The organism is Bacillus sp. PK3-037, assembly GCF_054161355.1.
On the sequence record NZ_CP096408.1, the window covers coordinates 173,014 to 230,684 of the forward strand.

Consider the following 57,671-nt stretch of genomic DNA (forward strand, 5'->3'; position numbering starts at 1 on the left):
TCTTCCGGCCTGAATACTATAAGCTGAGTGCTGAGGAAGCCATTCAAACAGCGAAAAAAACAACGGTTGATGTCGTATCAAAATACTTCAACATGTAATGGATAAAGGAGGGGTGGACATGGCTTTTGTATCGATGAAAGAGCTTCTTGAAGATGCAAAGCGGGAGCAATACGCAGTCGGCCAGTTTAATATCAACGGCCTGCAGTGGACGAAGGCGATTTTGCAGGCTGCGCAAAAGGAGCAATCACCGGTCATCGCCGCTGCTTCCGATCGCCTTGTCGACTATTTAGGCGGATTTAAAACGATTGCCGCCATGGTCGGCGCGTTAATGGAGGACATGGCGATTACCGTTCCCGTGGTGCTTCATCTTGATCACGGAAGCAGTGCGGAACGCTGCAGACAGGCCATTGACGCCGGATTCAGCTCAGTGATGATTGACGGCTCCCATCAGCCGATTGACGAGAATATCGCGATGACAAAAGAAGTCACCGATTATGCCGCAAAGCACGGCGTGTCAGTAGAAGCCGAAGTCGGCACGGTCGGCGGAATGGAAGACGGACTGGTCGGCGGGGTACGCTATGCCGATATCACGGAATGTGAGCGGATCGTCAAAGAAACCAATATCGACGCGCTGGCCGCCGCCCTCGGCTCTGTACACGGCAAATATCAGGGTGAGCCGAATCTTGGATTTAAGGAAATGGAGGCTATCTCTCGCATGACTGATATTCCCCTCGTTCTTCACGGGGCATCCGGAATTCCGCAGGATCAGATCAAAAAAGCCATCACGCTCGGCCACGCGAAGATCAATATCAATACGGAATGTATGGTAGCCTGGACAGATGAAACACGCCGCATGTTTCAGGAAAACAGCGATCTGTACGAACCGCGCGGCTATATGACACCCGGCATTGAAGCTGTGGAAGAGACAGTGCGAAGCAAAATGAGAGAGTTCGGATCAGCCGGTAAAGCAGCTAAGCAGCAGGTCGGCTGAAAAGACCTGAAACCGCCGAGATGGCGGTTTTTTTGTGCGGTGTTGCGTCCGTACCCCCGAAACGATTATGATGATGGCAGCAGTGTAAGAAACGGGAGTGGTTCAGTTTGAATAAAATCATGATTGTGGAAGACAGTGAAGACATTCGCGGACTATTGCAGAATTATCTAGAAAAATACGGATACCAAACCGTGGTCGCCGCAGATTTCACGGCTGTTCTTGATGTCTTTTTGCGAGAAAAGCCTGATGTGGTGCTGCTTGATATCAACCTGCCGTCCTATGACGGCTATTATTGGTGCCGCCAAATCCGCCAGCACTCCACAAGCCCGATCATTTTCATTTCAGCCAGAAGCGGGGAAATGGATCAGGTGATGGCGATTGAAAACGGCGGAGACGATTATATCGAAAAACCGTTTTCTTATGATATTGTGCTGGCGAAAATCAAAAGCCAGATCCGGAGGGCGTACGGGGAGTACGCCGCGAAGCAGGGGGAGAAAGTGGTTGAATATGCCGGCGTCCAGCTCTTTGTGGAACGTTTTGAACTGCGTTTTCAGGATGAAAAAAGCGAGCTTTCTAAAAAAGAAAGCAAGCTTTTAGAAGTGCTGCTGGAGCGGGGAGAAAAGGTGACGAGTCGGGACCGTCTCATGGAAAAGACGTGGGACACCGACATATTCATCGATGATAATACACTTAACGTGTATATCACGCGGCTCAGAAAAAAACTGCGGGAGCTGAATGCGCCTGTTTCGATTGAAGCGGTGCGGGGCGAAGGCTACCAGCTGAGGATGCAGTCATGAAGCTGTTTCTCCGGTCTCATGCCGTGCTGATTCTGCTTTTTCTCCTTCAAGGGCTGTTTGTCTTCTTTTATTACTGGTTTGCGGGTCTTCATTCTTTTTCCCACTTGTTTTACATATTGGGCGTGCAGCTTCTTATTTTGGCGGGGTATCTTGCCTATCGCTGGTACAAAGACCGCGGCGTGTATCATTGGCTCAGTTCAGGACAGGAAGGGACGGACATCCCGTATCTCGGTTCTTCAGTGTTTTGTTCAGAGCTGTATGAAAAGCAGATGGAGCTGATCCGGCTGCAGCACCAGAAGCTCCATGAGACCGAAGCCAAGCTTGACGCGCGGGTGACGTATATGAATCAATGGGTGCATCAAGTAAAGACGCCGCTGTCGGTCATTAATTTAATCATTCAGGAAGAGGATGAGTCTGTTTTTGAACAAATCAAAAAAGAAGTCCGGCAGATTGAATTCGGGCTGGAGACGCTTCTTTATTCATCAAGGCTCGACCTGTTTGAACGGGATTTTAAAATCGAAGCGGTTTCCCTGTCCGAGCTTCTCCAATCAGTCATTCAAAGCTATAAACGATTTTTTATTCAATACCGCATCTATCCGAAAATGAACATTTGCGATGATCATCAGATTTACACTGATGCCAAATGGCTCAAATTTGCGATCGGCCAAGTGGTCACAAATGCGGTCAAGTATTCAGCGGGCAAGAGTGACAGACTTGAGCTGAATGTCTCCCGCGATGAAGACAGGACGGTGCTTGAAGTCAAAGATTACGGTGTCGGGATTCCCTCGCAAGACATCAAGCGGGTGTTTGACCCTTATTACACCGGTGAAAACGGGCGGCGTTACCAAGAATCTACGGGAATCGGCCTCCATCTCGTCAAAGAAATTACAGATAAGCTCAATCATACGGTGGACATCAGCTCGTCTCCCGGTGAAGGGACATCAGTTCGATTTTCATTTCTTACAAAAATGTAAGGCTGCGTTAAGAAAACAACATAGCCCGCTTTGTTTCCCCTTGATAACATGGATTTATGTCAAGGGGATTTTTATGTTGAACGCCCCGGCACTACATGAAAGCAGCCCAGACCAGCAAGAATAAAACCATAAGGAGGATTCTCATGGCGAATATGCTTGAAGTCAAACATATTAATAAAACCTATAAAGGACAAGTGTCCTATCAAGCTTTAAAACAAATTTCGTTTTCAATAGAAGAAGGCGGGTTCACGGCGGTGATGGGACCGTCCGGGTCAGGAAAAACAACACTTTTGAATATCATTTCAACGATCGACAGGCCGGATTCAGGCGATATCCTGATTCACGGAGAAAACCCGCACCGGCTGAAGCGGACAAAGCTCGCTCATTTCCGCCGCAAGCAGCTCGGATTTGTGTTTCAGGATTTCAACCTTCTGGACACGCTGACGATCGGTGAAAATATCATGCTGCCGTTAACGCTTGAAAAAGAAGCGCCGTCTGTCATGGAAGAAAAACTGCAAGGCATCGCGACAAAGCTCGGAATTGAAGACCTGCTCAACAAACGGACGTTTGAAGTGTCCGGAGGCCAGCGCCAGCGGGCCGCCATCGCTAGAGCGGTCATTCATAAGCCGTCACTCATCCTGGCCGATGAACCGACGGGAAACCTTGATTCCAAAGCGTCAAAAGACGTCATGGAAACGATGCAGAGCCTGAATCAGGATGATCATGTCACGGCTTTGATGGTGACCCACGATCCTGTTGCGGCAAGCTACTGCCGCCGCGTCATCTTTATAAAAGACGGCGAACTGTTTAATGAGATTTACCGCGGGGAAAACCGCCAAGTATTTTATGAACAAATTCTTGATGTGCTGTCTATGCTGGGGGGAAACGCAAATGACCTTTCTTCAGTTCGCTTATAAAAACGTCACGAGAAACAAAAGGGCTTATCTTGCATTCTTTTTAAGCAGCGCCTTTTCCGTGTTGATTTTCTTTACCTTTGCGATGTTCCTGTTTCATCCGGCATTAAAGGAAGGCTATCTGAATAACATCGCCAAAAAAGGATTAACCGCCGCGGAATGGATGATCTTTGTTTTTTCTTTCTTATTTGTTCTGTATTCGGTTAACGCATTTTTGAAATCGAGAAATAAAGAATTCGGCATCCTGCTCATGCAGGGCATCACGCCGGGGCAGCTGAGAAAGCTCATTACGGCGGAAAATATGATCATCGGCGTCATGTCAATTGCAGCCGGCATTATCGGAGGATTCATTTTTTCAAAGACGTTCTTTACGGTCGGCGCTTATATTTTAGAAATGGACGCGCTGCCTTTGTATATGCCTTGGAAAGCGCTCGGTATTACGGCTGGCGGATTTCTGCTCTTATTTTTCCTTTTATCCCAGTTTACGATCCTTTTTGTCAGATCAAATTCGGTTATCAAATTAATAAAGGGCACTGACAAGATTAAGCCGGAGCCAAAGCCGTCCGTGCTACTGTCCTTATTCGGCATCGCCTGTCTGTGCGGCGGGTACGGCATGGTCCTTAAAGGCAATGTCCACGGGGCCGAGCCGTTTATCATTTTACTGCTCACCGTCATCGGAACGTATTTCTTTTTCAGCCAAAGCAGCATCTGGATTCTGCGAGCGCTGAAGAAGTGGAAAACCTTTTATTTGCGCGGGAAAAATGTCATTTGGGTTTCTGATCTTGTCTATCGTTTAAAAGACAACGCCCGCCTGTTCTTTATTGTCAGCATTATTTCCGCGGTTGCGTTTACTGCGACAGGCGTGCTCGCCATGTACAAATCGACCGTCGGAGCGGAAGAGTCCGCTTATGAAATGGAGTATTTATCCTACAGCAACAATCCAAAAGAACAGACTCATTTGAAAGATATTGACCATGAACTGAAAACACACGGCTTTACGTATAAGAAAGACGAAATAGATGTTTCTTATGTTCGCTATCAAGAAGGAGAAACTGTCCCGCCTGTTTACATGATCAGCGAATCGGATGTATCAAAATACTTCCATGTCAATCTGAACGGCCTGAAACATGATGAGGCTGTCTTTTTTCCGAGTACGTATGACCGCAATTTCAAAAACCAAGCGCCGGATCAGCTGAAGCTGCTGAACCAAAAAGGCAAGCCGTCCGGACAAAAATTGTCAGTGAAAGAAGTCAAAAAACCGCTGATCTCATTGAATGCCATCATCGCGGTGAACGATCAAACCTTTGATCAGCTTAAATCACTCGGTGATCAAGCGTCATTATACGGCTACAGCTACGATCATTGGAAAGACAGTCTTGGGATCAGCCAATCCTTGAAAAATGAGATTTACGGCAACTATATTGATGTGCATTCTGATTTTATGGCAAAAGCCGGCACCTACTATGATACGGTGCAGCTGCCGAGCCTGAGTTTATTTATCGGCCTGTTTATCGCAATTGTATTCTTTGTCGCGGCAGCAAGTTTCTTATATTTCAGGCTGTTCACTGATTTAGATGAAGACCGGGAGCGCTACCGTTCGCTGGCCAAAATCGGCCTGAGTGAGCGTGAAATGGCACAAAGCGTGACGATACAATTGGCGATTCTTTTCTTCTTTCCATTTGTCATTGCTGTTATGCATACGCTGTTTGCCTTGAGAACATTGGCCGTGGATGGCTATTCCGATGTAGCGGGACCGCTCAGTCTCACCATCGGAGGGTTTTTCCTTTTTCAGCTTCTTTTCTTCCTCGCGGTGCGGTCAAGCTATTTGAAAAAAATGAACAAGTAAGGGGCGTGCAAAGATGAAAAAAGCAATGGCAATCCTGGCCGTCTTGGCGGCTGCTGCCGTCATATGCGGGCTTCTCTTTTTTCATAACGATGTTACAGACAGATTTAATCCGTTTATTCACCAGCAAGATGTCTATGTGCAGATTGATCGAGATGGCAAACATCTTAGCCCAGGCGGTACTGAGTATACATTAGACGGATACAATGCATCCGGAAAAAAAGAAGAAGTGACCTTTTTCGCCGGTAAAGACCTTCGGAAGAACGCGTATTTGAAGGTGAAGGCAAAAGGAAAGTATGTCGAGACCTGGGAGGAAGTCAGGTTTGAAGATATGCCGGACTCCGTACAGTCAGCATTAAAATGAATCATAAAAAAGGCACAGTCCCCCTCATGACTGTGCCTTTTTCTTTACTTCTTATTTTCTTCGACCCGTTTAATCAGCATGTCGGCGATGATATCCACCTGTTTGCTGACAGAAATCGGATCGTACGGATAAAATGTGTCAAAGTCATTGATAAACACGCGATTATGTTTGACAGCGTCTAAATTCTTCCAAATGGAGGAATTCTCCAGCTTGTCGAGTGTTTTGCTTTCGCCTTTCGGGTTGTAGTCCGTAATGAACATATAATCTGCGGCATACTCAGGAATAACCTCTTGAGAGAGCTGTTTCATTTCTCCTTTTTTGATGACATCTTGTTCAATTTTTTCAGGCGCTTTTAACCCGAGCGCATTGTATACAGCTTGGCCACCGCGACCGCCATTGTCATTGAACACCCAGAATTCGCCCTTGTCCGTATTTTCATAAATACCGAAAGTCGTATCCTTGTCGATGACGCCGGCAATTTTCTTTTTGGCTGCTTCCGCTTTTTTGTTAAAGTCACCCATAAATGATTTTGCTTTGTCTTTCGCTCCGGCGATATCCCCGAACATGCTGACTGTGTCTTCTACGTTTTTCGCGGTGTTATAAGGAACGACAACGGTTGGAGCGATTTTCTTTAATTTATCAACATTCTCTTCATTCATGACAACAATTAAGTCAGGCTGAAGCTCCATCACTTTTTCAACGCTGATCGGATCACCGACATCCTTTACCTCTTTCAGCTTTGATTTTAAAAACGGATTATCAAATGACCATGAGCCCGAGCCGACCACATTCGCCCCGACAGACAGCAATTCCCCAGCATAAAAATCAGTAACGATGCGTTTAGGGTGTGCGGGTATTTTGACATTCCCATTTGTTGATTTGTATGTTCTCATTTCTGTCTTTTCGGAAGCTGAATCACCTGAGCTTCCTTTCGAAGCCGTGCCGCTGCAAGCGCTGGCAAACATGAGAAGCAGCACAAGCATGCCAACGAGCAATGTGTTCTTTTTCATCAAGAACCCTCCAATATGTATGTTGATTCATTAGTAATGATTATCATTATCAATTATAATATAGCAAGAAACCTGTGCCCCGTCTATCACTATTTTAATAGGAGAAAGTTTTTGTTAGACAAGTGACGCGGTATTCTTAATCGATTATTATAGGTAAATAGGAGGATGAAAATATGGAAATCACAAAAAGAGGTGCCGCATGGGAATGGCTGCATAGCTGGTGGATGCTGTTTATTTTCATGCCTTTTGCCATTACCAGTTTTTTTGCCTTTTTATTTATTGGCATCAAGGTTAGAAATAAAAAGTGGATCATGTACGCAATCATTTATTTTTTCGTATTTGCGTTTGCTTTCGTGCTGCCTGATCCGCCCGGATTGCTTATTGTGCTCCCGTTGTGGGCTGTGACGATTATTCACGGTTTTAAAGTGCGTCCGCTGTATCTGATTCAGCTGGATGTCTACAAAGACAATGTGGAGGCACGGGCCTTTGCTGAGGCAAGAAGTGAAGCCGAGAGCAGATTTCATGCGCCGAAACAGTCTATTCAAGATATACATATTCGCAAAGAACGGTAAGAAAAAAGCTCAACACTAAACATTGTGTTGAGCTTTTTATATGCTACTGCTGATAGGTATGCTGCTGGAATGGCGTTTGTTGGCCGAATGGAAGTGTAGACACATTCGTATTCATCACGCTGGATTGTCCAGTAAGTTCCTGCTGCATTTGGTTGCACATGTTGACAACCTGCTGGCACTTTTGAATGGCTGTGTCATGTCCATGCAACGCTTGCTGAATGGTATGTGCAGCTTGTTGTTCGTGGTTTAGAATCTGTTGCAGCATTTGGATGTTTTGCTGCTCCTGATGAAGCATTTGGCGATATTGGTTGCTGCTTTGCTGTGTTTGCTGAATAAGCTGCTGAGCTGTCTGGCGGCACTGGTTCAGCTGCTGCAGGCTGTGTTGCGTATTGTGCATGTATAAACCCTCCATGTGTTCAATTGACATTTGTCGGTATTATCATGCGACCCGAACCAAAAGAAATTCTGCAAAAGGGGAACTGCAATTATTTTCCTTACCCCCTCTATCTTTGAATGAATTCGGCAAAGGTTGTATACTTGTAAAAACCCTTTTTATGTAAATGTCCCGCTCTGCACATAAGAATAGCGGAAAACGAAACTCCGACATCTGGAGAATCGTATTCCGCTTTTTTCTTTTCTTGCTTCAGAAACCGCCTTCGCCCGCAGTAAATGGGATATTTAATCTGTTTTCTACGGCGCGGAGGCGCTGATTGAGCCGGTTTAAGCGGCGTGTATGGCGTTCAACAGTCTGGCTTAGCTGATTGACCTGATCGGCCAATCTTGCAATTTCCCGGTTTTGACGGCGATCCTCATTCGACAGACGGGTTAATTCTCTTGTCTGCTGTTCGTTTTGCCGTTCAAGAGCAGCGATTCTTCTTTCCAATGCCGGCTGTCTGTCCGTCTGGTATGGCTGGTATACATCCTGCTCCGGATATGGATTGTATTCATATTGGCTATAGTAGGGTTCCTGCTGAGGGAGCTGCGGGCTGTAATATTGATAAGGGTTCATGTAATCAATCTCCTTAAAAAGAAATGTGGGTGAATTCCTTATAATCTATGTAGTCATTGGCACAGTGACACGGCATTCGCCTAAAAAAGTAAGAAAGGACGGTGATGACGCTGAGCAGAAAAGGACCTGTTATTGTGTTCCTGTCTGCTGTATGTCTCATCATTTCGGGCTGTCAGCAGCCAAAAGACGAGACGCCGTTTTATTACGGAACTTGGGATGAGGGCATTATCCCCGGTCCAGTGGATGGCGTGAAATCAGCAACGGTCACATTTACCAAAGACAAGGTGCTGGAGACGGAGGTGATTGAAGGGAGAGGAGAGGTGCAGCTGCCCTTTATGGAATACAAGGTGATATCTCAAAGCGCTGACGGGTCCATCGAGATCCAGTACCTTGGCTCCTATTATCCGCTCAAAAGCAAACTGAAAAGAGAGAAAGACGGGACGTTGATATGGGAGCAAAATGGCCAGGAAAAAACGATGACAAGAATCGAGTCAAAGGCCCGCAAGGAGGAGAAACATGAGAAATAAAAAAGCGGAAAGACTGGTGTTAACAGGCCTTATTTTACATATCATTCAGTGGTTGTTGGTATTATGGGCTTTTCTTAAAATCAAACATTTATTTAGTGACTATACGATCTACAATCCGAATGTCATAAACGGAACGATGCAGTCGTTATCGTTTATGCAAATGCTGCGTTCTATGATGTACTCGGGCGCCTTGGTGAATTATGTTCTGTTTTTTGTGATTGCATTGCTTATCTATTGTTTAGTGCTTCATGCGGTCATGATTGTTCTGGAAATGGCTGCTTATGTGATGATCAGACGGAATCCTTCATCTTCATGGGCATATTTTTTGACGGCGGCGGGTGTGAAGCTTGCAATCTTAAATATCACGGGTATTCCATTTTTAGCTGCCGGCTTCCTGCTGATGAAACAGAAACAAGCAGAAAGCGGCGAAAAGGGTGAAGAACCAAAGCGAAAGCCGCGCTCGCGGATCCGGAGACAAGGCAGACGACTAAACAGAAACAGGAGAAAATCATCGCTTTCAGTTGAATATCAAAAAGAAAAAACGATATGATGGGACTATAGCCTGAAAACGACACGAAGGAGATGCAGGATGTACAAATTAATAGCAATTGATATGGACGGAACACTTTTAAATGATCATCATGAAGTGACGGCGGAGGTCCGCGACGCGCTGCATGCCGCAAAAGCGGAAGGGGTAAAAATTGTCCTGTGCACCGGCCGGCCTATCGGAGGTGTTCGGAGATACTTAGATGAACTCAATTTAATTGAGGAAGGCGACTACGTCATTGCCTATAATGGGGCGCTTGTTCAAAATACGCATACAAAAGAAGTGGTGACGGAATTGTCTCTGGGATATGATGATTTGGCATCATTATATGATCTGAGCTTAGAGCTGAAGACACCGATGCACTTTTTCGACTCAGCCAACCTGTATACACCTAACCGCGATATCAGTGAATTTACCGTATATGAGTCGTACGTGACACAGGTGCCGCTTCATTACCGCAAGATTGAGGAGATGCCTAAAGACATTCTCATTCCGAAAGTGATGTTTATTGATAAACCAGAGCACTTAAGCGAAGTCATTACATCGATACCGAAAGACGTGAGAGAAAAGTATACGATGGTCAGAAGCGCTCCTTTCTTTTACGAAATTCTGCATCCGGAAGCAAGCAAAGGAAATGCTGTGCGTCAGCTGGCGAATCTGCTCGGAATTGAGCAGGCGGAGGTCATGAGCATAGGCGACAACGGCAACGATCTGACAATGATCGAATGGGCCGGCTGCGGCGTTGCTATGGCAAACGCCATTCCGGAAGTGCTTGAGGCCGCAAACTTTCAAACGCGCTCCAATAATGAACATGGCGTTGCGCATGCGATTCACGAGCTTGTTTTGGCTAAATAATAAATCCAGCCTTTTAAAGGCTGGATTTTTTCGTTTTATTGATATAATGTCAATTCTTTGACGAATCGATTTGACTTTCGTTATGCTGATAAAACCAATTCGTTCACAATATGTATGATATTAATCTGAATTGAAAAGGGGACTGATCAGATGTGCACAAGTCTTACATTGGAAACCGCTGACCGTAAACATGTATTAGCGAGAACAATGGATTTTGCATTTCAGCTGGGGACAGAGGTTATTCTCTATCCGCGCCGTTACAGCTGGAGTAGTGAAGCTGACGGAAAGGCCCATCAGACACAGTACGCATTTATCGGTATGGGGAGAAAACTTGGAAATATTTTATTTGCAGACGGCGTTAATGAAAACGGTTTATCGTGTGCTGCACTTTATTTTCCGGGCTATGCGGAGTACGAAAAAACGATACGGGAAAACACCGTACACATTGCCCCGCATGAGTTTGTGACATGGGCGCTGTCAGTCTGTAAGTCTTTGGATGACGTGAAAGAAAAGATTCGATCTTTAACGATTGCAGAGAAAAAATTAGATCTATTGGATACGGTTTTACCGCTTCACTGGATATTGTCAGACCGGACGGGACGCAGCCTGACGATAGAACCGAGAGCAGATGGCCTCAACGTCTATGACAATCAGCCTGGTGTCATGACGAACAGCCCCGACTTTACATGGCATGTAACCAATCTGCAGCAATATACAGGAATCAGACCGAAGCAATTAGAGAGCAAAGAGATGGGCGGATTAGCCCTTTCCGCTTTTGGCCAAGGCTTAGGAACTGTAGGTCTGCCGGGGGATTATACACCGCCTTCCCGGTTTGTCAGAGCTGTTTATTTGAAAGAACACCTAGAGCCGGCGGCCGATGAAACGAAAGGTGTAGCAGCCGCTTTTCAAATTTTGGCAAATATGACGATACCCAAGGGCGCAGTGATAACGGAAAAAGACGAAATTCATTATACGCAATATACTTCCGTGATGTGCAACGACACGGGAAACTACTATTTCCACCACTATGACAATCGGCAAATCCAAAAAGTAAATTTATTTCATGAAGACCTTGACTGTTTGGAGCCTAAAGTGTTTTCCGCTAAAGCAGAAGAAAGTATTCATGAGCTTAATTAATTCACATCACTCAGCTGATCCCGGTTTGAATCCGGAGTCAGCTGTTTTTTTTATACGATCGTTACGGCGTTTGTATGGGTAGGCAGTTTGCTAAAAGCGAAAGAAAAGGCAATGGAAATGGCGAAATCGTATATCAATTTTTTGAATAAAAACTGAGTCTTTGCTACATCAGACTCAGTTTTCTTGCCGATATAGAGGTTATTGCACTAGTTGAATGACCAATACCGTTCCATTATGGTATGACAATCGCATTCAGCCAGCCTCTCAAGCGGTTCCGAAAGGCCGTTTCACCATTGTTCGGGCGTTTTTATCAGATGGACGCATATGTGAAGCGCGGGTGGACTGCCCGAAGGGAGCTCCCGGAAACGGTCTGTCTGAAGAAGACGTAAAAGAAAAATTAAAATCAGCGCTGCCAAGTGATGTGCAAAAAGCATCGCATATCATAGAGGCCATTGAGCGCGCTGACATGAAAGAATTTTTATCGCGTTTAGATTAGAACCCGCCTCTCATCCCCTCCTTCAGATGATATGATAAAGCTAAATCATACGTTTGAAAAAGGAGAAAGGCCATGACGGTGAATGATGAGGTTGTATGTATTCTGGCAGTCTTTTTATTAGTGGGAGCAGCCGATTATTGCTTGGGAAACAGATGGGGCTTGGCGAGCGGTTTGCGGAAGGTTTTAAGGCCATGGGGCCGCTGGCGCTGTCAATGGTCGGGATTGTGTCGCTGGCGCCAGTGCTTGCGGCCATACTGATTCAGCGGGAATGGTTATCAATGTCGCGTTTGCGGTCAGCGAAGCCTTTGTTCTCAGCAGCCACCTCTGCTTTGTGGCGGGAATAAAGAAAGAAATGGCAGCGGCCATGATTATCGGGAAATTAGCCGGCGGCATTACGGCTATCGCGGCAGCTGCCTGGATGATCCCCGCCTATACGGCAAAAAAGCAAAGACACGATTCTCTTGAAGGATAGTCTGTTTCAATTCTCCTCATTCGGGAAATGATACAGTAACGTTTCCGGAAAGAGGGTTGGGCACATGGATGCGAAGGACCAGTGCATCTCTAAAATAAAACAGGAAACCAAGCCTTGGATACAGCGATTCGGAAGGCTTGGTTATTTTACATTCGGCGGCGTTTTTATCTTGCTCGGCATTCTGGCATTGATGACGGCTGCCGGAGCTGGCAGCGGGGCAAAGGATTCAAGCGGAGCGCTCCAAACCTTATCACGCATGCCATACGGATCGATTCTGCTTTTCTTCATCGGGATAGGACTCATCGGGTATGTCATATGGATGGTGCTGAGTGCGGTTAAGGATACAGAGGGCCATGGCACGGGAAGAAGGGGCCTGTCGCGAAGAACGGGAAATTTGTTCAGCGCCGCCGTATACGCATCGATTGCGTGGAATGCCCTTCGGTTTGTCTTTGATCATGGGAGCGGCAGCACTTCAGAACAGACGTGGTCCGCTTATATATTGGCGCAGCCGTTTGGGCAGTGGCTGACGGGCCTCACAGGAGCGGGCTTTATCCTATTTGCAGTAGTTCAATTCATGAAAGGTATCCGGGCTTCTTTTATGAGAGAATTCAATACGTCAAAAATGAGCAAAGAAATGATATGTATTGCAAAAAACACAGGACGCGCAGGCAACATCGCCCGTGCCATTATTTTCTCAGCCATCGGCTTCTTTCTCATAAAAACCGCTCTCACCTCTGATCCGGACGACACAAGAGGCTTTGACGGGGCGCTCGCCGAGCTCGCGCAGCAGCCGCATGGCAGAGTGATTCTGATCTTTTTGGCGTGCGGGCTTGTGTTATATGGAATATACGCCATTATGAAAGGCATTTATCAATATATGAAGTGGGAAAAATAAGCTCTGGGCAGCTCTGTGCCAGAGCGTTTTTCAGTTTCTTGCAAATCAGGTGGATGAAAGCAGTTGCCAGCCTGTATAATAAAAGCAAATCGAAAGCAGGTTCACCATGAACTGATCCAAAGGGAGGTGCGGAATGGATCGGGAAAAACAACAATTAAGCATAGAAGCGGCAAGGCTTTATTATCAGTCTGACTACAGTCAGCAGCAAATCGCAGAGCAGCTCAGCATTTCGAGGCCGACCGTTTCCCGATTGCTGCAATACGCAAAAGAAAAAGGATTTGTCCAAATTCGCGTGATGGACCCTTTTGAGGATTTAGATGCGCTCGGTTCCATGCTGGAAGAGAAATACGGGCTTCTCGAAGCGCACGTTGTGTTTTCTCCGACACCGGACTATGCAGCAATCACACATGACTTGAGCCGGTACGGTGCAGAATATATGCATGAAACGGTAAAAGACGGCGACATCGTCGGCGTCAGCTGGGGAACCACCATATATCAGATCGCGCAAAACATGCAGCCAAAGCAAGTGAAAGGCGTAGAGGTCGTCCAGCTGAAAGGCGGCATCAGCCATTCCCGGGTAAACACCTATTCAGCTGAAACGATTCAGCTGTTTGCAGAGGCTTTTCAAACGATGCCGCGCTATCTTCCGCTTCCTGTCGTGTTTGATAATGCGGATGTGAAGAAAATGGTGGAGAAAGACCGTCATATCGAGCGGATCATTGAGATGGGCAAGCAGGCGAATATCGCTCTTTTTACGGTGGGAACAGTCCGTGACGAAGCGCTGTTATTCCGGCTCGGCTATTTTAACGAAGAAGAGAAAACGTTGCTGAAAAATCAGGCTGTCGGAGATATCTGTTCGCGTTTCTTTGACGAGGAAGGGAAGATTTGCAGCACCGCCATCAATGACCGGACCATCGGCGTCGAGCTTGAGGATCTGAGGCTGAAGGAACGCTCTATATTAGTGGCCGGCGGAAGCCGAAAAGTGTCCTCCATCCATGGTGCGTTAACAGGAAAATATGCCAATGTGTTAATCATTGACCAGCATACCGCAAGGGCACTTGTTAATGATTTGTGACACCCTCAGACCGTTCGCTGAACAAAATTTCAATTACCAATTTACATATGTTCAAAAGTCGGTTATGCTAAAAAATATCTTAACAAAAAAGGAAGTGTGCGAAGGATGACATTAGCCAATAAAATTGATCATACAGCTTTGAAACCGCATACACAAAAAGCGGATATTTTGAAATTAATAGAAGAAGCGAAAACATACAAATTCGCTTCTGTATGTGTAAACCCGACATGGGTGCAGCTGGCTGCAAAAGAGCTTGAGGGCACAGGAGTTGACGTATGTACAGTCATCGGCTTCCCGCTCGGCGCCAACACAACAGAAACAAAAGCGTTCGAAACGAAGGATGCGATTTCAAAAGGCGCCACTGAAGTGGACATGGTCATTAACATCGCTGCTTTGAAAGACAAAGAAGACGACGTGGTGGAAGCGGATATCCGCGGTGTGGTGGAAGCTGCGGCCGGAAAAGCGCTTGTCAAAGTCATTATCGAAACATGTCTTCTGACTGATGAAGAAAAAGAACGTGCATGCCGTTTAGCGGTTTCTGCGGGAGCGGATTTCGTGAAAACTTCAACAGGCTTCTCAACAGGCGGCGCAACGAAGGAAGATATCGCTTTAATGCGCAAAACAGTAGGTCCTGATATCGGCGTAAAAGCATCCGGGGGTATCAGAACGAAAGAAGATGTAGACACGATGATCGAAGCAGGTGCGAGCCGCATTGGCGCAAGCGCAGGCGTTTCCATTGTAAAAGGAGAGAACGGAGCCGGCGGAGACGATTATTAAGAAGCAGACGGAAGGCACATCGCTTTCCGGTCCTGCTTTTCTTTCCGGGGAAATAATAATGTAAGCGAATACAAATAAAGGAGAAACACATATGAAGTATTTGATTGGGATTATCGGTTTAATCGTGTTTTTAGGCCTAGCGTGGATCGCGAGCAGCGGCAAAAAAAGAATTAAGATCCGCCCAATTATTGTCATGCTCATTTTGCAGTTTATTCTCGGTTACATTCTCCTCAATACGGGGATCGGGAATTTTCTCGTAGGAGGATTTGCACAAGGATTCAGCTACCTGCTTGGCTATGCGGCGGAAGGAATCAACTTTGTGTTTGGCGGTTTGGTGAATGCGGATCAATCGACATTCTTTATGAACGTTCTCTTGCCGATTGTATTTATTTCTGCACTCATCGGGATTCTGCAAAAATGGAAGATCCTCCCGTTTATTATTAAATACATCGGCCTTGCCCTCAGCAAGATTAACGGGATGGGAAGACTGGAGTCGTACAATGCTGTCGCATCTGCGATTTTAGGGCAATCAGAAGTATTTATCTCCTTAAAGAAAGAACTCGGTTTACTGTCACAGCAGCGGTTGTACACGCTTTGCGCTTCTGCGATGTCAACCGTATCCATGTCAATCGTCGGCGCTTACATGACGATGCTGAAGCCTGAATACGTCGTAACGGCTCTTGTATTGAACTTATTTGGCGGTTTTATCATTGCCTCTATTATTAATCCTTACGAGGTCGCAAAAGATGAGGATATGCTTCGTGTAGAAAATGAAGAAAAACAATCCTTCTTCGAAGTGCTCGGAGAATACATCTTAGATGGTTTCAAAGTAGCGGTTGTTGTCGCAGCGATGCTGATCGGATTTGTCGCGATTATTGCTTTGATCAATGGTATTTTTAACGCTGTACTCGGTATTTCCTTCCAAGACCTGCTTGGATATGTGTTTGCTCCATTCGCTTTTCTTGTTGGTATTCCATGGAATGAAGCTGTTAACGCCGGAAGCATTATGGCAACAAAAATGGTATCGAACGAATTTGTCGCCATGACGTCTCTTTCGCAAAACGGTTTTCATTTCAGCGGCCGTACAACAGCGATTGTCTCAGTATTCCTCGTTTCGTTCGCGAACTTCTCTTCCATCGGTATCATTGCCGGTGCTGTAAAGGGTCTGAATGAAAAGCAAGGAAACGTCGTTGCTCGCTTCGGTGTGAAATTATTATACGGTGCCACGCTTGTCAGCTTTTTAACAGCGGCAGTTGTAGGTCTGATTTACTGAACATAATCGAAAAGGATCGGTGACTATAATGAGAATGGTAGATATTATTATCAAAAAACAAAACGGAAAAGAACTCACCACAGAAGAAATCCAGTTTTTCGTGAACGGCTATACGGACGGAAGCATTCCTGATTATCAGGCAAGCGCGCTTGCCATGGCGATTTTCTTCCAGGATATGAGTGATCGTGAACGGGCGGACTTAACAATGGCTATGGTGAACTCCGGTGAAACGATTGATCTTTCTGCCATCGAAGGAATTAAAGTGGATAAACATTCAACCGGCGGTGTCGGCGACACGACAACACTCGTGCTTGCCCCGCTTGTCGCGGCTCTTGACGTGCCTGTTGCCAAAATGTCCGGCCGCGGCCTCGGCCATACAGGCGGAACAATTGATAAATTAGAGGCAATTGACGGGTTTCACGTGGAACTGTCAAAGGAAGAATTTATTAAGCTAGTGAACCGCGACAAGGTTGCCGTCATTGGCCAAAGCGGCAACTTAACGCCGGCGGATAAAAAACTGTACGCCCTGCGAGATGTAACGGGCACGGTGAATTCCATCCCGCTTATCGCTAGCTCCATTATGAGCAAAAAAATCGCTGCCGGAGCAGACGCGATTGTGCTTGACGTGAAAACAGGAGCGGGCGCCTTCATGAAAACACAGGAAGATGCGGCTGAACTCGCGAAAGCAATGGTACGAATCGGCAACAAGGTCGGCCGCCAAACGATGGCTGTCATCTCCGACATGTCCCAGCCGCTCGGCTTTGCGATTGGAAATGCGCTTGAAGTGAAAGAAGCGATTGACACACTCAAAGGCGAAGGCCCTGAAGACCTGCACGAGCTTGTCTTAACACTTGGCAGTCAGATGGTCGTGCTTGCGAAAAAAGCAGGTACATTAGACGAAGCAAGAGCAAAGCTTGAAGAGGTCATGAAAAACGGCAAAGCGCTTGAGAAATTCAAAGATTTCTTGAAAAACCAAGGCGGTGACAGCTCGATTGTTGATGATCCGTCTAAGCTTCCGCAAGCGGCTTATCACATTGATGTGCCAGCCAAAGAAGCGGGTGTCGTCTCCGAAATCGTCGCGGACGAAATCGGCGTCGCAGCGATGCTGTTAGGGGCCGGACGCGCCACAAAAGAAGACGAAATCGATTTAGCCGTCGGCATCATGCTCCGCAAAAAGGTCGGCGACAAGGTTGAAAAAGGCGAACCACTCGTGACGCTCTATGCCAACCGGGAAAATGTCGATGAAGTCATCGCGAAAGTATATGACAATATCCGTATCGCGGCGGAGGCGAAGGCGCCGAAGCTGATTCATACGTTAATTACAGAATAAAAATAAAGCACATCCCATCCTGAGTGGGGTGTGCTGTTTTAATTAATGGATATGATCGATCGGATATTCCTCTTGGCTGATTTTTTTTGTTTTCTCAAACTTTCTTTTGAAATAGAAGATGAGATAGCAAAGGATGATACAAGGAATTCCGCAGAAGAGAGCGATTCTTTGATTGGGATCAAAAGCGAGACCGATACAAGAAGCTGAACATAATAAGAGAGCGGCTATCGGCATAAGAGGATAAAACGGCGTGCGAAATGTCAGATCTTTTACATTCCCCCCTTTTTTAAGAAATCTCTTTCGGAACAAGAGTTGAGACAGCGCAATGCTCATCCAGACCACGACCCCTGCAAATCCAGCAATCGCTACCATTACCACATAAACAGTTCCAGGCGCCACAATACTGGAAACGAGCGATAAACAAGATACAGCCATACTGATGATTAAGGCATTTAGCGGAATGCCTTTAGATGTGACTTTTTTAAAACGAGCGCTGATCATGTTTTCATTTGCTAACGACCACAGCATACGGGTTGAGGCATATAGGCCTGAATTGGCAACGGACAGCAGGGCTGTTAATATAACAAAATTCATAATATCTGCGGCGTACGGGATTCCGATTTCTGCAAATACTGCTACAAAGGGGCTTTCGATTACTCCTGCTTCTTTCCATGAAATCAGTCCGGATAATACGAAGACGGCACCGATGAAAAAAATGACTGTCCGCCATGCGACATTGCGGATGGAACGCGGAATATCCTTTTGAGGATTTGCGGATTCACCTGCTGTGACTCCGATTAATTCTGTTCCGGAAAAGGCAAAACTCACAGATATCATGGCGATAAATACGGCGAGGAAGCCGTTCGGAAACAATCCTCCATGACCTGTGAAATTTGAAAACATAGGGGCATCAGCCGTCCCGTTTAAAGAGATCAAGCCAAACATGGCGGCGCCTCCTAAAATGATAAATAAAATGATGGTGACAATCTTCACGCTCGAAAACCAAAATTCAGTTTCCGCAAATAATTTGACTGAAAATGCGTTGCATACGAAAAGGAGAACTGCAAAAATCGCACTCCACATCCATACGCTGCTGTCTGGAAACCAGCGCTGCATGAGAATACCGGATGCGGTAAACTCTGAACCTACCGTCACCACCCAATTCAACCAGTACATGATGCCGACCATAAAACCGGTAGATGGCCCGATGAATGTTGTGGCGTATTTTTGAAAGGAACCGGTCACCGGCATGGCGACCGACAATTCACCGAGACATTGCATGACGAGGTACATCATCAATCCGCCGATTACATAAGCGAGTATCGTACCGCCGGGTCCGGCTTGGCTGAGCGTATAGCCTGTACTGAGGAAAAGTCCTGTTCCGATGACGCCTCCCAATGAAATCATAAATAAGTGCCTGCTTTTCATTGTCCGTTTTAGCTGATGGCCGCTTTTTTCTTGAAGACCCACCGTTTCGTCCTCCTTTTAGCTGCCGTTTATCAGGCAGATGAGTTTTCTTGTAACCAAAATACAACCTGCCGGAAGATCACTTGAATCGGGAGCGTTTCATTCCTTTTAATGCGTGTAACAGAACGTGAGCTGCGGCTCTGCTTGTCATATCTCGAAAATCGAGGGTGGGATCAACTTCAACGATTTCGATCCCTGCGACATTGGGCTCTTGTGCGATGTGTTTGATGGCTTCGAGTAATTCGTCTGTATAGAGGCCGCCCGGGCCAATCGCTGGACAGCCGGGTGCATGGGACTGGTCTAAGACATCCATATCAACAGATATAAAAATGAAATCTGTTCTTGTTTGAACGGCAGGCAGGATCTCTTTAATGGTCGGGATCAGTCCTTTTTCACGAATCATTCCCATCGTATGGATGTCCACGTGATGATTTTTCGCGTATGTTTCATAAGCCAAGCTGTTGCTGAATTCTCTGATCCCCAGTTGAATCAAATGTTGACCCTCAATAATCTCTTCATCCAAGAGGCGGCGGAAGGGAGTGCCGTTTGTCGGCCCTCCGTCCTCCGTGTTCCGCACATCATGATGGGCATCAAATTGAATAACGGCTGTCGTTCCTTTCGTTTGCGCAATCGCTTTTATGGTGGAGTAGCTGATGGAGTTATCTCCCCCAAGTATGAGCGGTACCCAATCTGGGTGATCTGAAAGCAGAGCATGCATGGTTTGGAAGATTTGATCATGTGATTTCACGATATCAGTCACATGAATATCGACATCCCCCAGATCATAAAGAAAATCTGATACGACATGTTCCCCAAGCTCCGCAGAATAAGCAGATGAATGCTTTAGAGCCTGGCGGATTGTTCCGGGAGCAAAGGAAGCGCCGGAATGACTGATAGAGGATTTTGACAGGGGGACACCTATCAGCGCCGGCCCTTTAATGCCTTGGCCGTCCCATTTTTCTATCAGATCGCTCATTTTCGTTACATCACGGTCTTTAAACGATGAACCGGCCTCTCTGAGAAAAGGGTATTTATCCAAGAATGGCTCCCTCCCTGTTGACAACAAATGTCCCATTTTTCATGACTTGATGTACATGATTGACGCCGTAGTGATACGGAATATACATATAATTCGAGGCTTGCCAAATGACAAGATCAGCTGATCGGCCGGCTTTAAGCTGACCGGCTTCTTCTCCTTTTCCTATGGCATGTGCGGCATTGACTGTGACCGCATGCCATATTTCTTCCGCTGTCATTTTCAGATGAAGCGCGGCAATCGACATGATCAGCTGAATATTTTCAGTTGGGGAGCTGCCCGGGTTAAAGTCCGTTGCCAGGCTCACACATACACCCGCATCAATCATGTCTCTTGCCCTGGCATATGTGTGTTTGCCGAGATAAAATGTCGTGCCCGGCAAGAGGACGGCGATGGTTCCTGATTCAGCCATTTGCTGTATGCCTTCATCTGAGGCGCCCACCAAATGATCGGCTGAGACAGCTCTTAGCTCAGCCGCTAATTCAGCTCCTCCAAGAGGATCAATTTCATCTGCGTGGATTTTTAATCCGAAGCCCGTCTCAGCTGCTTTTTGTAAATAACGGCGGGATTGACTGACTGTAAAAACACCTGTTTCTGTAAAAATATCCGCAAAGCTGGCGAGCTCTTGCTCTTTGATTTCCGGCAAAAGGGTAAGCATTTGATCCAGAAAATCATCTGGATTGTGTTGATATTCGGGTGGAATCGCATGAGCTCCCATAAACGTGGAAACAAGGTCAACAGGCTGGCTCTCATGTAGTTTTTTCACGACACGCAATTGTTTCAGCTCTGTATCTTTATCTAAGCCGTAGCCGCTTTTCACCTCAGCCGTGGTCGTGCCGTATGACAGCATTCTTTGCAGGTGAAAACGGCCTTTTTGCAGTAGCTCTTCTTCTGAGGCGGCCCGAGTGTCTTTGACAGTGGACAAAATACCGCCGCCCTGCGCCAGAATATCTAAATAGGAGATGCCCTGAAGCTTTAGATTCATCTCCTTTTCCCGAGATCCGCCAAATACAAGATGGGTATGCGGATCGACGAGGCCCGGCGTTACGAGCCGTCCTGAACAATCAATGATTTCGTCTGCCTCGTAATCGGCTTCAGCCCCTTTTTTTCCGGCAAACACAATCTTCTGTTCATGGATGCCGACAACAGCGTCTTCGATCACATGAAGATCCTGCATGCTGTTGCCCGCGCGCGGGCCGCTGCTTTCCATCGTCAAAAGCTGACCGATGTTGATGAGAATCGTATCAATTTGTTTCGGCATGTCATCACTCCCTTTCTTTTTGCATCGGAACGATAATGTCTTGTTTTTTCGCTACTTCAACGGCACGTTCATAACCCGCATCCGCATGGCGGATAATGCCCATCCCCGGATCGCTCGTTAAGACCCTGGCGAGCCGCTCGTCAGCCAGCTCACTTCCATCGGCAACCGCGACCATACCGGCATGCAGGGAATAGCCCATTCCGACGCCGCCGCCATGGTGGAAGGAAACCCAGCTCGCACCCGCCGCCGTGTTGACAAGCGCATTGAGCACAGCCCAATCGCCGACAGCGTCACTTCCATCCTTCATCGCTTCTGTTTCCCGGTTTGGAGAGGCGACAGACCCGCAGTCTAAATGATCTCTTCCGATAACGACAGGCGCTTTTAGCTCTCCGTTTCTGACCAACTCGTTAATGGCAAGGCCCATTTTTTTTCGTTCTCCATATCCAAGCCAGCAAATGCGGGACGGCAAGCCTTGGAACGTGACTTTTTCCTGTGCCATATCGATCCAGCGGTGAAGGGCTTTATTGGCTGGAAACAGTTCTTTTAATAACGCATCCGTACGGTAAATATCTGCCGGATCACCGGAAAGCGCCGCCCAGCGGAACGGCCCTTTTCCTTCACAGAATAAGGGGCGGATGTAGGCAGGGACAAACCCCGGAAAATCGAAGGCATTCTCCAGGCCTTCATCTTTTGCGACTTGCCGGATATTGTTGCCGTAGTCAAATACAACAGAGCCCTTTTGTTGAAATGCCAGCATGGCTTCCACATGTTTTTTCATGCTTTGCTTCGCAAGGCGAACGTAAAGCTCTGGATTGTCTTGACGCAAACGGTCAGCTTCATCAAGTGAATAGCCCTCGGGAACATAACCGATTAATGGGTCGTGGGCAGACGTCTGATCGGTGACGATATCAACGGTGACGCCGCGGTTCAGAAGGGTATGGTGAACCTCTGCAGCGTTTCCGAGAAGAGCGATGGAGAGAGGTTTTCCTGCCAGCTTTGCCTCTTCAGCCCACGCTAAGGCTTCCTCAATCGACGCTGTTTTACGGTCACAATATTTCGTTTCAATTCGTTTGTCGATTCGTTTTTCATCAACCTCGACGGCAATCACAACTCCATCATTCATCGTGACAGACAGCGGCTGGGCGCCTCCCATTCCGCCGAGCCCGGCTGTCAGCGTCAATGTTCCTTTTAAGCTTCCTCCGAAGTGCTGTCTCGCGAGCTCAGCGAAGGTTTCATAGGTTCCTTGCAATATGCCCTGTGAGCCAATGTAAATCCAGCTGCCTGCCGTCATCTGTCCGTACATCATTAACCCTTTTTTCTCAAGCTTGTGGAAATGCTCCCAGTTCGCCCACTTCGGAACAAGAACAGAGTTTGCTAAAAGCACGCGCGGTGCCTGCGGGTGCGTACGGAACATGCCAACGGGTTTTCCGGATTGCACGAGCAATGTCTCATCATGTTTTAGTGTTTTCAGAGAATACTCAATGGCGCGAAATGCATCCCAATCCCGAGCGGCTTTGCCAATCCCGCCGTATACGATGAGGTCTTCCGGCTTCTCGGCGACTTCCGGATCAAGGTTGTTTCGAAGCATCCGAAGTACCGCCTCTTGTTCCCATCCTAAGCATTCAAGCTCTGTTCCTCTATTGGCACGGATTGATTTTTTTACATGAGTCATATGTTCATCCCCCTCAGTTCTTGGTTCTGTTGATATGGTAATAAAGATTCCTTCTTCAGCCAGGCAGTCAAGCGTTCGATGTCATAGGAAAAAACGCGGTCCTGCTGAATAGACGGCACGACTTTTCTCATTTCTTGAAAAAGCTGTTTCGTATAGGACGCTGCATGTTCTATGCCTCTGTATTCAACCGCCTGCAATGCGCAAATCGCTTCAATCGCAATGACTCTCCTTGTATTTGCAATCACCTGATAAGCATGCCGCGCGGCGATGGTTCCCATGCTGACATGGTCTTCTTGGTTGGCGGATGACGGGATAGAATCCACACTTGCGGGATGGGCCAGTGTTTTATTTTCAGAAACAAGCGAGGCAGCGGCATACTGCATGATCATTGCACCGGATTGCAGACCGGGATGAGGGCTTAGGAACGGCGGCAGGTCATTCAGCTGCGGATTCACAAGTCGTTCGACCCTGCGCTCTGCGATATTCGCAAGCTCTGATACTGCGATTTTTAGAAAATCCATGGCAAAGGCGATCGGCTGCCCGTGAAAGTTTCCGCCAGAAATGACTTTGTCACCTTCATTGAAAATGAGAGGGTTGTCCGTAGCTGCATTCATTTCAATTTCTAATTTTTCTTTGACATATCCTAATGTCTGCCAAGTCGCACCGTGCACTTGCGGAATACAGCGCAATGAATAGGCATCCTGGACCCGCAGTTCTCCTTGAGAGGTCGTCAGGCTGCTGTCAGATAGATAAAAACGGATTCGTTCTGCGACATCGATCTGCTCCTGATAGCCGCGGGCGGAGTGAATGTCCTCGTCAAACGCATCTATAATTCCTCTCAGCCCTTCAATCGTTAAGCTGGCAATGCGCTCTGTTTGGTAGGCTAGTTTTTCCGCTTCAATGTATGCGACCACACCCATAGCAGTCATAGCCTGAGTTCCGTTAATCAAGGCAAGCCCTTCCTTGGATGTCAGCGTTACCGGCTGAATACCGGCTTTTTTCAAGCCTGTCATTGTCGGCATTCTTTCCCCCTCAAAAAAGACTTCTCCTTGTCCGATCAGCGCAAGCGCCAGGTGGGAAAGCGGCGCCAAATCGCCGCTTGCGCCAAGTGATCCCTGCTGGGGAATGACAGGATGGATGCGTTTATTTAAAAAAGCAAGCAATTGTTCAATCAGCTCCGCACGTACACCTGAAAAACCTTTTAACAGCGCATTGGCGCGCAAAAGCAGCATGGCCCTGGACACACACTCGGGAAAAGGATCGCCGACACCGCAGGCATGTGAAAGGATTAAATTCAGCTGCAGCGCCGCCGAGTCTTCCTTCTGAATCAGGACATCGCTGAATTTGCCAAATCCGGTGGTGATGCCGTATATTGTCTTTTCTTCATGAACAATCCGCTCCACTGCCGCTCTGCTTTTCTTCACGCGCTCCATACTTTCCTCGGAAGCCGCTGCCTCTTCAAAATCAAACAGCACACGAGCGACGTCGGCTGTTGTCAATGAAGAACCGTCTAATGTCACCATAAGCCCAACTCCTTTGTCTTTACTTTGGTAAAGCGCCCATACAAAAAGGGGCTATGCTGTGAAAATTTGATTTCACGCATAGCCCCCTATCGTCTAAGATCTATGGGCTGTTTCATATGTGATTGATTCCAACGCCGAATGTTTCATGCTCAAGTCCTTTAATCGGCGCCCCGATTGTTCCGTAAAGCGAGACAGCAATCCAATCGCCTTCCGCTTCACTTTCATAAGGATTTCCTCTCAAAACGGCGAACCTCAGGCCAACCGTCCGAAGCAGTGATCCAAGCAGCATTTCACCTCTGGTTACGCCATGCAAGGCCTCCATCGTCGCATGGTAAAGCGCATGTGACTCACGATAACCCTCAGATTGAATGACTCCGCTCTTTTTGGAAGCGGTTTCAATTGCGGCTACTACTTTATGCGCGTCCATTGATCCTACCTTGCCGAGACAGACCTTCCATCCATCTCGCTCCAGCTCCCCGACCTGTGTGCTTTCTTCCGCTTCATTCAGCAGCAGTAGAACAGACAGCCGGCCGATCCGGCGCTCTTTGTGCAGTGTCATATGAATCACTCAATTCCTAAAAATTCTGATAACTATTAACTGAGTATTATATTAATTGTTTCAGCAATAGAAGTCAAAAGGTTTTTTACAGTCTTTAACAAGTTAGATTGGTATTGTGATATCGTGACGCAGAAAGCAGGACGGGTTTTTTCAGCGATTGCACACGATATCCAGACAGGAGGCAAGCGCCGCTGTCTTACTCTCAATATGCGTTTACTAAGTCGTATTTTTCGCAAGGCATTTTCTCAAGAGCCAGCCGAATGACATCCTCAGCACCGCCAAGCCAAATGACTCCGGTATTGACGGGCAGTCAGGCATCATCTTAAAAAATGCCGACAACGAAATGGCTGTATCACAGTCGACGACTTTACAAAAATTACATGTAAGCAAATGAAAAACAGAGTGATGAAAGAAGGAGAAACAGCAAAAGAGTTGAACTATGAAGGAGAGGATATGCAAGCAGCAGTTCTGCGCAAACAGCCAGACAATGTAAGAGAACAGTGAGAAATCACCTATCTGTTTGAATATGAAAACATTCGGCTGTTTTAATAGGCTGGGGTTTCTTCATAGAAGAATGTAAGCGTTTAAAATTTAATAAAAAAGAGAGGCGAATTGTTTAGATGTTCAACCGATTGTTCCGTGTATGTTTTCTTACAGCTCTTATCATGGCCTTCACCCTCCCAAACTCCGTCTATGCACAAAAACCCGTCTTTAAAGAAGTCAGCGTCCATGATCCTTCCATCATTGAAACAAATGGCACCTTTTATGTTTTTGGATCTCATCTCGCTTCAGCAAAAACAAATGACCTCATGCAATGGCAGCAGCTGACTAACAGTGTCAGCAACGACAACTCACTTATTCCAAATGTCTATGAAGAATTAAAAGATACCTTCGAATGGGCACAATCCGATACCCTGTGGGCGGCTGATGTCGCACAGCTGGCGGACGGCAAATACTATATGTACTACAACGCCTGCCGCGGTGACTCACCAAGATCCGCCATGGGAGTGGCCGTCGCTGACAACATCGAAGGACCCTATAAAAACAAAGGCCTCTTTTTGAAATCAGGCATGGAAGGCACAAGCAATGATGGAACACCGTATGACGCAACCAAACACCCGAACGTCGTAGACCCGCACACATTTTTTGATAAAAACGGAAAGCTGTGGATGGTGTACGGTTCATACTCAGGCGGCATTTTCATACTTGAAATGAATCCGAAAACTGGCTTCCCGCTCCCTGGACAGGGATACGGCAAAAAACTGCTCGGCGGCAACCACAGCAGAATCGAAGGCCCGTATGTTCTCTACAATCCAGACACCAACTACTACTACTTATACCTATCATATGGCGGTCTAGACGCAACAGGCGGCTACAACATCCGTGTCGCCCGCTCCAAGAAACCAGATGGCCCGTATTACGACGCAGAGGACAATCCAATGATTAATGTCCAAGGCAAAGAAGGCACATTCTTCGATGACCGCTCCATTGAGCCGTACGGCGTCAAACTCATGGGCAGCTATACATTTGAAACAGAAACTGAAAAAGGAGCCGGATACGTCTCACCGGGCCACAACTCAGCCTATTATGACGAAAAAACCGGCCGTTCTTATTTAATCTTCCACACCCGCTTCCCGGGCAGAGGTGAAGAACACGAAGTCAGAGTCCACCAAATGTTCATGAACAAAGACGGCTGGCCGGTAGTGGCGCCATATCGATACGCAGGTGAAACACTGAAAAAAGTAAAACAAAAAGATATCACAGGAACATACAAACTCATCCAGCACGGAAAAGACATCTCAGCCGACATCAAAAAAACCATCAACATTCAGCTCAACAAAGACCACACCATTTCCGGGGAAATGACCGGAACGTGGAAGAAAACTGGAGATGATACAGCCGACATCACGTTAGACGGCAAGACGTATAATGGGGTATTTTTACGCCAGTGGGATTCGGTGAGAGAGAAGAACGTCATGACATTTAGTGTATTGAATGGCAGCGGTGAGGCTGTTTGGGGAGTAAAATTATAAGATAAATTATGTTTGAGAACCTTTTCTTGATTTAAGAAAAGGTTCTTTTCTTACTTACTACTCTAATAGGTATTTTGATAATCTCTTATTAATTTTGTATACTATAACAAAAAATAACAATTTTATATAGATAAATAAGATATTTTTGGAGGGAATAATTTGTCGGGTGTAAGCATTGAGGTAGGTAATACAACATATTCTGATCAAATTAAAGAATGGCGATTATCTAAACGTGATAATGCTAAAATAATTGTTCATATTACATTGAAAAGTGGAATGAAGAAAAGTGAAGAGTTAGATAGGTGTATAATTAGACCTGTTCGAGAAATGGTCATTAACAAACAAGAACGACTCGTTTTAAAGGGAAATGTAAAAGCGAATATTGAAAACGTTATAATATATGGAGATAAATATGCTGTTTTGAATTTTAGTGGAAATGATCAGAAATATATTTATAAAGAAAAAGATATTGAAAAGATTACTTTGGGTAATGCAAAGTTTAAACATTTATTAGATTATTTTGGATATATAGCAGCTGTTAAAGATAAAACACAAAATGATATCCCACCTATTTTGGAAGGTGAAATTCAGCGTATGCCATTGAGAATAGAAAGTGCTCTCTATGCTTATTTTTCGAAGGGAAGTCGAGTATATAAGGATTCAGAGACACTCCTTTTTCCTTTTGGTTTAAACCTAAGTCAGATCCAGGCAGTTCAATCAGCTTTTTCTTCTCAAATAAGTGTAATTGAAGGCCCTCCTGGTACGGGAAAAACACAAACTATTTTAAATCTAATCACTAATTTAGTGATGAAAGGAAAGAATGCTGCGATTGTCTCAAGTAATAACTCTGCAGTTGACAATGTTAGAGAAAAAATGAAGAAAGCAGGCTACGATTTTCTTCTTGCATCATTAGGTAGCCAAGATAATCAAAAAAAATTCTTTGAGAAACTTCCGGAATTTCCTCAAAATATAGCCGAATGGAAGATTGAGAATGAGAGAGAATCAGAGTTACTGAAAACCCTCTTAAATGATGTAGAATCTATTAAAGAACTATTAAAGTTACAAAACAGACAAGCAATAATAAAACAGCAAATAAAAGACCTAGAAACAGAGAAAAAATATTATAAACAACATTTTGATTCATTAGAAACAATAAAGCCAAAGCTTTTACCCTTTTATAAGTTTAATAATTCTAAGATTCTAAATTTTATGGTTGATGAAGTACTCAACAAACAAAACCGTATGAACTTCTTTAAGAAAACAAAATATCTTTTCTACTATGGATTATATGACTTCAAACAAATAGGGGACAGTTTAAATAAAGAGAAAATGCTTTCTCAACTCCAATATCAATTCTATAAGCAAAAACTAACTGAATTAAATACCGAGTTAAGTGAAATAAATCAAATGCTACATGCCAAAAATTTTGAAGCACTAAGTAATCGAATTCAAAATTACTCTACATTAATTTTCAAAAATTATATACATAATAAACAAAAAACGATTAAGAAAGAGAATTTTGAGTACAAGAAATATAAAGATGCAAAGCAGTTTGATCGATTTATAAATCGATATCCTATTATTCTGAGTACTGCATTCTCTTTAATGAAATCAATTCCAGATGGTTTCTTATTTGATTACTTAATTGTAGATGAAGCCTCACAGTTAGAATTGATGCCAGGTATCCTTGCTCTAGGTTGTGCTAAAAATGTAATTATTGTTGGAGATACAAAACAACTACCTCACATACCAGATAAGAACATATCAAAGGGAGAAATGGGAGTAGAACCTTGCTTTGATTATGTAGAAAATAGCCTGCTACATTCAATTTTAAAAGTATATGAGAAAAAAATTCCCGTTACTTTGTTAAAGGAGCACTATCGTTGCCACCCTATGATCATCAAATTTTGTAATGAACAATATTATGAAGGCAATCTCATTCCGTTGACTAAATATGATGAAGTAGAGGATTCTTCAATTATTTTAATAAAAACCGTTAAAGGAAATCATATGAGGTTCCAAGGCGGACGACACAATGTTCGTGAATTGGATTCTCTTGAAGAGGCAACGATTAGAGAGAAGGTTTTCCCACATGATTTTGATGATATTGGATTTATTGCTCCTTATAGAGCCCAGATACAAGCAGCTAATCGTTATATGAGAGAAGAAATTATTAAAGATACTGTACATAAGTTTCAAGGAAGAGAATGTGATGGGATTATTTTCTCCACAGTACTTGATGATAAGGGTGGTAAAAAGGATATTGAATTTGTTGATAGTGCCACTTTAATAAATGTAGCCATATCGAGAGCAAAAAAACGTTTTGTTTTAGTATCTGCCGTCGATATTTTCAAGAGAAGTAATAAAGAAATCTCCGAGTTAATACGTTATATGGAATATTATACAGAAGCTAGTTTATATCATGAAAGTCAGGTTATTTCCGTGTTCGATTTACTATATAAAGAATTCTCAGAAGTTTTAGTACAACGAGAAAATAAACTACGAGAGAGTGACTCAAAGTATAAATCTGAAAGGATTATTGCGAGTTTGCTCAGAGATATTCTTAAAGAAGAAGCCTACAAGAAAATTGAATTTAAAAGGGAGTATCGTTTAAAGGATTTATTTAACAATACCTCCCATTTAAACGAAAAGGAACAAAAATTCGTTAAAACAGTAGCTCGATTTGATTTTTTGCTTTATTACAAGATGGGGAATGAACCTGCTGGTGTAATAGAGGTAGACGGTACTGCTTATCATTATTCAAATGACCAGAAAAGACGGGATCAATTAAAAGATTCTATTCTGAAGAAATCGGGGATACCTTTTATTAGATTAAGGACAAATGAGAGTGGCGAGGCTGAAAAAATAAAAGTACTGCTAAATTCTATTTTAAAAACGAATAAGTTAAAGAATGATTAAAATACTAGCAAGGGATAAGTGAATATTGCTTAAATAGTTATTCGTCTAACTATTTAGCTCTTTTGGTGAGTGAAAATTACTCTATATAGTCAAAAGATTATGTTGTTGTCCCACAACCTATTCAGTATGATAAAGTTTAACTAAAAATGAAGATCAGATCACTAAATGTAATATTAAATATAGGTTTGTGACTTAATAAGAAATGAAAGGAAAAAATAAAATGAAAAAAACAATCAAAGTAGCTGCAGCAGTAATTCAAAACGATAAAGATATGATATTATGTGCACTTCGTTCGCCAACCATGTCTTTGGCCAATCTATGGGAATTCCCAGGAGGGAAACTTGAAGAGGGAGAGAATGCACGAGAAGCTCTTGTCAGAGAAATTCATGAGGAGCTTGGTTGTAAAATTGAAGCAGGTGAAATTATCGCTGACATTCATCACGAATATGAGAAAGTCATTGTTAATTTGATTTCTATTCAAGCAAAAATTGTTGAGGGTGAACCTGTTGCTAAAGAACATGCAGAACTCAGATGGGTGCCCGTGAGTGAACTTGAGTCACTTGAATGGGCACCTGCTGATCTTCCAACTGTAAATGCACTAGTTAATTAAATCAACATACAAGTTTTCTGGGACAGGCTGATGGAGCTTCCATATTATATTCATAGGTTTGTCCCCATTGCTTGATACGTAATCTACTTTACCTAGATAAATAAAAGGTAAGGTGATGTCATGCATTTCGTTAAATTTACGTACGAATAGATGTATTTTATATTCTCTTTGTCTATGGTTAATAAAATTCTGACCTACAGTAGAATCATGTGATGTTTGATTTTGACTTTGCCAATGAAAATGATAGGGATCCATAAAGTAATCTTTATATAACAAATGGTCCTCAACTTTTTCAGATTTATTTAATGTAATAAAAATTAAGTAGTTATTGTTAACTCTCCTTACACCTTCTCGCCACGTTCCCTCTTGATCAGTTGATTGAAATAAATGTATGAGTTCATTTCTAGTATATGTTTGATACAAAGTGAGTTGTAGTTCACTTGATAAAAGTGCTTCTAAATTATTCATACGTCTAAATTCAGTTAAACCATATTGGATACGCTCCTTAATATAAGGACCAAACTGAGGATGGCATAAACGTTCGATAATATCTGATTGTAGTATGAACGTATTTTCCTTCACTATACCAAAACTCCATTGTTGTTTCTTATGTGATGTGGCTAAACGCTCCATAGATCGTTTAATCAAGTTGTCGTGTATACTAGTGTTTTTGATTTGTAAATGAAATGTATCTTCTAAAGACTTTTTCACATCATTTACAGTGATTTTTTGTATATTAAATCCACATTGTAACACTAATAAATCATAAGGCCACTTAATCGGAAACTGTTGCTCTAACCAGGATACCATTCTTAAAACTAACGAATCATTTAATACTTCTTTATCAAAAGAATGAAGGTCATCCATTTTTCTTTTCGTTTCGACCCAAGACTTATATTTTTTTATAAAAAAGGTAAGCCCTGGAGCTTGATCTGAATAAAGAAAATCAAGTAGCTCTGGGGAACGCCCAATATCTCGTTTAAATTGATCATATAATGTTTTTAGCATGGCAGCTGAATTTAGTTTAATACTATCTATTTTATGTAAAATCTCTTTCTTCGTTACAGATGAAAGATCTACATAAGACCCACCAGGTAAGTCTGCAAACTCATGGGTAACTGCAACTCGCAACGAATCTTTATCAAACGATTTTTGACTTGTTTGTCCAGAGAGGGCTAGCGGTATGACAAATGATTTTTGATAGTTTCCTATAAAATCAAGTACCGTTACAAACTCTTTATCATCAGTCTTTCTTAATCCTCTTCCTAACTGTTGAATAAATATGGTTGGTGATTCAGTCGGTCTCAAAAAAAGCAGTAAGTTTAATTTTGGTATATCAATGCCTTCATTAAAAATATCTACTGTGAAAATCAGTTCTAAACTATGATGCGGATCTTCAAGTTCTCTAATCACTTTCTGACGTTGTCCCGAGGAATCCTGCCCTGTTAAATATGTTGTATGGAATCCTAATTGATTAAATTCTTGACTCATATATTGGGCATGTTCAACGTTAGTACAGAAGCCCAACCCACACATTTTGTTTCCGTAAAAACCGTACATATTTATCATCTTTATTACATAATCGACTCGCTCATGGTTTTTCAAGTGGTTGACCAGGGAGCGTTCATCATAGACCCCGTTTGTTATTTTTACTTTATCGTAATCAACAGTATGATCCGGAATACCAAAGTAATGAAATGGGGCGAGCAATTCAGCTTCTAACGCATCTCGAAGGCGGATTTCATAGACAACATTATGATTGCAGATCTCAAGCACATCTTTACCGTCTAAACGTTCTGGAGTTGCAGTTAAACCTAATAAGAATTCAGGTTTAAAGTAATTCAACACTGATTGATAGGTAGAGGCTTCTGCATGATGAAATTCATCAATGACAATGTAATCAAATTCATTTGGTGCAAACCGTTTAATGTTTCTTCTTTATGCAAGGTTTGAACTGTGCTAAATAAAAACCTTTTATTCCATTCTTTTTTCGATCCAGTTAACAATCCAAAGTTATCAGGGTCATTTGTGACTTTTTCAAATGTTTCAATAGCTTTAGTTAGTAACTCCTCACGATGAGCGATAAAAAGATATTTTTTTGGTTGATATTCGGAAAAATCAAATGCTGCAAGATATGTTTTTCCTGTACCAGTTGCAGCGATAATAACAGCCTTTTCCTCACCTTGCTCTCTCGTTTTCTTGAGGTTTTTAAGAGCTATTTCTTGCATGGCATTAGGTTTTATTTTTGTTTGATAAAGAGAGTTTTGAGAGACGAGAGACGCGCTCATTTTGTGGTTAGCTGCTTGAAATTCTTCATAAGCTTTTAAAAACTGGTCATCGACCGGTTGTGTTTTTTCGAGCCATACTTTATTAAAGACATCTTTTGTTTGTTGAAAAATAGGAAGATATTTTGTATCAGGTATTCTCGCATTTAGCTCATACCCAGTGGTCAGAGCGGATTGCGAAAGATTTGATGATCCAATAATGACACTATGTTGCCCTGAAAGACGTTCAAATAAGTAAGCTTTTGTATGAAAAGATTGACGGTAATCATTTACAATTCTCAAATCGACATTTTGAAATTGCATGAGTTGTTTAAGTGCTTTAGGTTCAGTAATTCCCATATATGTTGATGTGATAATACGTACTGGCACATTACGTTTATTGAGCTCTTGTAATGGTGGAATAAGAAGTTGGACACCAGACCACCTTGTAAAACTGACCATAAAATCCACACGATCAGCAGTTAACATTTCATTCTTTAATGTTTTAAAAAAATTATCATCCGCTCTATGGTTTCCGAGCAGATTCAACCGTGATAGTGAAAAATGCTCCGATACAGGAAGATCCATGTCATCTAAATGATAAAGAACTGTAGAAAGTGGAATTGCAAAGGCAGTATCATTACCAAGATCAGAAGATATTTTTTGGGTTAATTCAACCGCCTGATGATATTGTCCATGTTGAAAAAGCGTTTGGATTTTCTCGCCAAATTGTTTAGCGATATGTAATGTTAAAATTTCTGTATATTCTTTCGGTAAAACAGGTTGAAATTGATGTTCTGCGGGATAAAGCTTGTTTTTTTCTTGCAATTCTTCATGAAAACCACTGTTTTTTGTCATTTTTTGCTCCCCATATTTAGATAGATATCCTAATTTTATCATTATTATTGACTATAGGTAACAGGGATTTGCAAATGGCATTGCGAATCAAATGAGGATAATTGTGCCTGCACTTATAGCCATGTGCAAGTAGAATTTCACTCGCCAGAAAGTGAAATGAAAAGGAAGATAGATAAATATACTTATTTTTATTCTCTGTAAGACAAACCTTTTTACCTATTTATCCAATATGATCCATCATGTAATATGAAAATAGTCTGTATTGTAAAGAATTGACACAGTTTGATAGAAACATGAGGTGTTGCGGCATGCATAGTGAAATGTTGTTACATTCGGTAAAAGCCGACTTACATGAAAAGCAGGAACAGATCCATCAGTTAAAACGAGCGCTGCACGAAATCAGGCAAATCAAACACGAATTCTCCGAGGCCCAGCATCTCATTCACCGGCCTCATCTTAACCGTGAGGCATGCAGAGGAACACATGCGGAGCGGTTTGAAGATATTCGTGAAGGAATGAACAAAGCATATCAGCAAATCAAAAGCGATCAAGTCAGCGGAATCATCGAAAGCATAGAAGGAAAAATCCATTCATTAGAGGGCGATGTGTATTCTATGAGACGCCAAATCACGAGGATAGAGCATGAAATAGAGAAGGAAAAACATAAAAAGTGAGGTGAGCACAAATGGCACAGGAAATTAAAATGGTCTATGGCACAGTGAAGCAAGGGCTTTCTCAGCTTAAGAATTCAGCTGAACTCAAATCCTCCTTGCCCGGTCATCTCTCAGGCAGAAACCATTTGAATGTTGTGAAGTCCATCGAGCAATTAAATGAGGACATCAAAGAGCTCACTGAAGCATATGCGTCCATTCTTGCCAAGCATATTGCACAAACGGAAAGCGCGGTAAACGCCATGAAGGAAACGGACGAAAACATATCATCTTCCATGAAATAAAGCGCGGGAGGACAAGGGATTGAAAACATTAGATGTCCACGCTCTTCACGAGGGCATTCAGCATACGATTGAGAAACTGGACAAGCAAAAACAACAGCTGGAGAAGCTGGAAAAAAGCGTTGAGCATCTGGCAGGCATGAAGGATGCGCTAAAAGGAAAAGGCGGAGACGCCATCCGGACTTTTTACGAGGAGTGTCACAAGCCTTTTCTCCTTTTCTTTGGCATGTTTATCGACGAATACAAAAAAGTGCTGAAACAAACCCAGCATGCGATTGCCTCTGTAGAATCTGACCCCCACGGCATGATTGCAGAGGCTTTTCTCTCACACGATGCGAGACACGGGGTCAAGCACGCACGAGAAGTGACAGAGCAGCTCACAGACGCAGTCAATCGCCAGACATCAGCCATCGGCCACATCGTCAGCCTGCCTACAGTCAATGACTCCTTTTTCCGGATGGAAACAGAACAGGCTGAGCGACTGATTTCAGACACCCTGAATAAGCTCTTTCAATTTGACGGCCAGCAAACCCAAGCACTAGAAACGGCAAAATCAGATTTTCAAACGATGAAAAAATATATAGACCAGCTCGAAACCATGTACACCGGTCCGAAAATTGAAATCACAGGATACAAAACCGGCTCCATCTTGAAATCTCAGGAAGAAGAAAACATCAACCAAACCTTCGGCGCCATCAATCCGCAAATGAAACAGCCGGATGAATCACCGATGGAGATGATGTTGAAGAAGCTGGAGAAACATAAGCAGTCCAACGTTGATACCGTGATGAAGGATGGCAAACAACAGAAGATCGAGCGCGAGATTTATGGTGATGACAGTAACTTGACGGTACTGCAGAAAGAAGCAGCTAAGATATCTCCAAAAGTAGCTGGAGATATTCGAGTGATAAATGGTAAACTTTATAACGTTAAAGGCTGGAAAGTGGTCCAAAGAGTAGATGTTGCTGATGAAACTGTGAGGAATCAAGCAGATATAAACTATATCGGCGGAGTATACAGTATGTACGAAAATGGCCAAATCGTTCGACGATATCTTAAAAATGGTAAACCCAGTATAGAAATTGTTGAAAAGATTCCAGAAGGCAGAAGTGCTGGCGGAGTTAAAAATATTGATGAAGAAGTGCCTGGTTTAGGGAAAGTAACGGATACAATAGGTGAGTTTTTTGTTGTTAATGATGGAATTCGGGCAACAACTGGCGAAGATCCTAAAACTAATAAAAAAGTTTCGGTTGATGAACGAATATTGAGTACTCTTTTTATTATACCTATTGCTAAAATTGGAAAGTATGCTTTTGTGTGGAGTAAGGGAGAGAAAGCAGTAAAGAGGGTTCCGAATGTTGGAAAAGATATTAAAAGTAAGGGGAAAAATCCTTCTAATTTTGCAGATAGGGAAAAGCTAGAATCTCATTTTTATAAACATGGAAATGAATTTGGTGAATTATACAAAAATGCTGATGAATATCTTGAAGGTGCAAAAGAAGTGATCAAAAACGGTATAAAAGTTAAATATAATTATAAGGGTGAAATTCGAACAGGTTATGTTAAGTTTATGGGTAATAGCAGAAATGGTAAAGCGAAATTTGAATTTGTAGGTACTAATAATAAAGGGGAAATTACAACCTATCATACTGAGAGTGGAAAAAAGATTTGGAAGACAATTAACGGAAAAAATATTCCAGTAATTAATCCAGCAGATTAGACGGGAGGTTCTTAAGATGATATATAAGGCACTTGTTAAAAAACTTGATCCACATATAGAAGAGGAAGTGATTCTCGAAATAGAAGGGATAGAATTTACAGGTTTTTCTTCTGTCTGTCCTTATGAAATTGAAGTGGGGAAAAAATATCCTGTGTTAGTTGGTTTTACGATTTTGGATGAGTTAGTTATTCGTGAAAGTATAGAAAAAACAAAAGAATTAGAACGAATTGGTTTAGGATATCAATATTATATTAGGGGAGTTTTACAAGAGGATTCAATTGATGCAGGAATCGTTCTTACTGATGAAGATGAGTATTTTTCTGAATATCCTTATTTGATTGGGGAACATGTTGAAATAAAGGTTGACAGGATAAGCGTAGAATTTTTAAGAGATTCTGTTTAAATATAAAAAGTGAAGAAGATAGATGAGAAATTTTTATTGAGAAAAATAAATGAATCATTATTAATCATCCAGATTGTTTTCCCCCTAGCAGGAATAGCTCTAACTATCATGACAATCAGGTTAGCAAATGCCAATCAAGTTAACGATATAGATATATGTAATTACTGGTTTTTCATATGGTGTATTTTTCTTTTTGTCCCTTTAAGTATTTATTTAGGAAAAGGATCTTATAAAAAAATTAAATGATATAGACGGATATCAATAGAGTTTCTAATGCGTGAACGTACAGTCTTAGAGCCATTGGTTGAAAAAAATCCATTCAAGAAAGTGCATCCGGGAATAGGGTTTGAAACTATTATTAAAAGGTCATTCGAAATCATGTTAAAAACAGTAGAATGTAGAGATAAAAAGCCTATGAAAGTAGAATTTTATGTCTATACACCAATTAATATAGAATTTGGAAATTGGGATATATCAGAAGATAAAACGGTATACTGGAGAACCGGAGATTTTAAAAAATCATTAATCGAAATAGGATTTGCACAAAAAACAGGAGAAATTCGTTCTATTACATTAACGCTGTGTGAAAGTGTTTATAAATCTAAAGAATGGAATATTGTAAACATTGAACCAATAAAAGGGGTTCCTGTTCTTAGCGTAGACCGACAACAGAATGAAACGTATATCGATGAAAAAGGAATATTAAACGTATATATAACAGATAAGACAGTTTATATTCAATTTTCAGCTCATGAGATAGAATCTCTTATAGAAAATAATCACGTATTATTTTGTTTGGATTGTGATGACAATATTTGTGGTGTCATTATAAACGATATAGGAGATAATGAAATCAACATATTAGTACAGGCATTAAAATAATAATAAAGAAAAACCTTGAAGGGTGAACCTTTCAAGGTTTTTGACAATTATCATCTTTTTCTAGCAACAACAAATAAAAAGTTAAGGGGCAGTTTAAAAATGTTCACTACTTACAATGAATATGATTTATTAGAACTGTTTGAAAGTGAGCCAATAAGCGTGTCGAGTGATCCCCTTGCAGAAGTATTCATGTATTCTATCCAAGATATGAAAGGCTATAAACTGATTCTGACAATGGATGTATACGCTTTGGAGTGCAATCTAAGTCTCGCCTTCAATGAGTTGCTTGTTTTTGAATCTAAGTTTAAAAATGTTACTCAATTAAAAAGGTGTAATTCTGATCTATTTATATATATTCATAACGAACCAAAGGTAAAGGTTATATTTAAAAAGCAGCTTGGAATTATTTTCATTAATGACAGATATGAAATGCAAGGATATTAGAAATTGAAAATCACGTTAAATACTTTCAAAGTACATCATGTAAATTACGAATGGAAATATAATTGTCAAGATAGAGTGTGTTGATGAATCTCTAGATCCTGATGACAATAAAAGTGATATAGAGAGATACTTAGAAATGGGTTTGGAGTTATTTAGTGCAGACGATTGGGAACGAGCAGCATTAGGATTTGACCCTCATACACATGAAAAACTCTCACTTCTAGATCGATTCAAAGCTGGTGTTAATATAACGCCGCCTGCTAAAGTTATCAAATGGATTCGACGGGGAAATAAACTAGCTAAAGTTTCTAAGAAAGCAGAGAAAGCCACTGATGAAGTTTCGAAAGTTGAGAAAAAGGAGAGAACGGTAGAGAACGTTGCTAAAGGAGAGAAGAAAAATTCTAAATCAGCAAGTAAAGTTAAATTTTCAGAAATGACAGCTGATAAACAAATAAAAATAGCCAAAGAATATTCCAAGAGGGCTCCGATTAGAATCCCTGATGCTGCAAAAATCAAAGCTCAATCGAAAACTGATTATGAACAAATAACTTATAAATGGAACGATGGAACATACAAATATGAGGTTAGATGGCACACAAGTACGCCTGGGGCGCCTAAAAACCAAGGGAATACGTGGGTTGTACAAAAAACTGTTCCGGGAAATGGTGGACAACAACCACAAAGGTTCTTTAAAATCGGAGAAAACGAGTGGGTTGAAGGACATAAGTGGTTTGAAGCTATTAGGGAAAGAAAAGCCGGGACAGCTACCAAAGATCAATTAAGAATTTTAGAAAAAGGCCATTGGAAGGATTGATTGAGTTGTTAAATACAAAATTTTATGATGGATTTGAGGGTGAACCTGAACTTGCCTTATTTGATGGAGAAAACAAGTTCATCATGTGGAATGGATACTTTGAAACTTTATTAAAAGCTTTATTAGATAACAATCTAGAAAAAGAGGGAATTATTAAAGAATACTTTTATCAAGAAGGCTGGTATGATGACTCACCTTGGGTCATAAAAGACGTACAATTAACAATAGATCAAATGAAAAGTTTTGATGTAAACAAACTAGATACTTCAGATGGTTTTAAAAAAGAATTAGTAGAATTAGTTCAAGAGATTATACAATTTCTTGAAAATGCAAAAAATAAAACTGTTGTAATTGAATACGATTAAATCTGGACCTTTCAGGTTTTCGACAAATAGGAGCTGGAGAAAGGCGGCCACCTTTCATCCAGCAGTCCCCCATAAAAAGGAGGTATACACATGGATTATGATAAATTATCGAGAGACATACGGTCGATTACATCGGATTCAGCTACTACATGTCCATGGCGGCGAGCACCGATCCTGAAGATCTTGCGAAATCAGGGGGCAATCTGCTGGGCGGCGTGAAAAACCCTTATCTCAAATCATCAGAATGGGGCTGGCAGATTGACCCGAAAGGCTTGCGCATCACGCTCAACACGTTATACGAGCGCTATCAGAAGCCGCTGTTTATCGTGGAAAACGGCCTTGGCGCGGCAGACAAAGTTGAGGAGGACGGCTCTATTCACGATGATGACAGAATTGACTATCTGCGGGTCCACTTAATGGAAGCGCGTGAAGCGATTGCTGACGGCGTTGAGCTGATCGGATACACATCATGGGGACCGATTGACCTTGTCAGCGCGTCCACTGCCGAAATGAAAAAACGCTATGGCTACATTTATGTTGATCGAGACAATGAGGGGAACGGAACATTGAATCGCATCAAGAAAAAAAGCTTCGGCTGGTATCAGCAGGTCATTCCCACAAACGGAGAAAGTCTCTGACAACTTTATGAAAAAACATACACCGCAATTGGCAATAACAGACAGCAGGCGGACAATAAAAGAGAAAGATGAACCACCCACAGTCCGAAAGGCGGGAAGCGTATGTTTAACAAAATGTTAGTTGCGATTGACGGGTCAGAAATGAGTGCAAAAGCCCTTGATGCCGCAGTGCATCTGGCAAAAGAACAGCAGGCAGAACTAAGCATCCTTCATGTGGGGAGAGAAGCCGTCGTAGCGACTTCTTCTTTGACTGGGATTGTCTATGTACCTGAACATTTTCTTGATGAGATCAGGAACGAAGTTAAAAAAGAAGGCCTGAAGATCCTAGAGAACGCAAAAGAAAAAGCAGCCGAAAGCGGTGTTCAAGCTGAAATCATTTACGCGAATGGCGAGCCGGCACATGAAATACTAAATCATGCAAAAGAGAAAGGCGTCAGCCTGATCGTGGTCGGAAGCCGAGGCATCAGCGGCCTGAAAGAAATGATGCTTGGAAGCGTCAGCCATAAAGTGTCTCAATTATCAACTTGTCCTGTATTAATTGTTCGATAGATAAGAAGAAAAAAGCGCCCGCAAGGCGCTTTTTTTATGTATAGATTCGTACAATAACTCTGGGTGATTTATGGAACAGCTTCCTTTATAATAGTATCAATATGTAAAAAAGAGGATTTTATCTAATATCTATGGATAGCTATACTGGGGGGGCATTTGATGCAGCAAAATCTCTTATTATCACCAAAACAAAAATCAACAGCCGTGCTGAAAATGGTCATCTCCATGGTGATTTTCGGTTCTATCGGCTTTTTCTCTGAGCATACCAATTTGCAGTCATTTGAATTGGTCTTTGTCCGCTGCCTTTGCGCGACGTTATTTTTAAGCTTTTGCTGGTTGGCGTCCGGTCAGCATAAAACTGAAAAATGGAGCAAGCGGGAAGTCCTGCAAACTTTAGCTTGCGGTTTCTTTCTGGTATTCAATTGGGTCTTCTTATTTAAGTCTTTTGAAGAAACGTCCGTTACAATTGCTATCTCTGTATACCACCTTGCACCTGTGCTTGTTCTTCTCCTGGGGAGTATTATCTATAGAGAAAAGTTAAATGTGATCTCCGTCAGCTCCATTATCATCTGCTTTCTTGGAACGGCGCTGATTTCCGGGATAAACGGCAGCACTTCATTGACACAGCTGATGGGATCAGGAATCATTTGGGCAGTTCTCGCCGCACTGTTTTATGCGTTCACCACTTTATTGGGAAAAGGCATTCAAAACCTCAGCCCTTACACGACCACCTTCCTGCAAACCGGTTTAGGGGTGATCATCCTGATTCCGTTTATTCACTTCGGCGCTTTTGCAAACCTGTCTCAAGGAAACTGGATCATGGTCGTATCCACTGGTATTATTCATACAGGTATTGTGTATTTGCTGTTTTTTGACAGTTTGCGATTTTTATCAACGAAATTTATTTCGGTCATTGTCTTCCTCGACCCCGCTGTCGCGATCGTGCTCGATACCGTGTTTATGGGATTCCGCCCGGATCTTTTTCAGACACTCGGCATTGCAATGATCTTTGCGGGTATGGCTTTGACGCTTGTCAGGAGGCAGGGGAAGGAGGATGCAGCTGCTGAAGAAAAGGATTTAGAACAATTTCAATCATGATAGAAAAAAGTGTAAAGGCCTTAAAGGGCCTTTTTTTGGTTTTTTGGGTCTTTTTGCTCTGTTTAAATCTTAAAATAAGATAAATTTTCTAGAAAAATATTGTAATAATATTTCAGTGACGTTAACATTGTTGAGTAAATATTACTTTTGTTACAAAAGGAGAGAGAAAATGAAAAAAAGAAAAAGGCGGAACGTTAAGAGATTCATTGCCGTATGTTTAGTGTTGGCACTAATGATTTCATTATTGCCAGTAGATGTACTGGCAAAAACTTCAGAAGAAGAGTCCGGAAATCGTATCGCAACTGCTGATCCGGAAGAAACCCTTCAGAATGATCAAACAGAGAAAGCTGTACCATTTAATGAGAAGGATATAAACAAAGAGGGAGAAATCACCTCAGAAAGAACGGAAAACACAAAGCTTTATTATGAAGGAGACGGTGTTTATAAACAGGAAGTATACCTTGATCCTATTCATACAAAGGAAACATCGAATGCAGACTGGGAGGAGATTTCTCCTGAATTAAAAGAAACGACAAGCAAACAAGTTGAAACTGAAAATGCTGTTTTGAATTCAGATTTTCAAAAGCAAATGAAGAACGGACTTTATGCGACTTTTGAGCACAATGATCACAAGCTTACATATTCACTTGTAGAAGCAAAAGGTCCAAATAAAACTTCACTTACTCCGAAAGATACTCCAGCAGATTATAAGACTGATGGTAATGAGATTGTTTATCCGGATGTTTTTCCGAACATTGATCTTCAGACTTTCACATTCAACGAAAACATAAAAGAAGATTTAGTCCTTAATCAGTATGATGGATACAACACATTTACATTTCAGGTGAAAACCGATTTGCAGGCAAAAGAACAAGAGGATGGATCAATAGATTTTTCTGATGAAAAAGGAAAAGTTGTTTTTTCTGTGCCTAAACCTTTTATGACTGATTCAAAACTGGATGAACTTTCCGGCGAGGTGGGGCGTTCAGAAAAAGTCACCTATAAGCTGGAAAAGAATAAAGAAGGGTATTTGCTTCATCTCACGGCAGACGAGAACTGGCTGAAAGACCCTGAACGCGTGTATCCAGTGTCTATCGACCCGTCAACGTCTTTATCTGTTTCATCAGATACGTTTGTCATGAGTGCCTACCCGACGACCAACTATTCGGCATCTTCGCAGAAATGGGATGCTAATCTGAAGGCCTATGTGCTGAAAACGGGTTATTACGACAAAACAACAGGCACCAATTATGCGTTCATGAAATTTAACAATTTAAAACCGATTCAAAATATGACAGTCAGCAAAGCTACATTAAAAACATACGTAGCCCATTCCTACTATGGAACAAAGGCAACTGGTCTTTGGCTGGATACAGTCAACAGCAATTATGATCATGCAAAAGTAACATGGAACACCAAACCGGCATCTAAAAATATCGGAAAAGCCGACGTCCATAAAGGACAGTGGGCGAGTTACGATGTGACCGCCGCTGTAAAGTCATGGAACTCCGGCGGGGCCAATTATGGATTTAAGCTTCATGCAAACGGAAACGGTAAGGAATATTGGAAAAAACTAATTTCCTCAGCGAACTCAAACAATAAGCCTTATATTGAAGTGACATACACCATCCCGAAGGCGAGCACACCTGCTGTTAAGGCATACAATAACGGGAACGGCACTGGTTTTTTCAATATCAGCTGGAAAAAGGTCGAGGGTGCAAAAGGCTATAAGGTATGGATTTATAATGGGAAAGAATATCAAGCGATCTCAGTCGGCAACACGACATCCTGGAGCACAAAAGGGAAAAATATTTGGCCGACAAGTGCAGAAATTTCATCCGGTAAGTACAAGCTTCATCTTGATGGAAAAGGCGGAACTGAATTAGCGCTAGATCCATCTTCAGTGTATAAAAACTCAGGCGGAAGCTATGCCACAAGTAAAAACTATTGGATCGGCGTCAGCGCGATCTTTGATCAGGGAGAAGGAGCGATGTCCGCACCGGCAAAGCCTGTTATCCCTAATGTAGGAAAAGCACAAGCACCGTCAACCAAGGGCTATAATAATGGGAATGCCACAGGATACTTAGATCTTTCTTGGAAAGCTGTATCAGGAGCCACCGGCTATAAAGTTCAGGTATTCAATGGGAAAGGCTTTGAGACACTTGATCTGGGAAATCAGACGTCTTGGACCACCAAGGGGAAAAAGATCTGGCCGACAAGTGCAGAAATCAAAGCGGGAAAATATGCTCTTCACCTAAAGGATGGAAACGGAGCAGAGCTGCCGATCAATCCCGGACCAACCTATAAAAACGCCGGTGGGGATGCAGCCAAAAAAAATTACTCATTTAAAATAATCGCCTATAACAAAGATGGCGAAGCCATTGCATCACCGGCTGCCAACCCGACACTTCCTGATATCGCTAAACCAAAGAACTTATCTGGTTATGTGTATACAAACACAAAATCAAGCCAAACCGGTTATGTGAATTTGATATGGGAAAAGGTTCAAAAAGCGAAAGGCTATAAAATTAATATCTATAACGGCAAAGAATATCAGTCCTATGATGTTGGTGACGTGGATCATTGGACAACCCAAAATAAAAACATTTGGCCGACTTCTGAGGAAATAAAATCCGGAAGCTACAAGCTGCATACAGACGGAAAAGGCCGTGAATTGGCACTTGACCCGTCACCTGTCTATAACAATGCAAATGGAAATTACAAAGGAAAGAAGAATTATTCCTTCACGCTTTCCGCCTATGATGCAAATGGTGAAACGATTCCGACGGCGCCCTTTAACCCAGCGTTCCATGAAGGCGCAGAATTCCTTGGAACAGAAGAATACTGGTCTATCATTGATATCCCAAGCGGCCAGTTAAATGGTGCGACAGGCAATGTTATTGTGAATGAAGAAGACCTGTCAATTGACGGACGCGGACCGGGACTTGGCTTATCGAGAACCTACAACAGTCTTGACAGCTCCGACCACTTATTTGGAAAAGGCTGGTATGCTGATGCAGAAACATCTGTCATCTCAACGGATGGCGGGGCAATGTATATCGATGAAGACGCTACGACACATCGATTCACGAAAAAAGCCGATGGCACGTATCAGCCGCCGACCGGTGTCTATCTTGAATTAACAGAAACAGCTGATCAGTTCATATTAAAAACAAAGGATCAAACCAACGCTTATTTCAATAAAAAAGGCGGCAAGCTTCAAAAGATAGTGGATGGCCACAACAATGCAACTGTCTATACTTACAATGACAAAAATCAACTGACAGCCATTACAGACGCATCAGGTCGCAAGCTCACATTCACATATGATGAAAATGGCCATGTGACCTCCATCACCGGACCTAAGAATAAGAAAGTCACCTACTCATATGAGAGTGATTTGCTGAAAAAAGTCACGGATACAGACGGGACTGTCACAAGCTATGACTATGATGGCGAAGGGCGCCTTGTCAAACAATATTCAGCCAACAGTACCGAAGCAAAGCCTGTCTTTACCGAATATCAGTATAATGGACACCGTCTCGATAAAGCAATTAACGCTAAGAAAGAAACATATATCTATAGCTATGATGCTGATAAAAAGACGCTTCTCATGACACAGCCGAATGGCCGGAAAGTACAGTACGGCTATAATGAAGCGGGAAATCCGATTCAGGTCATTGATGATGCGGAAGGATTAAAAATTACAACGAATACAAAGTATGAAGGCAACAATGTTGTAGAAGATGTAGATCCAAATGACGTCGGCACCGGAAAAGCAACGGAAAGCTATCAATATGACAAAGATGGCAACGTTACGTCGGTTAAAGATGCATATGGAACTGAGACATACGAATACAACAAAAACAACGATGTCACAAAGATGAAGGATACCGAGGGCAATGTCACGGATATTGCTTATGACGGACTGGATGCTGTATCCGAAACCGATCAGAGCGGAAAATCATCTTCAGCGGCTGTTTATGATAAATACGGAAATCAGATTCAATCCAGCAAAGATTTATCAGCCTCAACCAATATTCTGAAAGATGGAAGCTTTGAAGCGCAAAAATCCGGCTGGAATTTGACCGCATCTAAAGACAGCGGCAAAATCTCAGTGATCGCCGATAAAAGCGGAGTTCTTTCTGGATCAAAGGCATTGGAAGTCTTGAGTCAATCAACGTCTGCCGGAACAGATCACGGGTATTCGTCAGCGACTCAAACAGTTGAGCTGGAGCCGAATACAACCTATACATTAAGCGGGAAAATCAAAACAGATCTAGCGAAATCAAGAGCCTACTTTAACATTGATCTGCGAGACAAAGATCAAAAACGAATTCAATGGATTCACAATGAATACAGTGCATTAGCCGGAAAAAATGACTGGACAAAACGGCAAATCACTTTTACGACTCCAGCAAATGCAGGAAAAGCCGTTGTGTATATGGAAGTCGATCATAAAGATAAAGATGGCAAAGGAAAAGCATGGTTTGATGAAGTCCAGCTGGAAAAAGGCGAAGTATCGTCAAGCTATAACCCAGTTCAAAACAGCAGTTTCACATCAGCAACGGAAAACTGGAGCACAAGCGGGGCATCCGTTGATTCTGAAGAAGGCTTTAATGATGAAGTATCATTAAAAGCTGCCCGGACCAGTGCGTCCCAAGCCGGATCAGTAACAAAACAAACCGTTGTCTTAGGGCAAAGTGCAAACGACAAACCGGTTTATCTCACACTGACAGGCATGTCGAAAGCAAGCAGTGTCAAGTTCACAGATGAAAAAGACTATTCTTTGCAGGCTAATGTTACTTATGCGGACGGAAGCACAGGCGTATACAATGCGAAATTCCCTTCTGGAACACAGGAATGGAACCGTGCAGCTGTGGTTATACCAAAAACAAAGCCGATTAATAAAGTCGATATCAGCATACTGTTCCAAAAGAGCGCGACAGGAACAGCGTGGTTTGATGATATCCGTCTGATTGAAGGAAGCCTTCTAACAAAAAGCACGTATGACAGCAATGGAAACTATGTGACCAAGGAAGAAGATGAACTAGGATACTCTACTTCAACTGATTACGATGAAACGGGTAAGAAAACGTCTGAAACGGATGCAAAAGGTGAAAAAACAACCTATACGTATGATCAGGCAGACCAATTGACAAACATGACGCTCTCCAACGGCACGTCTATCCTTCACAGCTATGATAAGGAAGGCAATGAGGTAAGCAAAACCATTCGGGCGGGAGCAGATCAAACCTATCAATACGAATATGATGTCATGGGCAAGCTTGTGAAAACAACTGACCCTCTGGGCAATGTGCTAGCAAGTGAATATGATGCCAACAGCAACCTGACCAAAACCATTTCACCGAATGGCAACGAAGTGTCTCTTTCTTATGATGGAACAGACCGGGTGAAATCAAAATCGTATAACGGTACAGAAAAATACAATTTCACGTATGACAAAAATGGAAATGAAACGTCGGTCGTCAATCAAGAGCAGAACACCACAAAGAAACGGACATTTGACAACAAAAACCGCTTAACCGAACTGACAGACCGCGGCGGCAGCCAAACTTGGACATATCCTAGTGATTCCGATAAGCTGAAAACCTTCTCGTGGACTCATGGGGACCAAAAAGGAACGAATCAATTTACGTATAACAAACTGGATCAAATGGTTGAGATGAAAGACAGCACATCTTCCTATTCATTTGATTATGACGAAAATGGCAACGTCCAAACCTTTATTACGGGCAACGGCGGCGGAACAAGTTTTTCATATGACGAAAGAAACCTAGTAAGCTCGCTGCATATCGGCGACAAAAACGGCGGAAGCATTCTGACGGAAAGCTATGAATACGATGCAAACGGCAACCGCACAACGATAAACAGCTCAGCAAGCGGCAAGGTGAAATATGAGTATGGAAAGCTGAATCAGCTTATCAAGGAAACCCATGAAGACGGAACTGTCATTGAATACACATATGACGGATTCGGCAACCGAAAAACCGTTACAACTGTAAAAGACGGTACAAGCAAAACGGTGAACGCTTCCTTCAACATCATGAACCAGCTGACAAAAGTCAATGATGAAAGCATGTCTTACGATAAAAACGGCAACCGCACATCCGACGGCAAATTCACATATACGTGGGATGCAGAGGATAACCTGACCGCCGTTACAAAAAAAGGTGAAGACAAGCCATTCGCAACATATAAGTATGACGAAAAAGGAAACAGAATCCAAAAAACCGTCAACGGAAACGTCACGAACTACTTCTACGATGGAGACAGCTTGAACGTCTTGTATGAAACAGACGCGGACAACAACGTCACAAAATCATACACGTACGGAGACAGCGGCCAGCTGTTATCCTACACAGAAAATGGCAAGAAATATTTCTATCACTACAACGCTCACGGCGACGTCATCTCGATCTCAGACAGCTCTGGAAAAACTGTTGCCAAATATCAGTACGACGCATGGGGAAACCCAACAAAAACCGAAGCAAGCGACGAAGTGAAAGACAACCGCTACCGCTACGCAGGCTACCAATACGACGAAGAAACCGGCCTGTACTATCTCATGGCCCGCTACTACGAGCCAAGAAACGGCGTGTTCCTATCGCTCGACCCAGACCCAGGAAGCGATGGAGATTCACTAGATCAAAACGGATATACCTATGGAAACAACAACCCGGTCATGAATGTCGATCCAGACGGCCATTGGGTATGGTTTGTTGTCAATGCAGGATTTGCGGTATATGATGGATACAAAGCTTATAAATCAGGCAAGGGTTGGAAAGGCGTAGCGGTTGCAGCCGCATCAGGATTTGTAGGTGGTGGAAAGTTAAAATTAACAAAAAAAATTGGAAAATGGGCCACCTCAAGACATTGGTATAAAGGAACATTTAAAACTAAAAGAAAGTCATTGGACTATCATCATAATAAACATATTGTGAGAAATGGTAAATCTTACAGTAAAAAGAGATATACAAAAGTTGCTAGAGCATTTTATAGATCTAATAAGCATTTACGCGAAAAAGTAATACTAGCTACTGGAAAAAAAGGTTACAGGATTAAGAATGGAAAAAGAACTGGTTATTACACAAGAAGTGGAAAGGTAGTTACATTTGTGAATAATAAATGGAAGAAAAAGAAAAAGCGTTAATTTTAATTTCTACAATATAGAAGGGCCTGAATATGGATGAAATTTTTTAAAAGATATAATATTGATCAAAAAACATTAGATGAGTTCAAAAAATATTATGTATTATTACATGGTCCGTTTCCAAATGATATGTATGATTTTGAAGAAGAAACAAATACTTCTTTAGATGAATTTTATGAATTTTTTGCCTTAATAACTGGAAGTTTAAATTATATAATTGAAGATAAAAAAATTCCTAGATATCAAAGAGAAATGTTAAAAAAAACGTTCTATGAACATTATCCTCATTTTAGGAATTATAAAAGTGATATTTTAAAATATCAAGAATTAAGTGAATGCTTAGAATTTCATGAAAAAATTAGGATTTTGATTAATAAGCTTATAACAGGAGTATGAATCTTTAAACTAAAATAATAAACAAAAACAGCTGTCAAGTATATTTGACAGCTGTTTTAATTAATTCGGGAAAGACACAATTTATTTTTACAGCGACAGTCTGAATGTGTATACTTTCACAAAAGCATACACATACGGTGATAGTGGACAACTGCTAGCATTCACGCAAAATGGCAAGAAATATTTCTATCACTACAACGCACAAGGTGACGTCATTGCAATCTCAGACAGCACGGGAAAAACCGTTGCCAAGTATCAATATGACGCATGGGGAAATCCAACAAAAACCGAAGCAAGTGATGAAGTAAAAGACAACCGCTACCGCTACGCAGGCTACCAATACGACGAAGAAACCGGCCTGTACTATCTCATGGCCCGCTACTACGAGCCAAGAAACGGCGTGTTCCTATCGCTCGACCCAGACCCGGGCAGCGACGGAGATTCATTGGATCAGAATGGGTATGCTTATGGAAATAATAACCCGGTGATGAATGTTGATCCGGATGGGCATTGGGTTTGGCTTGTGGTAAATGCCGGGTTTGCAGCCTATGATGGATATAAGGCATATAAATCAGGTAAAGGGTGGAAAGGTGCTGCTTGGGCAGCTGCTTCTAACTTTGGTCCCGGGAAGATATTTAAGGGTGCTAAAAGAGTTTATAGGTTTGCAAAATCAGGTAAAAACTTCAATTGGAAACATATCAAAAAAGATCATGGACCTAAGTCAAAAGCCCGAATGCCAAATGGACAACCGAAAAGCAAGTTTAGAAGTGCTAAAACTCTTAGGAGAACAACAAAGGCAACAGCTAGAACCAAACCTGCATACACTCAGAAAGATGGTAGGACAGTACATTATAAAAAGTTTAAAAAGCCTATAGGAAGAAAGACGAATGGTCGGCATACTTATACTGTAAAGGTTGTTAAGTCTGGAAGGTATGTTGTAACAAGCTATCCTTATTGAAATTTATAAAAGGAGAGACAGATTCTATCTGTCTTCCTTTTCAGATACAGGAGAGGATGTCATCCATGGATGAATTGAAATTTAGAGATTTGAATGTAAAAGTAAATGAGGAAGACTCAGTTCTGCTATCGTTGACTGAATCAGAAATAATTGTCCTAACAAAAAAAGAAGTTGATTATGGCAACAAATATATTAATCAAATTGACCTTTATTGTAATACGAATGGACAATTCCTGAATAGCTTTAGCATACAAACAAATGAACCAGTTATAAATATGCAAAAAGTTAACGATACTTTTTTACTTTTAATAGATAAAGAGTACGAGGACGGAGTTCGAAATGTTGACCCCAACATATATTTGTGGAGTCCCTTTAAAGGTTTCTATCAATCTTTTTATGCTGGACGATATGTTAATTCAATGATAATAGATCAAAATAAGAACCTATGGGTCGGATACGATGAAGCAGGCATATTTTCTTGCGTTGATTCCGAATTAAGCACGAAAGGAATCAATAAATTCATTTTTAAAAATGGACTGTATGAATTATGTGCTCGTGACGTTAATCCATATAATGTTGACCAATACTATTCTACATTTGTAGATAAAGATGCAATCTATTTGAATTACAGGTCAATGGGTGAAAATTACTTACAAAAATTAAATTCTCTTGGAGAAACATTAGAACGAATTGAGATTGAAATAGAGTGTACTTCATGCGTAATAACTGAAACATCTAGTTATTTTTTCATTCGTGATGAGGGTTCTTATAATATTGAAATAGCTCTGAAGACAAATAATATGCAAAGTTATACCAAACACATAATAATAAATGAGAATACTGCAGAGAGTATTAGTTTTACACATGTAGCATCATATAAAGATAACTGTGCAGGGATTGATGTTAACAACAACCTTTTTCTGTTAAGTAGTTTCTGATACCTACCATGAGATTTTCTTCGAGAACTAGTAAGCTAAAAGAACACCATTAGGTTTTTTTCAAGGAGATTGGAAAGTAATATCCAAGGTGCCTCAAGAGATAATAAAGAAAAACAGTAGTTCTAACTAAAATTTGTTTTATATGAAGACGGTAAATATCTAATGAGTAAAGGCGATTCATATGCATCAGAAAAAGGCAAGGACACCCCTAACCAATTAGTTATATTTGGATATATATGTAGAATCTATTCTCTGTAAATATTGTGAAGGAATGACAATGGAGGAAATGATAAAGAATGAATTGTAAAGATTGATTCCTTAGATTCGGCTGCTGACAGTAGTAAATGTTTTTATTTTACTTTTTGAGTTCTGAATGAGGTATAATATGAAAAAATTCAACCTGAATTCTATTACACAAAAAGAGATCTTACAAATAGAGAACCAATTTGAACGAATATCATTAAACAAAATAGAAAACAATCAAGAAAAGTTTAGAAAAATGGGTTTGAAAATTGAAGCTGCTTTTGGGAGAGTCGGAGACGAAAAGGAGATCGGAAAAGAGGTACAGCCCTCAGATTGTTTTGAGAATAGTTATAACTCATTAATGTTTTTTTCTGTAGCTTATTTGGATGGTACCGACTTTCATGATAATGAAGATGTCTATTGTATAGATCATTTAGACATATGGATTTGTGAAAGAAGATTGTTTTCGGGGAAAGTGGGATATTTAACAGATTTAGAAAGTGATGAAGAAATAGCGAAAGAAATCCAAAATAAGATAAATCAATTGTTTCTAGAAGCTACAGATATAATAAAAATGTTAAAAGAGTGATTTATAACTTTTAGTTATTTTCAGAGAAGAGATTTAGAGAGGTTGCAAGCCTCTCTTTTCTCATGCTACAAAAATAGAAATTGCGTGCGATTGCCACCAACATTCTTAGTAAAATGTCTCGAGCACCTTAACGGGTTATTGGAATGTATTGAGTTCGACGAAGGGCTTCTCAATCATAGTTTTATTTTGGTTGAGCCTGAGTGTCAGTTTGGTTTATGTATATTGCACACAGAATACGGTTGCGAGCTTGTATATTGGTAGATTGTTTTCACAGGGGGAATATCTTGGAAGATATCTCTTACGTAAAATATCTAAATATCAGTACAGTGGCTTGTATACTTATAACAAATATTAAGTACTTTAATACGTGGTGATCAAATTGAGCGATACAAATCTAATAGAATGCATAAATAAAATCAAAAGTGTCTTAAATGAACAAACATCAAGAGAAGAAGTGTCAGATTGGGCGGGCTCTTATGTTTATGCGGATGACCCCGAGGTAGAAGATGATAGAGTCTGGGATATGTTAATCCTTCTAAGCGGGATTGATTTGAAAGACTCTGCGGAAACTTATTTGCATTCAACAGATGATTTAAATGATTGGATAAAACTATATACGGAGTAATTTGTTTATTCTGCTTGATGGTAAGGCGTTATTGATTAAAAAGAGGTAGGAGATGACAATGTACAAAACAATTAATGAATGGGTTGATTATATAGATGAGGGGTGCAGTGTCCTTCATTTAGATTTTAATGTGTTTAAAAAAGAGCTCTCACTTAATATCAAGGTTTTTGAAAGTGAAGCTGAATATACGCATAAATTATTATTCCAAAATGTAGCATCTGCTTATTATAGTGCGGATGTTGGCGACATGAGATTGGAAAAAATAGATCCGGAAGAATACAATTGGCAAGTATTTGAGATGAGTTACCACCCGGAAGGAATCGGAAATCTATCAAATGCTGTAATTCCGGAGTATCAATCAAATGCTAATTTTCTGATTGACATGAACAGAATGCTAATTGCTATAGAAGCTGAAACAGTTCGCTTTGATGATCAATCGTTTTATGCATATCATTCAAATCTTAAATAAATCCATCAAATATTTAAAAGCATTTCAATCATGTACTGGAGAGCAGGATGTAATATACGCATTCGATTGGCAGCATGACGGATATATCTTTAGCCCTCATCAGACAATGCCTCAGGATGAATTTGGCGAATGGCCTGTTCCGGTATTTCCAAATGGAGACTATTATTTCTTTTTTCATCAGGACTTTTCTTGGGGGCTTTTGGGTGATCCGTGGAAATGTACCATCACTGTGTTTGGTGAAGAGTTATTGAAGGCGATAGATAAATATCCGCCTATCCTTCCTGTTTCAAAATAGATGAGTGTTCTGAAAAACGGAGGTGAAACATGGGCTTTTGGGAAGAGAAATATAAGAATAAAAAGATATTCGTAAGTGATGATGGTTTGGATATTTGTCACGACGCCATCGAAGATTTTCACGCTGTGTTCCTTGAACAATTGGATCGCAAGCCTACTCTCAATGAATTTGTTTATACTCTCTTTCAGGTATTAAACTCAGACGGCGATTCATTTTTTAAAGAATTAGAAGGAAAACAAGTCACTGATATCAACCTAAAGATGAAAAAAAGAACTACTTTAAGCGAAGTTAGGCCGGGTGCTGTCATTCAAATCCCTTTACAGCAAATCAATCAGTTTACATATGCATTAGTGGTAAAAGGAAATTTAACAAAAGATAAAAATGATGATCTTCTCATTCAGTATTTTGATACTTTTACAGAGGAACGCTTGAGTAAAAAAGACATTTTTCTCATGATGGCAGAAAAGCAAAGAGCCCTTTTTATTGCAAATACAGGATATACAGGCTTTCTTCAGGGGGACTGGAAGGTTGTTTCCAAGGTGCCAATAGATCTGGTGAAGAAATTTGATCATTCTGCTATAACATTTGTCATGTATGAAGATCGAAAATACCTCATTAGCCATGACGATTCATTAGCTGCAGAGAGTGATTTAATAGAAGTTGACGAAAAACACGGGAAGACCTTTAGCAATCCGATTGGGCTATTTGGTCATTTGAGTATTGAGGATATTCTTTATCAATATTTCAAAGGAACCTCGATGGAGGAATTGATCAAGTATGAGTTGTAAAAAGGGACTTTTATTGGGGGCGAGGTACATATGAGCAGATATTGTCTGGAATATGCTGATTCTGATCTTTTTCTTTTAAATGATTTTTTCAAACAGTTCCCTCTCCCTATTACTGAGTATCATTGGGTCATTGGCGATATTTTGAATATGATGGATTTATCCGAGGATAAGAATCATTGGAACGATATCATTGGCGAGCGTGAAGACTATCTGTTTATCACAGGTGAGGAATTTCATCGTATATTAAATGAATTTGAGATTTATGTAATATTTTCTATTTTAACTGCTGTGCCTAAAGAGACGATACCGTACGATTTAACACGCGTTCCGTTTGTTGATGGGAATGCTGACTTTTATGAAGATGACTATATCTCCCCTGTGAAAGAATGTGTTTTTGAAGTCGGTTTTTTTGATTCAACCGATATTATATTTACAGTGACCGATAAAAATATAGAAAGACTGATGAAGGATGCTTTTCCTGATTTGAAGCCTTACTGTGAGTATAGAGTATAGGAGATATCAACGGAGGAATCAAGTATTTCTGGAGTTTCTCCTATTAAGTTTCAGCATATCAAGAAATGGCGTCTTTATCAGGAAGCAGATAACGTTCTTGGTACCATTTATACGATTCAATTATCAGTTGTTTATCATTCCCGTTCAATTATTGTCACATTCAAAGACGTTTCAGCCGTTACGATACGAGATATGGAAACCCTAACGGATCTGTCTGATGGGTTTCTTAATATGAAAATGCAGCCGCAAGGGATGTACCTTGTGGAAGAATGGGAAGAGCAGACGTTCCGCTTTTATTGTCGGCAATATGAGGTGATGGAAGTTGAATAGGGAGAGGAGGATCAGCGTGCTTCAAAAACTGAGAAAGAGACAGCAAGAGCTTGAAGAAAAGCCGTATCCTGATGAAATGTACGGCTTTGAAGCGGACATCTATGAGTTTTTTATGCTTGTTGCTGGCAGTTTGAGTTATGTGCTGGCGAATAAAAGGATGCCCCGGCATCAGCGGCGTTCGTTGGAGAAAGGCTTTTTTGAGCTGTATCCTGACATCCCGCCGGATATGATCAAAAACGATACTGATTTGTATCATCACATTCTTTTGTATGAGCAAGTCAGACAAGAGATGTGCGCTGCGCTATCCAACTGATAAGGAGGATTTTATGGAAAAAACCTCTATAAGCAGTATTGGCAATTTGGACATGATCGAGCTTAAGCCTGACCACACCGTTACGTCATGCGAACTTGAAGATGCTGAGTCTTTTTATCGTTTTTGGCAGGGGCTTGCCTATGAGCGAATCATGATACAGGTGATAACGGGTTGTTCATTTATAGAAGACCTGTCAGAGTTTTTCAAAGGCTATGCTTACAAAGTGACGATGCTGGCGAAAAGGCAATTTCATTTCCAATGCGTAGTACATGAAACAGACCGGGGCATTGCAGATTTTCTCTTTCTGCTAGCTTCCATCAATGATGATGTTCTTCTGATCACTGATCCTCAACCGGATAAAAACTATTTTTCCGAAGGCAAACTCCAGTGCCTGACGGACTCGGGCGAACGGATCATGTGGTTTGAATACGATGCTGCGGAGATCTATATGGTTGGCGATGAAACATAAAAGTAGGAGGAATCCATATGAATATCACACAATACGAAAAAATGAAACAGCATCTTTCTCACACGGATACAGGTCCATTTACATTAAACGAGTTTTCTTTCTATATGAAAGAAGATGATCGTTATATACATATTCCTGTGTTTGAATGAAAACTATCTGCTCAAACCTGTGACATTCATTTGCGGTTTGAAGACATCAGTGCATCGAAGCTGGATGATCTTGAATCCATCGATTCGATTGAATTGGAGCTTTTACCGACGGACGATCAATGGGAAAGACTCCGTTATTATGTGTATGATCAAGAAAACCAAATGAGTTTCTATTGCGGAGGATGGGATGTAATCAAGTGTGACAAGAAGTCACACTGATTTTCCCCACTTTCCAAGCGTTCTTGCTTTTGTTGCCGCATATGTCACGAGAAACGGGAAAGTCACAACCAGGAAAGCCAAAGGCACCCAATTTGATAATCCGGTCAAATAATGGAGTGCAATTGACAAGAGAGTCAGGAAACTCAAGGTGCAGGTGACATTTCGAACGTCTTTGTTGCTTCTTTTATATTTCTCTCTCATGGTGGATTGATCACTGTATATCGGCGAAGTCCCAGGCTCAGCCGAAAAGATATGCATACCTTGTGAAGAGCAAACACGCTCCCACCCGGCCGCTTCAAACATCTCGGTGTATTCCGCCAAGCTTTCTTCCCCAACATCATGATAATCAATACTGTAGATCAATTTCCGCGGTTCAGCTTTTCTAAGCTTATACCCCATAACCGCAAATGAATCGAGCGCCCAGCCTTTGCTGGCCATATCACTTAGTCTCTTCATATCCTTTTCTTCTGAAAAGGCCAATCCTTCAGACATCATATATTTTTTCTGTTTCATGATTAATCCCCTTTCAATTGTTGAAAAGCGCGTTCGCCGTGTTCAGCCATCACTTTTCTGCGCTGAATTTCTTTTTTGAGTAATTCTTGGCCGTGCAGGGTTGTCTGATACACTTTGCGGCGCGGGTTTTCATTGTTGACAAGCTCAATGATCTCTTCCTGCAATAATTTCTTTAACAATGTATATAAGGTAGCTGGGCCGATCGTAAAGGAGTCATCGGTCATGCCCTCAATCTCCTGCATGATCGAATATCCGTGTTTTGGCTCCAGCAAGGTTAAGACAATATAATAGGCTGGATCGGTAAGCTGATCCATTTCCTGCGGACGTTGCTTTGGCAAGCGGTCACCTCATTTCTTATATCAACTAATGATATATCACTTATTGATATAATAAAATCTTCCTTTTCTTTTGTCAATGCCATTTTTTTCTGTGTTCAGTCATCATAAAGAAACAATCACCGAGTATGCATTAATGAATGCGTTTTCATATAGGGGGATTTTTAATGAAAAAATGGATAACGGCGGGTTTTGTGATGATGTTGATGTTGTGTTTCAGCGGGGCGGAGAGTTTGAAGGCGTCTGAGCCGAAGGTGTATCAGTTTGACTTTGGGAGCGGTTCGGTTGAGCCTGGTTACATTGGTGTCAGGGCGTCTGAGCGTTATAACCCGTCAAAGGGCTACGGTTTTCAAACGCCAGAACATATGAAGGATGTGGCGGCATCCGGGACGGGCGTGAAAAGTGATGCGGTTCAATTTTTGGCGTATGG

53 protein-coding genes and 8 pseudogenes (2 of these 61 only partly in view) are annotated in these 57,671 nt (G+C 42.0%); 49 read left to right on the forward strand and 12 right to left on the reverse strand.

Annotated elements, in window-relative coordinates:
* From iolI to M1D69_RS00965, 7 genes are all read left to right on the forward strand, one after another.
* On the forward strand, positions 1–98 hold the final stretch of the coding sequence (gene iolI, locus M1D69_RS00935) for a 2-keto-myo-inositol isomerase (RefSeq protein ID WP_458104878.1). The gene continues 739 nt to the left of window position 1, outside the view; 98 of the gene's 837 nt are visible here — the last part of the coding sequence; its start codon lies beyond the left edge, outside the window; the stop codon is at positions 96–98.
* A 20-nt stretch (positions 99–118) separates the two neighbouring features.
* Complete coding sequence (gene iolJ, locus M1D69_RS00940) at positions 119–991, forward strand: 6-phospho-5-dehydro-2-deoxy-D-gluconate aldolase (protein WP_014115768.1); 873 nt, start codon at positions 119–121, stop codon at positions 989–991.
* Positions 992–1,098: 107 nt separating this feature from the next.
* Positions 1,099–1,788: a two-component system response regulator YxdJ gene (gene yxdJ, locus M1D69_RS00945; protein ID WP_202646787.1), complete on the forward strand. Its 690-nt coding sequence runs from the start codon at positions 1,099–1,101 to the stop codon at positions 1,786–1,788.
* Entirely contained in the window at positions 1,785–2,762 is a 978-nt protein-coding gene (yxdK, locus tag M1D69_RS00950) for a two-component system sensor histidine kinase YxdK (protein ID WP_458104877.1), read from the forward strand. The genes yxdJ and yxdK overlap by 4 nt, the downstream gene beginning before the upstream one ends.
* Before the next feature lie 143 nt (positions 2,763–2,905).
* Positions 2,906–3,679, forward strand: a complete 774-nt coding sequence (yxdL, locus tag M1D69_RS00955; protein ID WP_458104876.1) for an ABC transporter ATP-binding protein YxdL — start codon at positions 2,906–2,908, stop codon at positions 3,677–3,679.
* The gene (yxdM, locus tag M1D69_RS00960) at positions 3,654–5,522 is read left to right on the forward strand and encodes an ABC transporter permease YxdM (protein WP_458104875.1); all 1,869 of its coding nucleotides are present in this window, start codon (positions 3,654–3,656) and stop codon (positions 5,520–5,522) included. Before yxdL ends, yxdM begins: the two co-directional genes overlap by 26 nt.
* Positions 5,523–5,535: 13 nt before the next feature.
* A complete protein-coding gene (locus M1D69_RS00965) occupies positions 5,536–5,883 on the forward strand; it encodes a YxeA family protein (RefSeq protein ID WP_458104874.1) in 348 nt (115 codons plus the stop codon).
* A gap of 44 nt (positions 5,884–5,927) precedes the next feature.
* Here M1D69_RS00965 and M1D69_RS00970 read toward each other — a convergent pair whose 3' ends face one another.
* A complete protein-coding gene (locus M1D69_RS00970; protein ID WP_458104873.1) occupies positions 5,928–6,893 on the reverse strand; it encodes an iron-hydroxamate ABC transporter substrate-binding protein in 966 nt (321 codons plus the stop codon).
* Between the two features lie 173 nt (positions 6,894–7,066).
* Between M1D69_RS00970 and M1D69_RS00975 the strand changes: the two genes are divergently transcribed.
* Positions 7,067–7,465 carry a hypothetical protein gene (locus M1D69_RS00975; protein WP_458104872.1) on the forward strand — a complete coding sequence of 133 codons (399 nt, stop codon included), beginning with the start codon at positions 7,067–7,069 and terminating at the stop codon, positions 7,463–7,465.
* Between the two features lie 43 nt (positions 7,466–7,508).
* Here the strand turns inward: M1D69_RS00975 and M1D69_RS00980 are convergent, their stop codons facing one another.
* The gene (locus tag M1D69_RS00980; protein WP_044160077.1) at positions 7,509–7,862 is read right to left on the reverse strand and encodes a hypothetical protein; all 354 of its coding nucleotides are present in this window, start codon (positions 7,860–7,862) and stop codon (positions 7,509–7,511) included.
* Between the two features lie 246 nt (positions 7,863–8,108).
* On the reverse strand, positions 8,109–8,474 hold the full coding sequence (gene cotNE, locus M1D69_RS00985) for an inner spore coat protein CotNE (protein ID WP_044160076.1): 366 nt from the start codon (positions 8,472–8,474) through the stop codon (positions 8,109–8,111).
* 104 nt (positions 8,475–8,578) lie between these two features.
* Here cotNE and M1D69_RS00990 point away from each other — a divergent pair, with 104 nt between their 5' ends.
* The 12 genes and pseudogenes from M1D69_RS00990 to M1D69_RS01045 all read left to right on the forward strand — a co-directional run bounded on the left by M1D69_RS00990 (position 8,579) and on the right by M1D69_RS01045 (position 17,858).
* Positions 8,579–9,001, forward strand: a complete 423-nt coding sequence (locus M1D69_RS00990) for a DUF3255 family protein (RefSeq protein WP_458104871.1) — start codon at positions 8,579–8,581, stop codon at positions 8,999–9,001.
* Positions 8,991–9,551, forward strand: coding sequence for a hypothetical protein (locus M1D69_RS00995; RefSeq protein ID WP_458104870.1), 561 nt, complete (start codon positions 8,991–8,993; stop codon positions 9,549–9,551). The genes M1D69_RS00990 and M1D69_RS00995 overlap by 11 nt, the downstream gene beginning before the upstream one ends.
* 39 nt (positions 9,552–9,590) lie before the next feature.
* Positions 9,591–10,403 carry a sugar-phosphatase gene (yidA, locus tag M1D69_RS01000; RefSeq protein ID WP_458104869.1) on the forward strand — a complete coding sequence of 271 codons (813 nt, stop codon included), beginning with the start codon at positions 9,591–9,593 and terminating at the stop codon, positions 10,401–10,403.
* A gap of 150 nt (positions 10,404–10,553) precedes the next feature.
* On the forward strand, positions 10,554–11,540 hold the full coding sequence (yxeI, locus tag M1D69_RS01005; protein WP_458104868.1) for a penicillin V amidase: 987 nt from the start codon (positions 10,554–10,556) through the stop codon (positions 11,538–11,540).
* A gap of 238 nt (positions 11,541–11,778) precedes the next feature.
* Positions 11,779–12,036, forward strand: a pseudogene (locus M1D69_RS01010) (MmgE/PrpD family protein); the annotation flags it as partial.
* A 72-nt stretch (positions 12,037–12,108) separates the two neighbouring features.
* Positions 12,109–12,296, forward strand: a pseudogene (eutH, locus tag M1D69_RS01015) (ethanolamine utilization protein EutH); the annotation flags it as partial.
* Between the two features lie 8 nt (positions 12,297–12,304).
* A complete protein-coding gene (gene eutH / locus M1D69_RS01020) occupies positions 12,305–12,508 on the forward strand; it encodes an ethanolamine utilization protein EutH (protein ID WP_458104867.1) in 204 nt (67 codons plus the stop codon).
* A 64-nt stretch (positions 12,509–12,572) separates the two neighbouring features.
* Positions 12,573–13,403: a DUF1206 domain-containing protein gene (locus tag M1D69_RS01025; protein WP_277851804.1), complete on the forward strand. Its 831-nt coding sequence runs from the start codon at positions 12,573–12,575 to the stop codon at positions 13,401–13,403.
* Between the two features lie 133 nt (positions 13,404–13,536).
* The gene (gene deoR / locus M1D69_RS01030; protein ID WP_458104866.1) at positions 13,537–14,478 is read left to right on the forward strand and encodes a DNA-binding transcriptional repressor DeoR; all 942 of its coding nucleotides are present in this window, start codon (positions 13,537–13,539) and stop codon (positions 14,476–14,478) included.
* 105 nt (positions 14,479–14,583) lie between these two features.
* Entirely contained in the window at positions 14,584–15,255 is a 672-nt protein-coding gene (gene deoC / locus M1D69_RS01035; protein WP_024123415.1) for a deoxyribose-phosphate aldolase, read from the forward strand.
* A 91-nt stretch (positions 15,256–15,346) separates the two neighbouring features.
* Positions 15,347–16,528, forward strand: coding sequence for a nucleoside permease NupC (gene nupC, locus M1D69_RS01040; RefSeq protein ID WP_458104865.1), 1,182 nt, complete (start codon positions 15,347–15,349; stop codon positions 16,526–16,528).
* 28 nt (positions 16,529–16,556) lie between these two features.
* Positions 16,557–17,858, forward strand: coding sequence for a pyrimidine-nucleoside phosphorylase (locus M1D69_RS01045; protein WP_458104864.1), 1,302 nt, complete (start codon positions 16,557–16,559; stop codon positions 17,856–17,858).
* 42 nt (positions 17,859–17,900) lie between these two features.
* On the opposite strand, the gene M1D69_RS01050 is transcribed toward M1D69_RS01045, so the two are convergent.
* From M1D69_RS01050 to hutP, 6 genes are all read right to left on the reverse strand, one after another.
* Positions 17,901–19,328: an amino acid permease gene (locus M1D69_RS01050; protein WP_458104863.1), complete on the reverse strand. Its 1,428-nt coding sequence runs from the start codon at positions 19,326–19,328 to the stop codon at positions 17,901–17,903.
* Positions 19,329–19,404: 76 nt separating this feature from the next.
* Entirely contained in the window at positions 19,405–20,364 is a 960-nt protein-coding gene (gene hutG / locus M1D69_RS01055) for a formimidoylglutamase (protein ID WP_458104862.1), read from the reverse strand.
* Entirely contained in the window at positions 20,357–21,622 is a 1,266-nt protein-coding gene (hutI, locus tag M1D69_RS01060) for an imidazolonepropionase (RefSeq protein WP_458104861.1), read from the reverse strand. The genes hutG and hutI overlap by 8 nt, the downstream gene beginning before the upstream one ends.
* 4 nt (positions 21,623–21,626) lie before the next feature.
* Positions 21,627–23,294 (reverse strand): urocanate hydratase, encoded by a 1,668-nt coding sequence (gene hutU, locus M1D69_RS01065; RefSeq protein ID WP_458104860.1) that lies wholly within the window; start codon positions 23,292–23,294, stop codon positions 21,627–21,629.
* Positions 23,291–24,817, reverse strand: a complete 1,527-nt coding sequence (gene hutH, locus M1D69_RS01070; RefSeq protein ID WP_458104859.1) for a histidine ammonia-lyase — start codon at positions 24,815–24,817, stop codon at positions 23,291–23,293. The genes hutU and hutH overlap by 4 nt, the downstream gene beginning before the upstream one ends.
* 112 nt (positions 24,818–24,929) lie before the next feature.
* Positions 24,930–25,376 (reverse strand): hut operon transcriptional regulator HutP, encoded by a 447-nt coding sequence (hutP, locus tag M1D69_RS01075; protein WP_003236310.1) that lies wholly within the window; start codon positions 25,374–25,376, stop codon positions 24,930–24,932.
* Positions 25,377–25,996: 620 nt separating this feature from the next.
* Here hutP and M1D69_RS01080 point away from each other — a divergent pair.
* The 3 genes from M1D69_RS01080 (at position 25,997) to M1D69_RS01090 (ending at position 30,938) form a co-directional block, all read left to right on the forward strand.
* Positions 25,997–27,409: a glycoside hydrolase family 43 protein gene (locus M1D69_RS01080; RefSeq protein ID WP_458104858.1), complete on the forward strand. Its 1,413-nt coding sequence runs from the start codon at positions 25,997–25,999 to the stop codon at positions 27,407–27,409.
* A gap of 159 nt (positions 27,410–27,568) precedes the next feature.
* On the forward strand, positions 27,569–30,328 hold the full coding sequence (locus M1D69_RS01085) for an AAA domain-containing protein (protein ID WP_458104857.1): 2,760 nt from the start codon (positions 27,569–27,571) through the stop codon (positions 30,326–30,328).
* Between the two features lie 220 nt (positions 30,329–30,548).
* Positions 30,549–30,938: a (deoxy)nucleoside triphosphate pyrophosphohydrolase gene (locus M1D69_RS01090; protein WP_458104856.1), complete on the forward strand. Its 390-nt coding sequence runs from the start codon at positions 30,549–30,551 to the stop codon at positions 30,936–30,938.
* Here the strand turns inward: M1D69_RS01090 and M1D69_RS01095 are convergent.
* A pseudogene (locus M1D69_RS01095) lies at positions 30,927–34,060 on the reverse strand (DUF3427 domain-containing protein). The gene M1D69_RS01090 and the pseudogene M1D69_RS01095 overlap by 12 nt on opposite strands.
* 308 nt (positions 34,061–34,368) lie before the next feature.
* Between M1D69_RS01095 and M1D69_RS01100 the strand changes: the two are divergent.
* From M1D69_RS01100 to M1D69_RS01220, 25 genes and pseudogenes are all read left to right on the forward strand, one after another.
* Positions 34,369–34,734 carry a YwqH-like family protein gene (locus tag M1D69_RS01100; RefSeq protein ID WP_458104855.1) on the forward strand — a complete coding sequence of 122 codons (366 nt, stop codon included), beginning with the start codon at positions 34,369–34,371 and terminating at the stop codon, positions 34,732–34,734.
* An 11-nt stretch (positions 34,735–34,745) separates the two neighbouring features.
* On the forward strand, positions 34,746–35,015 hold the full coding sequence (locus M1D69_RS01105) for a YwqI/YxiC family protein (protein ID WP_458104854.1): 270 nt from the start codon (positions 34,746–34,748) through the stop codon (positions 35,013–35,015).
* Positions 35,016–35,034: 19 nt separating this feature from the next.
* Positions 35,035–36,732 (forward strand): T7SS effector LXG polymorphic toxin, encoded by a 1,698-nt coding sequence (locus tag M1D69_RS01110; protein ID WP_458104853.1) that lies wholly within the window; start codon positions 35,035–35,037, stop codon positions 36,730–36,732.
* 16 nt (positions 36,733–36,748) lie between these two features.
* Complete coding sequence (locus M1D69_RS01115) at positions 36,749–37,135, forward strand: hypothetical protein (RefSeq protein ID WP_458104852.1); 387 nt, start codon at positions 36,749–36,751, stop codon at positions 37,133–37,135.
* 273 nt (positions 37,136–37,408) lie between these two features.
* Positions 37,409–38,017, forward strand: coding sequence for a hypothetical protein (locus tag M1D69_RS01120; RefSeq protein ID WP_458104851.1), 609 nt, complete (start codon positions 37,409–37,411; stop codon positions 38,015–38,017).
* 99 nt (positions 38,018–38,116) lie between these two features.
* Entirely contained in the window at positions 38,117–38,461 is a 345-nt protein-coding gene (locus M1D69_RS01125; RefSeq protein ID WP_458104850.1) for a hypothetical protein, read from the forward strand.
* A gap of 136 nt (positions 38,462–38,597) precedes the next feature.
* Positions 38,598–39,275 carry a pre-toxin TG domain-containing protein gene (locus tag M1D69_RS01130; protein WP_458104849.1) on the forward strand — a complete coding sequence of 226 codons (678 nt, stop codon included), beginning with the start codon at positions 38,598–38,600 and terminating at the stop codon, positions 39,273–39,275.
* Positions 39,276–39,280: 5 nt separating this feature from the next.
* On the forward strand, positions 39,281–39,640 hold the full coding sequence (locus tag M1D69_RS01135) for a hypothetical protein (protein WP_458104848.1): 360 nt from the start codon (positions 39,281–39,283) through the stop codon (positions 39,638–39,640).
* A 104-nt stretch (positions 39,641–39,744) separates the two neighbouring features.
* Positions 39,745–40,278 (forward strand): annotated as a pseudogene (locus tag M1D69_RS01140) (family 1 glycosylhydrolase); the annotation flags it as partial.
* 102 nt (positions 40,279–40,380) lie between these two features.
* Positions 40,381–40,827, forward strand: a complete 447-nt coding sequence (locus M1D69_RS01145; RefSeq protein WP_229044383.1) for a universal stress protein — start codon at positions 40,381–40,383, stop codon at positions 40,825–40,827.
* A gap of 159 nt (positions 40,828–40,986) precedes the next feature.
* On the forward strand, positions 40,987–41,925 hold the full coding sequence (locus tag M1D69_RS01150; protein ID WP_458104847.1) for a DMT family transporter: 939 nt from the start codon (positions 40,987–40,989) through the stop codon (positions 41,923–41,925).
* 169 nt (positions 41,926–42,094) lie between these two features.
* Positions 42,095–49,099, forward strand: a complete 7,005-nt coding sequence (locus tag M1D69_RS01155; protein ID WP_458104846.1) for a DNRLRE domain-containing protein — start codon at positions 42,095–42,097, stop codon at positions 49,097–49,099.
* Positions 49,100–49,135: 36 nt separating this feature from the next.
* Complete coding sequence (locus M1D69_RS01160) at positions 49,136–49,495, forward strand: YxiJ family protein (protein ID WP_121643646.1); 360 nt, start codon at positions 49,136–49,138, stop codon at positions 49,493–49,495.
* Between the two features lie 67 nt (positions 49,496–49,562).
* Positions 49,563–50,453, forward strand: a pseudogene (locus M1D69_RS01165) (RHS repeat-associated core domain-containing protein); the annotation flags it as partial.
* A 65-nt stretch (positions 50,454–50,518) separates the two neighbouring features.
* Positions 50,519–51,391: a hypothetical protein gene (locus M1D69_RS01170; protein WP_458104845.1), complete on the forward strand. Its 873-nt coding sequence runs from the start codon at positions 50,519–50,521 to the stop codon at positions 51,389–51,391.
* A gap of 385 nt (positions 51,392–51,776) precedes the next feature.
* Entirely contained in the window at positions 51,777–52,223 is a 447-nt protein-coding gene (locus M1D69_RS01175) for a hypothetical protein (protein ID WP_458104844.1), read from the forward strand.
* Positions 52,224–52,334: 111 nt separating this feature from the next.
* Positions 52,335–52,484 (forward strand): annotated as a pseudogene (locus M1D69_RS01180) (YxiF family protein); the annotation flags it as partial.
* A gap of 20 nt (positions 52,485–52,504) precedes the next feature.
* Positions 52,505–52,848, forward strand: a pseudogene (locus M1D69_RS01185) (hypothetical protein).
* 52 nt (positions 52,849–52,900) lie between these two features.
* On the forward strand, positions 52,901–53,317 hold the full coding sequence (locus tag M1D69_RS01190; protein WP_458104843.1) for a YxiG family protein: 417 nt from the start codon (positions 52,901–52,903) through the stop codon (positions 53,315–53,317).
* Between the two features lie 13 nt (positions 53,318–53,330).
* Positions 53,331–53,612 (forward strand): annotated as a pseudogene (locus M1D69_RS01195) (DUF2716 domain-containing protein); the annotation flags it as partial.
* 29 nt (positions 53,613–53,641) lie between these two features.
* The gene (locus M1D69_RS01200; RefSeq protein WP_458104842.1) at positions 53,642–54,400 is read left to right on the forward strand and encodes an Imm26 family immunity protein; all 759 of its coding nucleotides are present in this window, start codon (positions 53,642–53,644) and stop codon (positions 54,398–54,400) included.
* 30 nt (positions 54,401–54,430) lie between these two features.
* The gene (locus tag M1D69_RS01205; RefSeq protein ID WP_458104841.1) at positions 54,431–54,913 is read left to right on the forward strand and encodes a hypothetical protein; all 483 of its coding nucleotides are present in this window, start codon (positions 54,431–54,433) and stop codon (positions 54,911–54,913) included.
* A 346-nt stretch (positions 54,914–55,259) separates the two neighbouring features.
* Positions 55,260–55,556, forward strand: coding sequence for a YxiJ family protein (locus M1D69_RS01210; RefSeq protein WP_458104840.1), 297 nt, complete (start codon positions 55,260–55,262; stop codon positions 55,554–55,556).
* A 13-nt stretch (positions 55,557–55,569) separates the two neighbouring features.
* Positions 55,570–56,025, forward strand: coding sequence for a hypothetical protein (locus M1D69_RS01215; RefSeq protein WP_458104839.1), 456 nt, complete (start codon positions 55,570–55,572; stop codon positions 56,023–56,025).
* Positions 56,026–56,042: 17 nt separating this feature from the next.
* The gene (locus M1D69_RS01220; RefSeq protein WP_458104838.1) at positions 56,043–56,174 is read left to right on the forward strand and encodes a hypothetical protein; all 132 of its coding nucleotides are present in this window, start codon (positions 56,043–56,045) and stop codon (positions 56,172–56,174) included.
* A 210-nt stretch (positions 56,175–56,384) separates the two neighbouring features.
* On the opposite strand, the gene M1D69_RS01225 is transcribed toward M1D69_RS01220, so the two are convergent.
* Positions 56,385–56,906, reverse strand: coding sequence for a DUF2812 domain-containing protein (locus tag M1D69_RS01225; protein ID WP_458104837.1), 522 nt, complete (start codon positions 56,904–56,906; stop codon positions 56,385–56,387).
* 2 nt (positions 56,907–56,908) lie between these two features.
* The gene (locus M1D69_RS01230) at positions 56,909–57,244 is read right to left on the reverse strand and encodes a helix-turn-helix transcriptional regulator (RefSeq protein ID WP_458104836.1); all 336 of its coding nucleotides are present in this window, start codon (positions 57,242–57,244) and stop codon (positions 56,909–56,911) included.
* 164 nt (positions 57,245–57,408) lie between these two features.
* Here M1D69_RS01230 and M1D69_RS01235 point away from each other — a divergent pair, with 164 nt between their 5' ends.
* Positions 57,409–57,671 carry the 5' portion of a rhamnogalacturonan acetylesterase gene (locus tag M1D69_RS01235; protein WP_458104835.1) on the forward strand. It continues 886 nt past the right edge of the window, so only the first 263 of its 1,149 coding nucleotides appear in the window; the start codon lies at positions 57,409–57,411; its stop codon lies beyond the right edge, outside the window.

What these genes read in the sequence shown, in the direction of transcription:
- M1D69_RS01190 (WP_458104843.1), top strand. Translation starts at nt 52,901, where the DNA reads ATGACAATGTACAAAACAATTAATGAATGGGTTGATTATATAGATGAG.
- M1D69_RS01215 (WP_458104839.1), top strand. Translation starts at nt 55,570, where the DNA reads ATGGAAAAAACCTCTATAAGCAGTATTGGCAATTTGGACATGATCGAG.
- M1D69_RS01105 (WP_458104854.1), top strand. Translation starts at nt 34,746, where the DNA reads ATGGCACAGGAAATTAAAATGGTCTATGGCACAGTGAAGCAAGGGCTT.
- M1D69_RS00965 (WP_458104874.1), top strand. Translation starts at nt 5,536, where the DNA reads ATGAAAAAAGCAATGGCAATCCTGGCCGTCTTGGCGGCTGCTGCCGTC.
- hutU (WP_458104860.1), bottom strand. Translation starts at nt 23,294, where the DNA reads ATGACTCATGTAAAAAAATCAATCCGTGCCAATAGAGGAACAGAGCTT.
- M1D69_RS01225 (WP_458104837.1), bottom strand. Translation starts at nt 56,906, where the DNA reads ATGAAACAGAAAAAATATATGATGTCTGAAGGATTGGCCTTTTCAGAA.
- iolJ (WP_014115768.1), top strand. Translation starts at nt 119, where the DNA reads ATGGCTTTTGTATCGATGAAAGAGCTTCTTGAAGATGCAAAGCGGGAG.
- M1D69_RS01205 (WP_458104841.1), top strand. Translation starts at nt 54,431, where the DNA reads ATGAGCAGATATTGTCTGGAATATGCTGATTCTGATCTTTTTCTTTTA.
- deoC (WP_024123415.1), top strand. Translation starts at nt 14,584, where the DNA reads ATGACATTAGCCAATAAAATTGATCATACAGCTTTGAAACCGCATACA.
- M1D69_RS01170 (WP_458104845.1), top strand. Translation starts at nt 50,519, where the DNA reads ATGGATGAATTGAAATTTAGAGATTTGAATGTAAAAGTAAATGAGGAA.
- yxdM (WP_458104875.1), top strand. Translation starts at nt 3,654, where the DNA reads ATGACCTTTCTTCAGTTCGCTTATAAAAACGTCACGAGAAACAAAAGG.
- M1D69_RS01045 (WP_458104864.1), top strand. Translation starts at nt 16,557, where the DNA reads ATGAGAATGGTAGATATTATTATCAAAAAACAAAACGGAAAAGAACTC.
- cotNE (WP_044160076.1), bottom strand. Translation starts at nt 8,474, where the DNA reads ATGAACCCTTATCAATATTACAGCCCGCAGCTCCCTCAGCAGGAACCC.
- yxdK (WP_458104877.1), top strand. Translation starts at nt 1,785, where the DNA reads ATGAAGCTGTTTCTCCGGTCTCATGCCGTGCTGATTCTGCTTTTTCTC.
- deoR (WP_458104866.1), top strand. Translation starts at nt 13,537, where the DNA reads ATGGATCGGGAAAAACAACAATTAAGCATAGAAGCGGCAAGGCTTTAT.
- eutH (WP_458104867.1), top strand. Translation starts at nt 12,305, where the DNA reads ATGGTTATCAATGTCGCGTTTGCGGTCAGCGAAGCCTTTGTTCTCAGC.
- hutI (WP_458104861.1), bottom strand. Translation starts at nt 21,622, where the DNA reads ATGCCGAAACAAATTGATACGATTCTCATCAACATCGGTCAGCTTTTG.
- hutP (WP_003236310.1), bottom strand. Translation starts at nt 25,376, where the DNA reads ATGACACTGCACAAAGAGCGCCGGATCGGCCGGCTGTCTGTTCTACTG.
- M1D69_RS01120 (WP_458104851.1), top strand. Translation starts at nt 37,409, where the DNA reads ATGCGTGAACGTACAGTCTTAGAGCCATTGGTTGAAAAAAATCCATTC.
- M1D69_RS00990 (WP_458104871.1), top strand. Translation starts at nt 8,579, where the DNA reads ATGACGCTGAGCAGAAAAGGACCTGTTATTGTGTTCCTGTCTGCTGTA.
- M1D69_RS01115 (WP_458104852.1), top strand. Translation starts at nt 36,749, where the DNA reads ATGATATATAAGGCACTTGTTAAAAAACTTGATCCACATATAGAAGAG.
- yxdL (WP_458104876.1), top strand. Translation starts at nt 2,906, where the DNA reads ATGGCGAATATGCTTGAAGTCAAACATATTAATAAAACCTATAAAGGA.
- M1D69_RS01150 (WP_458104847.1), top strand. Translation starts at nt 40,987, where the DNA reads ATGCAGCAAAATCTCTTATTATCACCAAAACAAAAATCAACAGCCGTG.
- M1D69_RS01145 (WP_229044383.1), top strand. Translation starts at nt 40,381, where the DNA reads ATGTTTAACAAAATGTTAGTTGCGATTGACGGGTCAGAAATGAGTGCA.
- M1D69_RS01100 (WP_458104855.1), top strand. Translation starts at nt 34,369, where the DNA reads ATGCATAGTGAAATGTTGTTACATTCGGTAAAAGCCGACTTACATGAA.
- M1D69_RS01125 (WP_458104850.1), top strand. Translation starts at nt 38,117, where the DNA reads ATGTTCACTACTTACAATGAATATGATTTATTAGAACTGTTTGAAAGT.
- M1D69_RS00980 (WP_044160077.1), bottom strand. Translation starts at nt 7,862, where the DNA reads ATGCACAATACGCAACACAGCCTGCAGCAGCTGAACCAGTGCCGCCAG.
- M1D69_RS01160 (WP_121643646.1), top strand. Translation starts at nt 49,136, where the DNA reads ATGAAATTTTTTAAAAGATATAATATTGATCAAAAAACATTAGATGAG.
- M1D69_RS00995 (WP_458104870.1), top strand. Translation starts at nt 8,991, where the DNA reads ATGAGAAATAAAAAAGCGGAAAGACTGGTGTTAACAGGCCTTATTTTA.
- M1D69_RS01175 (WP_458104844.1), top strand. Translation starts at nt 51,777, where the DNA reads ATGAAAAAATTCAACCTGAATTCTATTACACAAAAAGAGATCTTACAA.
- M1D69_RS01155 (WP_458104846.1), top strand. Translation starts at nt 42,095, where the DNA reads ATGAAAAAAAGAAAAAGGCGGAACGTTAAGAGATTCATTGCCGTATGT.
- M1D69_RS01130 (WP_458104849.1), top strand. Translation starts at nt 38,598, where the DNA reads ATGGGTTTGGAGTTATTTAGTGCAGACGATTGGGAACGAGCAGCATTA.
- M1D69_RS00975 (WP_458104872.1), top strand. Translation starts at nt 7,067, where the DNA reads ATGGAAATCACAAAAAGAGGTGCCGCATGGGAATGGCTGCATAGCTGG.
- M1D69_RS00970 (WP_458104873.1), bottom strand. Translation starts at nt 6,893, where the DNA reads ATGAAAAAGAACACATTGCTCGTTGGCATGCTTGTGCTGCTTCTCATG.
- yxeI (WP_458104868.1), top strand. Translation starts at nt 10,554, where the DNA reads ATGTGCACAAGTCTTACATTGGAAACCGCTGACCGTAAACATGTATTA.
- M1D69_RS01090 (WP_458104856.1), top strand. Translation starts at nt 30,549, where the DNA reads ATGAAAAAAACAATCAAAGTAGCTGCAGCAGTAATTCAAAACGATAAA.
- M1D69_RS01080 (WP_458104858.1), top strand. Translation starts at nt 25,997, where the DNA reads ATGTTCAACCGATTGTTCCGTGTATGTTTTCTTACAGCTCTTATCATG.
- M1D69_RS01220 (WP_458104838.1), top strand. Translation starts at nt 56,043, where the DNA reads ATGAATATCACACAATACGAAAAAATGAAACAGCATCTTTCTCACACG.
- nupC (WP_458104865.1), top strand. Translation starts at nt 15,347, where the DNA reads ATGAAGTATTTGATTGGGATTATCGGTTTAATCGTGTTTTTAGGCCTA.
- M1D69_RS01025 (WP_277851804.1), top strand. Translation starts at nt 12,573, where the DNA reads ATGGATGCGAAGGACCAGTGCATCTCTAAAATAAAACAGGAAACCAAG.
- yidA (WP_458104869.1), top strand. Translation starts at nt 9,591, where the DNA reads ATGTACAAATTAATAGCAATTGATATGGACGGAACACTTTTAAATGAT.
- M1D69_RS01200 (WP_458104842.1), top strand. Translation starts at nt 53,642, where the DNA reads ATGGGCTTTTGGGAAGAGAAATATAAGAATAAAAAGATATTCGTAAGT.
- hutH (WP_458104859.1), bottom strand. Translation starts at nt 24,817, where the DNA reads ATGGTGACATTAGACGGTTCTTCATTGACAACAGCCGACGTCGCTCGT.